Raw genomic sequence first — 57,671 nt, forward strand, 5'->3', positions numbered from 1 at the left:
CGCCATGAAAACCATGGGCTTTGATGCCATGCGACTGGTGGCAAGCCGGGTGCACGAAGAGGAGGAGGCTAGCTGGGTGGCCCACGGTGCGCAGGAGATCCTGACCCAGGCCGAGGCGTTCGACACCCTGGAGGAGGCGCTGGCCGACATGGATCTGGTGGTGGCCACCACTGCCCGCCAGCGCGGCCGTTATCAGCACTACCTCACTCCGGCCGAGATCCGTGACCAGATCAAGGCCAAGCCTTCCTTGGACAAGGTCGCCATCGTGTTTGGCTGCGAGGAGTCGGGCCTCTCCAACGAGCAGCTGGCCCAGGTCGACCTCATCAGCTATCTGCCGCTCAAGGTGAGCTACCCCTCCCTGAACCTGGGCCAGGCGATCATGCTGTACGCCTACGAGCTGAGCCAGTTGCTCGATGAGCCCGAGGCGCTAGCAGAAAATATTGATAACGCCGGACAGGTTCGGGTACTGAAAAGCAAAACAGCAGAAATTCTTGGCGATCTCGGTGTTTCGCAGGATGAAAAACTGCATCAATGGGTGATGGACCGAGTGCCCATGCTGCCGCAGCGGGATTTGAACATGCTCCATCTGCTCTGCAAAGACCTTGCCCGCAAACTTGGCAAAGAGGTTTAGGTTGACAGCCCGGCGCCCGGCGCGGTATTGCTAAAAGCCAGCTTCGTTCAAGAGTGTTCGTCATGCAGTTATTCACCAACGTCATCACCACCACCATTATTACCGGTACCACCACAGGTGGCACTGGGGCCGGTTGATGCGCTGACGAACAAGCACAGAAATCAGAAAAAGGCCCGTACCCACCCAGTACGGGCCTTTTTTGTTGGGTTGTTTTCAGACAGTTTTCAGACCGATTAGCGGATCAATTTGCAGGGAATACAGGGAGATAGCGATGAGAGTGTTGAAGTTTGGCGGGTCGTCACTGGCCGATGCAGAGCGTTTTTTACGGGTCGCCGATATCGCGGTGAATACCCACGGCCAATCCCAGGTTGCCCTGGTGCTGTCGGCGCCGGCCAAGGTGACCAACCACCTGGTGGCCCTGGTAGAGCAGACCAGCCGCGGCATGGATGCCAGCAGCACCCTGTTTGAAATCAACGGCATCTTCTCCCGCCTGCTGGCCGGCTTGAAGGCCGCCTATCCGGCGCTGGATGACAAGGCGCTGCAGGCCCGTCTGACCAGCGAACTGGATCAGGTGGAGCGGCTGATGCAGGGCATCCGCCTGCTGGGGCTCTGCCCGGACAACGTGCAGGCTCGCATCCTGAGCCGGGGCGAGAACCTCTCCATCGCCTTCATGCACGAACTGCTGCGGGTGCGGGGCCTCGAGCTGGACGTCATTGTGCCAGAAGAGCTGCTGGTGACCGACGGCGGCTACCTCGAAGCTCACGTCGACATCGAAGCCTCCCGCCTGCGCTTCGCCGCCAAGGGCCTGCGCTCCGATTGCCTTTACCTGATGCCGGGCTTTACCGGTGGCAGCGACAAGGGTGAGACCGTGCTGCTGGGCCGTAACGGGTCGGATTACAGCGCAGCCGTCTTGGCCGCCTGCGTCGATGCGGAGTGCTGCGAGATCTGGACCGACGTCGAGGGCTGCTACAACTGCGACCCGCGCCTGGTACCGGACGCCTATCTGCTGAAGACCCTCTCCTACAAGGAGGCGATGGAGCTCTCCTACTTCGGTGCCAAGGTACTGCACCCGAAAACCATCGCGCCGGTGGCCCAGTTCCACATTCCCTGCCTGATCAAGAACAGCTTCAACCCGCAAGGGCCGGGCACCCTTATCGGCGTCGAGCAGGGGGATGACGACCTGAAAGTGAAGGCCATCTCGGATCTCTCCGGCATGTGCATGTTCAACGTCTCCGGCCCCGGCATGAAGGGCATGGTCGGTATGGCTGGCCGCATCTTCTCCGCCGTCTCCCGCGCCGGGGTCAGCATCGTCCTCATCACCCAGTCATCCTCCGAGTACAGCGTCAGCTTCTGTATCCACAGCTATGACTGCGACAAGACCCGCAAGGTGCTGGAACGCGAGTTCGAGCTCGAATTCAAGAACCAGCTGCTGGATCCGCTGGAGATCATGCAGGATCTGGCGATCATCTCCCTGATCGGTGACGGCATGCGCACCTCCAAGGGGATGGCGGCCCGCTTCTTCACCTCGCTGGCTCAGGCCTCCATCAACATCGTCGCCATTGCCCAGGGCTCGAGCGAGCGCTCCATCTCTGCGGTGGTGCGGGATCGCAAGGTGGCCGAAGCCATCAAGGCCTGCCACCAGAACTTCTTCGGCAGCCAGCAGTTCATCGACCTGTTCGTGGTCGGTGTCGGCGGTGTCGGCGCAGCCCTGGTGGATCAGATTGCCCGCCAGCAGCCGGTACTGGCCGAGCAGGGCACTGGCCTGCGGGTGGTGGGCATCGCCAACAGCCGCCAGATGGCGGTCAACAAGGATGGCCTGAACCTCGCCAACTGGCGTGAACAGCTGGTGGAAGCCCGTGACAGCTTCAGCCTGGAGGCGGTGAAGAAGCTGGTGGAAGAGAGCCACCTCATCAACCCGGTGATCGTCGATTGCACCTCCAGCGAGGCCATCGCCGTCCAGTACGCTGACTTCCTCGCCGCCGGTTTCCACGTGGTCACCCCGAACAAGAAGGCCAATACCGGGTCGCTGGATTACTACAAGGCGCTGCGTCGCACCGCCCGCCAGACTCGTCGCAAGTTCCTGTACGAAACTAACGTGGGCGCCGGCCTGCCGGTCATCGAGAACCTGCAGAACCTGATCAAGGCTGGCGACAAGCTGCGCGCCTTCGACGGCGTGCTGTCCGGTTCGCTCTCCTTTATCTTCGGCAAGCTGGACGAGGGGATGGCCTTCTCCGATGCCACCAAGATTGCCCGTGGCAACGGCTTTACCGAGCCGGATCCGCGCGACGATCTCAACGGCATGGACGTGGCCCGCAAGCTGCTCATTCTGGCCCGCGAGGCTGGTATGGCGCTGGAGCTCTCCGATGTGGAAGTGGAGCAGGCGCTGCCGCCGGGCTTTGATGTGAGCGGCGACGTGGAAGCCTTTATGGCCCGCCTGCCGGAGGCTGACGGCTGGTTCCGCGACCAGTTTGCGGCGGCCCAGCGTGACGGCAAGGTGCTGCGCTACGTGGGTTCCATCGAGGGTGGCAAGTGCAAGGTCGCCATCAAGGCGGTCGGTGCCGATGAGCCGCTGTTCAAGGTCAAAGACGGGGAAAACGCGCTCGCCTTCTTCTCTACCTACTACCAGCCGATCCCGCTGGTGCTGCGCGGCTATGGCGCCGGTACCGAAGTGACCGCCGCGGGCGTCTTTGCCGACGTGCTGCGCACCCAGAACTGGAAGCAGGAGTTGTAAGAATGAGTTCAGACATGTACCAGAGCAGCAGCGTGGTGGCCTATGCCCCCGCCTCCAGCGCCAACCTGAGCGTGGGATTCGATGTACTGGGGGCGGCGCTCGCCCCCGTGGATGGTTCCCTGCTCGGGGATCGCGTCCAGGTCAAGGCAGCCGATGTACCGTTTGCCCTCTCCTCCGTGGGCCGCTACGCCCACAAGTTGCCGGCTGACCCGAAAAAGAACATCCTCCATGACTGCTGGCTCGCCTATGGCGAGGCGCTGGAGAAGCGGGGCCTTGGTCTCAAGCCGCTCGAAATGGTGCTGGAGAAGAACCTGCCGGTGGGCTCAGGTCTGGGTTCCAGCGCCTGCAGCGTGGTGGCAGCACTCGAAGGGCTCAACGCCTTTCACGGCGCCCCCCTCAATGAACACGAATTGCTGCTGCTGATGGGGGAGATGGAGGGCAAGATCTCCGGCTCCGTCCACTACGACAACGTCGCCCCCTGTTATCTGGGCGGCATGCAGCTGGTGCTGGAAGAGCACGGCGTCATCAGCCAGGGTATCCCGGTGTTTGAGCAGTGGTACTGGGTGGTCTGCTATCCGGGCACGGTCGTCTCTACCGCCGCCGCCCGCGCCATCCTGCCGGCCCAGTATCGCCGCCAGGACTGCCTCACCTATGGCCGCCGGCTGGCCGCCTTCGTGCACGCCAGCTACAGCCGCCAGGAAGGGCTGGCCGCCAGCGTATTGAAAGACGTGATCGCCGAGCCTTATCGCGCGGCCCTGATTGAAGGCTTCAACGAGGTGCGGGCCCAGGCGGCCCAGAACGGGGCGCTGGCCACCGGCATCTCGGGGTCCGGTCCCACCGTGTTCGTGGTGATGAAGGATCCGGCCCAGGCCGAACGGATGAAAGAGTGGATGGAAGCGCACTTCGTGCGCAATGAAGATGGATTTGCCCGGGTCTGCAAACTGGACATGGCCGGGGCACGGGTAACAGGAAGCGAGCTATGAATCTTTACAACATCAAGGACAAGAGTGAACAGGTGAGCTTTGCCCAGGCGGTGCGCCAGGGGCTGGGCCGCGAACAGGGGCTGTTCTTCCCAGAGACCCTGGAGCCGCTGGCCGACGTGGATGCCCTGCTGGATCTGCCGCTCGCCGAGCGCTCCGCGCGCATCCTGAGCCACTTGCTGGGTGACGAAGTACCGGCTGCCAAGGTGAAGGAGCTTATCGACGCCGCCTTCACCTTCCCAGCGCCCCTGGTGAAGCTGAAAGATGGCACCTATGCCCTGGAGCTGTTCCACGGCCCGACCCTGGCGTTCAAGGACTTCGGCGGCCGCTTTATGGCCCAGTGCCTCGCCGCCTTTCGCACCAACGACAAGATCACCATCCTCACCGCCACCTCCGGCGACACCGGCGCCGCCGTGGCCCACGCCTTCTACGGCCTGGAGGGGATTGAAGTGGTGATCCTCTATCCCAAGGGCAAGATCAGCCCATTGCAGGAGGCGCTCTTCTGCACCCTGGGTGGCAACATCCGCACCCTCGCCATCGACGGCGACTTCGATGCCTGCCAGGCGCTGGTCAAAGATGCCTTCGACGATGAAGGGCTCAAGACCGCCATCGGCCTGAACTCCGCCAACTCCATCAACATCAGCCGCCTGCTGGCCCAGGTCTGCTACTACTTCGAAGCCGTGGCCCAGCTGCCGAAAGCGGATCGCGCCAAGGCGGTCATCAGCGTGCCGTCCGGCAACTTCGGCAACCTCACCGCGGGTCTTATCGCCAAGGCGCTGGGGCTGCCGGTGAAGCGCTTTATCGCCGCCACCAACGCCAACGACACCGTGCCGCGTTACCTCAAGACAGGTCAGTGGGAACCGCACCAGACGGTCGCGACCCTGTCGAACGCCATGGACGTGAGCCGCCCCAACAACTGGCCGCGCGTGGAAGAGCTGTGCCGCCGGGAAGGCTGGGCGCTGGAGACCCTGGGCTCCGGCATGCGTGACGACGCCCAGACTCGCGATGCGTTGCAGCGCCTGCACCAGCTGGATTACCTGTGTGAGCCCCACGGCGCCATCGCCTGGGATCTGCTGAACGAGCAGCTTGGGCAAGACGAGGTCGGTGTGTTCCTCTGCACCGCCCACCCGGCCAAGTTCAAGGAGTCGGTGGACGAGATCCTGGGGCTGGACGTACCGCTGCCCGGGCCCCTTGCCAAGCATGCCGCGCTGCCGCTGCTCTCTGTTAATTTGCCAGCCGAGTTTGCCCGGTTAAGGGCGTTTTTGGTGGGTTAAGCCGCTGAGCTGAGATAACCGATAGAAATAAAAATCCCCCGGTAATGGGGGATTTTTGTTTTCGTTTGCCCTGTTGACCACGATTGCTGGGTTAGAGCATATTGCGTGGTTTAGTCGGTAAGGAGGTTCTTGGTGAGGGGCTGTTTTTGGTGTTGTTTCCTAAATCGATATTGCGTGAATGAGGCTAATTGAGGCAACAGTAAGCTGATCACCACAACCATCTCCTTCGAGTCGGCATCATAGGCAAGTCGCGTTACTCCATCAACAACTGGCCTCAATACAACAGGTTATTTATTAACAGTTGCTCTCTCTCCTGCTGGATTGATACCAAGGTCATCTATAGCTCGATCTGGACAGACGTTGTAACCTGAAGGTGGATTTGGGAAACAATGCCGCTGTTCTGTGGAAATATTGCCCTCTCAATGGGGGGAGGGCCGGTGTCAGGTGATAACTAGAACTGTACATTCAATGATCTTCTAAATAATGGTTTATTACATCTGCGATCTCTCTATACTCTTTTGCTTTTACATCATCTTGGAATTTTTCTTTATATATTTCGTTTATGGTTTTCACGTTAACAATGGCATGGGAATCAGTCTTTTCAATTATTTCTTTTGAAAACTTAACAGCCTCTTTGGATAGCTGAAGTTTGTTGTTATCAACTAAATCTCGGACTCTATCTTTTTGATCATGTAAGAGTTCACCAAGAATTTTAATTTGTTTGATATCTCTACTTTTCATGATGAAACCTCCCTTATCTCTGTCATGTAGTCTAGCAAATTACAAACATATATGCCCAGCATAATGAAGAGCAGTCCGTTCTCCTTGTCGTCCGTCAGCAGTCCATTGTAAAATATCACGTTTTTCAAGAGTCAGGATGATCGAACGTTTGCCTTCATCAAGTGATAGCTCTCTATGACTACTTGGTTCGCTCCAAAAAGATACCACCCTGCTGGGTTTCAATCCGGACCCGTCTGAGCGCAAGGTCATACCCAATGGAGTTACCGTTAAGACGCTTGAACCCGGGTCTTCAGAAAGGAAGCTTGCATAGCGACCTGGCCATCTGTTTTTAAGCTGTGGGCCATCGAGAAGTAGAGCAATGATAAGCGTTGGCCCTAGAGCACGCACAGCTGGCGCAACAGGGTCTTGCCTAGCAAGGTCTTCACATATCAATGGTGTTATTTGTATGTTGTTGTCATGACATTGATATGTTATGAGTTTTCTCTCATCGACATCTATAAACTCCCACCATTTTTTCCTTGGTGATAAATTACTACCTAGCTTGTAATTAAATATCTGTGTTCGGTCAAGATACCAGCGGTGATGCTTTTTTTGAGTGACAGGTTCAAGTTCAGGGGTTACAGATACATCAGGCAAGTCTGGATCTTGTTCTGGTGGTGAGAATATTGTTATTTGGTTTCTACTGTAATGGGATGTATTTTCATAATTTCCAGTGATTACACTAGGGCATTTAACACTCATGAAGTGACAGCGTTTGTATAGACTTGTAGCTATTACCTTACTATCCTCTATACTAAGGGCACATTCAGGGAAAACAATTAGGTCAATGTCACCAGTTGAGACAATTGCATTCATAGAGCAATTCACTGCTTCATCAATATCTATTGCATTCTTTGGTGTGTATGAAAAGAAACCAAAATTTTCATCCATTTCCAATATATCATCTCTATTAACTTCTGAAAAAAACTCCCTATCTATCTTCATAGGCCAAGGAAGTATTAGTATATTAAATATATCCTTGTTAGAGTTAATTTCATTGGTTCTTTCCAAAACCTCTAGGTTTATTTCTGGCCTAATGTTTGTTAAATGTTGAGATATGCTATTTAATGATATTCCACTTTGACAAACTGTGTTTTTCCTTTGAATTGTCCCAAAGTGATGATTTGAAAAGGAAAGCTGTGATTTTGATGGTTCATTTGTCACGCTCAACTGCTTTAGTGTCTCAGCATAAACAGATCCCTTGGGAACGTTTTTTAATTTTGAAAATTTAAATGCTTCATCTGATGCAATGGTAAGTGTTAACGCCTGTGTGATGAATTCATTATCTTCAAGTAATAATGAGATATCTTTTTTTAAAGTATCATGGTTAAATAACTTCTGTAAACTGGTCACAACCTTGTAAATATCATCAATTTGAATTTTTTCATATGGTAACGTGAGGATTTTATGCCATGTTTCTGATAGTTCGGTAGCTTTCGATAGATCCTTTTTAGACCAACCATGAATGCCATTCGGAGAAACAAATCTTCTATAATTACCATTTTTATCGAGAATGTTTGTTAATATTATGAATGTGTTGGGTGGCCAAATAAGGAGGTCTATAATATGTTCTGGCTCGTCATAAAACCTAGAGATTTTTTCCTTTTCTATTAAAACATCTTTTTTATTTAAAATTCCATTTTTCAGTTTTTTATTTTTACCTAGATAATCGTCGAAGGCATCAAGTATATACTTGCGTAAACTTATCACTCATCAAGCTCCCAATGTATAATAAAGTTATGATCTTAGGTATTAATTTTTGTTGTAAATTAGGTTTTGAAAATTTAGTGTTGTACAAGAGATATTTGATGCCTCTTCTCTTCGTATTTTCTTGCTAAGTCTAGCTGTTTTCATTGATTAACATTGTGCCGCTAGCACGATGTGTGGAGCTTCACCTTCACTGCGCTCAGCTCTGACCTACGAATTGAATCAATTACTACTTAAATCCCAAGCTACCGCCCGTGGATTACAGCTTCCAATATGCTCAATTAACCAGCGAGGGCAGCAGCCCATCGCAGATGAATAGGCACCGGATGGCTATGATAGGCCAATCGAATCTGGTCTCACCAGTCAAAAAGTGACGTAACTATCAGGAATATCTGCGTTTTATGCGCTGGCTCAAGAAATCGCAGAGGCAGGGATAGGATTCCCATGGCCCTTGATTTTATTGGAGGTTGGCGAGCGTCGTGGAGAAAAGGGGGCTGGCTTGCTGTTGAGGCGGAGCTGGCCGGGGAGAATCCCGCTTAGCCAATCGGCGCTATAGTGCGGGCTATGGTGCCCTGTGCTCCGTGGCCTTGCTGGCAAGGCGGGGGATTTGCGGCAACAATCAGCTGTTGCAATAACAGTTACTTGCAATCAGATCATCATGCATACGGGTCACCATGCCAACACATCACAATAAGGAACGTCATATGAAGCGTATTGCCATCCTGTTCGGCCTGCTCTGCGGCAGCGTGCTGCTGGCCCATCCGGTCTTTGCCAACGACACAGCCCAGTTGCAGTGCGAGGCGCAGGCCGCGGCCAAAAAGCTGGCGGGCGCCGCCAAGACCAGCTTTGTCGGCAAGTGCGTGAAAGATGCCGCCGGCGCCGCAACCGGCGAATGCGAGAAGGCGGCCGCTGACAAGAAGCTGGCCGGTGCGGCCAAGAACAGCTTTATCCAGAAGTGCGTGAAGACGGGGGCGGCAATGGATCCGGCGACCAAGTGCGATAAGGCGGCGGCCGACAAGAAGCTGGCGGGCGCGGCCAAGAACAGCTTTGTCCAGAAGTGCGTGAAGGATAGCGCCGCCAAGTAAGGTGTTTTCTTATCCGGTGTGTTTGCGGGGGGGCCTGATGGCCCCCCGCGCTATTTTTGGGCGCAGGGACGTTATCGCTGAACGGGTGATGCAAGGACAGGGTAGGGCTGGGTTGGGTTGTGCGAAGGCAGATAAGCGGCGGCGAAGGGGGGCAAGCTGGGGCGGCCTTGGAGAAGTTGCTAGAACTGGGATCTCGATCGGGGCAACAGGACTTTTGTCCTGCAAGGGGAGGCGAGGCGGGGGCTAGGATGCCCTCATCCACACGAGTCAAACTGGAGCACAACAACAATGACCGCTCATATCAATGCCAACCCGGGCGATTTCGCCGAGACCGTCATCATGCCGGGGGACCCGCTGCGGGCCCGCTATATCGCCGAGACCTTTCTGACCGATGCGCGCGAGGTGACCAATGTGCGCAACATGCTGGGCTACACCGGCTACTACAACGGCCAGCGCATCTCGGTGATGGGCCACGGCATGGGGATCCCCTCCATGGTGCTCTACGCCCACGAGTTGGTGAACGACTTCGGGGTCAAGCGCATCATCCGCATCGGCAGTCTGGGGGCGACCCAGCGCCACGTGCAGATGCGTGACGTCATTCTGGCGCAGGCGGCGGGCACCGACTCCCCGACCAACGCCAAGCGCAGCGCCGGTTACCAGATGGCCACCTCGGCCGACTTCGCCCTGCTGCACAAGGCCTTTACCAAGGCGCAGGAGAAGGGCATTCCGGTCAAGGTGGGCAATATCTTCACCGGCGACCTCTATTACGATCCGGACGAAAACCTCATTCCGGCGCTGGAGAAGTTCGGCGTGCTCGGCATCGACATGGAGGTGGCCGGTCTCTACGGGCTGGCCCATCAACAGGGGATTGAGGCGCTCGCTATCCTGACTGTCTCCGACCACTGCCTGACCGGTGAAGAGACTACTGCCGAAGAGCGGCAGCTCTCCTTCAACCAGATGATCGAGCTGGCGCTGCACACCGCGCTGTAAGCGCCGCGGTCCGCCCAACCCTGCACGCACCCTGACCCCAAGAGAGATCCAATATGAACAATAAGCTCTCCCTCACTGCCATCAGCTTCCTGGCCAACTTCGTGATGGCCGGTTTTGCGACCCAGTTCGGCATGCTGATCGACCCCATCGCCGCCAAGTTTGGCGCCGACGTCAATCAGGTGGCCTCCATCTTCTCCCTGCTCAACGGCGGGGCGCTGGCGGGCACCATTGCCGCCTTCTTCCTCATCGAGAAAGTAGGCCTCAAGCGGATGACGCTGATCTGCTACGGCCTGATCGCGCTGGCGGCGGCCGCGCTCCATCTGACCGGCTCGCTCTATGTGGTGATGGCGGCCATGACGGTGATCGGCCTGTGCGGCGGGGTGGGGCTCTGCATTGCGGGAACCCTGGTGGTGAGCGTCTGGCAGGCGCGGATGCAGAGCACCATGCTGGTGGTGCAGGATGCCACCTTCAACGTGGCCGGGGTGGTCTTTCCGCTGATCACTACCTACACCCTGACTCACGCCATGGCGTGGAGCTGGAGCTATCTGGCGGTGGGCGTGGTGGCGCTGGCGACCATGCTGGTGGCGGTGCTGACCAATTTCCGCAGCTGCGAGGCGGGCGGCGAGAGCGCCGGCAACGAACACTCGGAGTGGAACCTCGGCATCATCAGCGGCGGGTTGGGGCTCTTTCTCGGCATGCTGGCGCTCTACACCTTCCTCACCTGGGCGCCCATGTTCGTGAAGAACAAGTTCGGCATCCCCTTCGAGGAGGCGGGCAACATCATCACTCAGTACTGGACGGCGGCCCTGCTCGGCGCGCTTGTCTCCACCGCCATCGTGACCCGCATTGCGATCCGCACCTTCCTCTTGGTGATCATCACCCTGGCGATGGGGATGACGGCGCTCATCGTCACCACTGACAACCTGAGCCAGTTGCCATACCTCACCTACGGTTACGGCTTTGTCTGCGCCGCGCTCTACAACGCCTTTATCGCCTACGGGGTGTCGTTTGTGCGCCAGGCATCGAGCAAGAACGTCTCCTATATCCTCATCAGCGGCAGCGCGGGGGCCATGTTCAGCCCGGCCATCAGCGCCCTGTTCGAGCAGGTGATAGGTCTGCAGGCGGTGATGTACGCCATCCCGCTCATCTACGGTGTGATCCTCGCCATGCTGGTGGCGTCACTGCGCATGGCCCGGCCGCAGCCCTGTCTCGCCTGAGCGGGGGCGTAAACAGCAAGAGGGGCGGTATAAACCGCCCCTTTTTTTGTTGCTGTTCCGCTTGTTGCTGTTCAGGCGGCGACTGATGCCCGCGACTTATGGCTGCTCCAGAAAGGCCTTGAGCCCCGCCAGATCGCGGATCTGCAATCCCTCCTCACCGCGCTCCACCAATCCTTTATCCATCAGCTCCTTCACCGCCCGCCGGTAAACCCGGTCGGTAGTGCCGAAGCGCTCCGCCTCCTGATACCCCTTGCGAAAGCCGCTCACCGGGTTGTGGTGACAGTGGCTGTGATAGAGGTCGAGGGCGATGTTGTAGCTGATGGGGTAGAGCATGCGGCAGGTGAAGATGTCCACCGTGTCCTGATAGTCGATGGCAATGGCGGTGGCAAAGAAGAGCGCCACCTTGGGGTGGGCGACCAGCGCTTGTTCCAGCTGCTCGCCGTCGATGCGGGCCACTTCCAGCGGCTCCTCGGCGATGATGTCGAGCTGGCAGCGATAGCCGGTGAAGAACTCCATCTCGCCAAACAGCTGGTGGTCGCACTCCAGGGTGCCGAGCTGAAAGCGGCGGCCATTCATGGCGGTGTGGCCCATGGCGATGCGGCCGCTCTTGACCAGCACCAGATCCCGCAGCGGTTCGCCCTGGCGCATCAGGGGCTCCCCCTCGGGGATCAGGCGCCGCTCCGTGATGCAGGAGCTGACCACCTGTTCGATGAGATCGTGGCCGGCTTGCCAGTGGGGCTGAAAGCGTCCCTTGAGAAGGGGTTTGAGTTGCATGATGTGCGCGCCTGCTGAAAACAAACGGCTATTACACACCCTGCTGCTGGCAGACTCCAGTCTAGAGAGGCCGCGGGTCGGCACAGGCATGCGAAGGTGTGACGGGGATCGGGCTGGCAGGACTGGGGTGGATGCAGCTGGAGCGGATAGGGCGGGAGCACAGCCCCGCGCCATCCGGCCCAGGTAATCAGACCGGGCTCAGGGCGCTGGCGCCGCTCTGCTCCAGGCTGGCGAGGGCCGTGCGCAGCCGGGCCAGGCCGATGGGCTTGTAGAGGCACTCGTCCATGCCGGCGGCCAGGCAGCGCTCCCGCTCGCGCGCGGTGGCGTGGGCGGTAAAGCCCCAGATTGGCAGCGTGTGGCCGCGGGCGCGCAGGCGGCGGGTCAGCTCGAAGCCATCCATCAGCGGCATCTGGCAGTCGGTGATGACGAGATCGAAGGGCTGGCTCTGGCTGGCTTGCAGCGCCTCGGCGCCGTTGCCGCGCACGCTCACCTCGTGGCCCAGATGCTTGAGCTGCTGGCGCAGCAGCACCTGGTTGGCGTGGTTGTCGTCCACCACCAGCACCCGCAGCCGGGTTGCCGCAACCGGCCGGGGGGAGGGCACAAGCAGTGGCCCGGCCGGCGGCGACGCGGCGTCGAGGGGCTCGAGGGGGGCGGCCAGCGGGGTGAGCGGCAGCCGGATCCTGAGCTCGGTGCCGGCGCCAAGCTCGCTGCTGACCGCTATCTTGCCCCCCATCAGCTGGCACAGCATGCGGGCGATATTGAGGCCAAGGCCGGTGCCGGCGAACTGGTAGGGGTCGTGGGCGCGGTAGAAGGGGCTGAACAGCCCGGGCAGCTTGTCGGGGGCTATGCCCACCCCGCTGTCGCGGATGATGAGGTGCAGCAGCGGCTGCTCCGCGCTCCCCGTGAGGCTGGCCTGCAGGCTCACCTCCCCCCGCTCGGTGAACTTGATGGCGTTGCCGAGCAGGTTGAAGACGATCTGGCGCAGGCGCAGCGGGTCGATGAGCACCCGCGGCAGGGGGGGCAGCTCGACCCGGTAGCCAAGCCCCTTTTGCTGGGCCATCCCCTTGCAGGCGCGGGCCACCGAGTGGAGCAGGGGCGCCAGCTCGCACGGCTCGGGGGCGAGGGTCAGCTGGCCCGCTTCGATGCTGGAGATGTCCAGCACGTCGCCGATGAGATCGAGCAGGCCGTTGGCGGATTCGGAGGCGATGCGCAGCTGCTCGCCGGTGTGGCGGGCGAGGGCGGGATCCTGGCTCGCCAGCTCCAGCATGCCGAGAATGGCGTTCATGGGGGTGCGGATCTCGTGGCTCATGGTGGCCAGAAAGTCGCTCTTGGCCCGGCTGGCACGGTCGGCCTGCTCCTTGGCGCGGCGCAGCGCCTCCTCCATGGTCTTGCGCTCGGTGATGTCGATCCAGCCGTTGATCACCCCGCTGATGGCGCCGCGGTAGTCAAAGTAGGGCACCATCCAGTGGTAGACGAACTGGCGCGGGCCGCGCTGGCTGAAGATGCGATCCGACAGTATGGGGCTGCCGCTTCGCAGCACCTGCTGAAAATCCTGCTCCAGGGCGGCGATGGCCTCGGCGCCGAGCAGTCCCTTGAGCCCCTCGGCAAACGAGGTACCGAGTACCCGCTCGATGGGGGCGTTGAGGGTGGCCAGGTACTTGCTGTTGCAGAGGATCACCTTGCCCCCCTTGTCGCGCACCACTATGGGGTGGGGCAGGCTCTCGCCGAGCGCCTCGATGAAGCGCACGTGCTCCTCCAGCTGGCGGCGGGAGGCCTGCTCCGAGCGGGCCAGCCGGTTGAGCATACGATTGCGGTAAAACAGCAGCAGGGCGACGGCGCACAGCCCCGCCAGCAGCAGGTAGAAGTAGGGGGCGTTGCGCTCCATGAAGGTGGGGGCCGGCAGTTTGCGGTTGCGCCACTGGTAACTCATCATCGCCAGCTCGTTGGGGGCGATGGAGAGGATGGTCTTGTCGATGATGTCCATCAGCATCCGGTTGGCGGGCAGGCCGGCAAAGCCCATCCGGATGGGCTGGTCGTCGGCGGGGCCGGCGATGCGGATCTGCTGAAGCCTGCCCCCCTCCACCGCATGCTGGGCAAAATAGAGCGGCACGATGGCGGCATCGAGGCGCCCCTCGTTGACCGCCTCCATCGCCTCGTCGGCGCTCTCCAGAAAGCTCACCTGGCTGTCGCCAAGTCCTCTGGCGATGGGGTTGTAGATGGTGCTGCCCACCTGTTTGCCGGCAAGCTGTGCCAGATCGCCGCTTAAGGAATCCCCCTTGCGGGCCACCAACACATAGATGTCGTCGGTGGCGTAGGGCAGGGAGGGGCGCAGCCGGTAACCCTCGGCCACCGGGCGGGAGATGGCGCCGATGAGATCCAGCTCCCCCCTGAGCAGGGCCTCCTTGCGGGCCTGCTCCGAGCCGTAACTGACGAACTTGAAGCGCAGGCCGGAGCGCTTGCTGATCTTCTCCAGCATCTCCACCGACATGCCGGTGAGCTGGTTGTCGTAGTCGCGCACCCCGTAGGGGTAGAGGTCGTCCATCAGCCACACCTTCACCGGGCCGGCGCTGGCGAGCCAGGCGCGCTCCTCGCGGCTGTAGAGATCGCCGGGGCGCTCGACGATGTCGCGGATGGGGCCGTTCCACTGGTTGAAGATGAGGCTGCGGGTGACGTCGCTCACCCCCTCCAGGGTCTGGTCGAGCAGGGCCAGCAAGCCGGGATGAGCGGCCGACACCGCGAAGCGAAAGCCGTCCGCCGCGATGGCGGGCTGCGCCTGGCTGCGCTGGCGGATCTTGTCGAAGCGCTCGCTGTTGAGGTAGTGCAGGGAGTGGGGGTCGCTTAGCAGCAGCGGCTCGTGGCCGAAGAAGACCGCATCGAAGGCCGCCACGTTGGAGGGGTAATTGACCAGTACCAGATCCGGGTAGTAGCGCTTGAAGGCGGCCTCGTTCACATAGCCCCGCACGGTGGCGACCCGCTGGCCCGGCTGCAGCAGCGGCCCCTGTTCGGCAGCGAGGGCCGAGAAGACGGGGGCACTGCTGAAATAGCGCCGGCTGAGGGCGATGCCCGCCTGTTCGGCCGCGCCGAGGTTGAGGTTGCCGAGGTTGACGAGGTCGAGATCCCCGGCCCGCAGCGCCGCCAGCGCGCTGCGCGAGTCGTTGAATGCCCGCAGTTTCACCGGTTTTTGCAGCGCCCTGGCCAGGATGTCGAGGTAGTCGGCGGCGATCCCCTCGAAGTGCTCATCGGGCCCGATCATGGCGAACGGGCGATAGTCGTGGCGCAGCACCCCGACTCGCAGCGCCGTCATTTCGGCGAGCCAGGGCTGGTCAGCCGTGCTGGCGGGCGCCGGGGGGCTTTGCAGGTAGGGGCGACTGTGCAGGGTGAGCGCCTGGGCGCAGAGGGGCAGCAGCAGGCAGAGCAGCAGCAGGGGTCGGATCAGGTTCATTGCCAGATTGTGCCCCTCCCGCCGGTTGGATGGTGATCGAAAGCGGCGATTCTACCGAAGAGCGGCGCACAATGAACCTTTAATCAGCAGTTTGTCAGTGCAAACGGCAAGGCCGCTGGCGGGACGGGACTCGCCAGCGGCCTGCCAACTGTCCGCCCTGACTCCTGATTTGGACGGGGGCAGGCACGGCAGAGGACTCACACCCTCTCGCCATCGGCGGCGACTCTGGCCCGTCCTGCCTCTTTGGCCCGGTAGAGCTGGCGGTCGGCCGCCTCCAGCAGCTGTTGCGGCGTGCCGGTCTGGCTGGGGATGGTACAGACCACGCCAAGGGAGATGGTCACCACCCTGGCCACCTCGGAGGCGAGGTGCTCGATGGCCAGCTCGCGCACGGCGCTGCACATGCTGTCGGCGAGATGGACGGCGCTGGCCAGGGGGGTGTTGGGCAGCACGCAGGCAAACTCCTCGCCGCCGTAGCGGGCTACCAGATCGTGCGGCCTGCCCAGCCGCTCGGCCAGCACGGCGGCGATGGCCTGCAGGCAGTGATCGCCGGCCTGATGGCCATAGCGGTCGTTGTAGCGCTTGAAGTAATCGACATCGAGCATGATAAGGGAGAGGGGGGTGTTGTCTCGGCAACCCTGGCGCCACTGCCGCATCAGCTCATCATCGAACTGGCGCCGGTTCGGTATGCCGGTGAGGCCGTCAAGCATGGCCAGGTTGCGCAGCAAGTCCCCCTGCAGCTTGAGGGTGATGTGGGCCTTCACCCTGGCCCTGACGATGTTGGGACTGATGGGCTTGCTGATGAAATCCACCGCGCCGAGGGACAGGCCGTACTCTTCGTCCGTCTCCTCCTGCTGGGCCGTGACGAAGATGACGGGAATGTCCCGGGTGTCGGGATCCGCCTTGAGTTGCTGACAGACCTCGTGGCCGCTCATACCGTCCATGATGACGTCCAGCAAGACAAGGTCGGGCAGCAGGCTGCGGCAGAGGGCAAGTGCCTGCTCCCCGCTGGTCGCCATGAAGATCTCGCACTCTTCGCGAAAGAGCTGGTGCAGCAGCCTGATGTTGATCGCCTGATCATCGACGATCAGCAGTTTGGGGCGACGGTTGGTGGGCAGGTTCCAGGGGACCATCTTGGGCTCCATCATTGGTTGTCGCATAGGGCGTGTCCCAGCTTGAGGGCGGCACCGAACTCCAGGTTGTCGATCAGGCCGGCAAACTGGCGAAAGGCGGTGTGCAGCTGCGGCGGCGTCTTGGGCGCCAGGGCCTCGGTCAGCTCGACCGCCGCCAGATTGCCATCTTCCAGCAGCGCCAGGATGTGCTGCATGGCCTCCCGCCATTCGGCGAGGGACAAGGCATCATCGGCCGGCTGCGTGGTGGTGTCGGGGGGCGGGGCGAAGGTTTTTTCGAGGCTCTCCAGGCTGAGCCGCACCGTCTCCTGCAACCGCTGCAGCCAGCCGGCGTCAGCCAGCAGCGCAGCGGCCTGCTGCTGGTCGGCGTGGAGCAGGGCCTGCTCCTGCGCCTTGGCCAGGGTGGCCAGTTGGCAGGCCCCCATGGTGCTGGCGCTGCCCTTGATGGCGTGCAATATGCGACAGGCCTCCGTGACCTGGCCAGCGGCGATGGCCTGGTGCAAGGCCTCCAGCTGTTCTGCCATGTCGGGGTCGAACAGGCTCAGGATCCGTTGCAGCAGTTCGATATCGTTGTCAAAACGCTGGCGTATGACGGATTCCGCTTCCAGCAGGGCTTCGCTGGCTGCGGGGGACGGGGGCTGGGCAAGGGCTGGCTGGCCAGCCTTGCCAAGCTGGGCCAGCAGGGTGGAGACCAGCTGTTCGAGGGCAATGGGCTTGCCCACATGCTCATTCATGCCGGCAGCCAGGCAGAGCTGGCGATCCGCTTCCGAGGCGTTGGCGGTCATGGCGATGATGGGCAGGTTGGCAAACTGCGGGTGGGCCCGGATCTGGCGGGTGGCCTCCAGCCCGTCAATATCCGGCATCTGCATGTCGATCAGCACGGCATCAAACGAGGGGGCTTGCTGCAATACCATGGCCACCCCGTCCCGCCCGCATTCGGCCAGCAGCACCCTGGCCCCTTCGCAGCTCAGCAATTCGCAGGCGACCTGGCGGTTGAGCAGATTGTCCTCCACCACCAGCAGGGTGAGACCACTCAGCCGGCGGGTGTGCTGGGCAGGGAGAGCGGGCGCGACGTCCTGGCCATTGAGGGCCTGATAGATGGCCTCTGCCAGCTGCTTGGGAGTCACGGGTTTGGTCAGCAGGCTGACGAAGGGGGTGGCGCCCGACTGGTGCGACTCGGTGAACACCTCGTGGCCGTAGGCGGTGACCATGATGACTCCGGGGACAGGGTCTTGCCCGGCCTGTTGCCGGATCTGGGCGGCGGCGTTCAGTCCATCCATGCCCGGCATGCTCCAGTCCATCAGCACTATGTCGAAGGGACGGCCCTGGGCACGGGCTTCGGCGACCCGGCGGACGGCCTCGGCCCCCGAGTGGACCAGCTCGGCCTGCCAGCCGAGCTGCAGCAGGGTGCGTTGCAGCAGCTCTGCCGCCAGCTCGCTGTCGTCGACCACCAGAATGTAGGGGGGCGGTGCCATGTCCGGGCAGGCCTCCTTGAGAGACTGGGGGGCGGCCTGTGCCAGGGTGATGTCGAACCAGAAGCGGCTGCCACGGCCAGGTTCACTCTCGACCCGCAGCTCTGCCCCCATCAGCTTGAGCAGGCGTTTGCAGATCACCAGCCCCAGTCCGGAGCCGCCGAAGCGACGGGTGGTGGAGGCCTCGGCCTGGGTGAAGCTCTCGAAGATGCGCTCCAGCTGGTGGGCGCTGATGCCGATGCCGCTGTCGGTGACGGCCACGCGGATGGTGACCGTCTGCTCATGGCGGGCCAGCAGCGCCATGGTGATCACCACTTGCCCCTTGATGGTGAACTTGAGGGCATTGCCCGCCAGGTTGGTGAGCACCTGCTGCAGGCGCATGCTGTCACCGATCAGGTGATTGGGCAGGTGGGGGTCGATATCGAACATGACCTCGATCTCTTTCTGGCGCTGGTTGCCGTCCAGTACGATGGCCAGGTCCCGCATCAGCAGCTCGATGTCGAAGGGGTGCAGATCGAGCTGCAGCTTGCTGGCCTCGATCTTCGAGTAGTCGAGAATGTCGTTGAGCAAGCCCAGCAGGGAGTTGGCCGCCGAGTGCGCCTTGACCACATAGTCGAGCTGGCGGGCGGTGAGCTCTGTGTACTGGATCAGCTGCAACATGCCGAGTACGGCGTTGAGGGGGGTGCGGATCTCGTGGCTCATGTTGGCGAGGAAGGAGGACTTGGTCTGGCTGGCGGCATCTGCCTGCTCCTTGGCATAGAGCAGGCGGGACTCCAGCTCGGTCTGGGCTGTGATGTCACGGTTGAAGCCGATGACGCGCAGCGCCTGACCGCTGCTGTCCCGCTCCACTTTGGCCCCGGCCTGGATCACCCGGTGATCGCAGTTGTCCTGCATCACCCGAAAGACGGGGTCGTAGATGCCGGTGCCGGCCACGGCGCGGTTCAGGCTGGCAGTGGTGGCCGCCAGATCGTCCGGGTGCACCCTGTTTGCCCAGTGCTGGTAGTTGAGCCCCTCGTCCCTGAGCGTCAGCGGCAGATCGTAGAGCTCGAACATGCGGTTGTTCCAGCTCAGGGCGTTGCTGCCGAGCTCCCATGACCAGATCCCCAGCTCGGCCACGTCGGCCGCCATCTGCAGCTGATCGCGGGTCGACAGGATCTCGTTGCGCTGGGCCAGTTGCTGGGTCATGTCGGTCATGATGCAGACGAACATGCTGGAGCCCGCCGCCTGCATCCGGCCGATCGACATCTGCAGCGGGAACTCGCTGCCATCGCGCCGCCGTCCGATAAACTCCCTCTCCATCAGGGCGGCCAGCTGGCTGTCGCTGAGGGTGCCGAGGGGGAATTCACCCAGTTCATGCTCATCGCTGCTGTGCAACAGGGTCTGCACCTGTCGGCCCTGGATCTCGCCGGCCTGATAGCCAAAGGCGGTCTGACCGGCCGGGTTGAGGGAGTGAATGCGACCGTCAGGATCCATGGTCATGATGGGGTTGACGGCGGTGTCCAGGATGGCGCGGGTGATCTCGAGACTCTCGGCCAGCTTCTTCTCGGCCGCCTTGCTGTCGGTGATGTCCAGACCGATGCCAAGGTAGCCCCGGCTGATCCCCTGTTCATCACGGATGGCGGTGATCACCAGGGTGACGGGGAAGCGGCTGCCATCCTTGCGCACATAGGTCCACTCCCGGCTCTCCGCCCCTTCCCGTTCCGGTTTGTAGACGAACACCTGGAAGCCGCTGATCTGCTCGCCGTACTGGGCGCTGAGCTCGACACTGCGGGCCTGCATCTCGTCGCGGGTGTGGAAGATGCCGGGGGTCTCCTTGCCGACCACGTCGGCGGCGCTGTATCCCAGCAGCTGCTCGGCCCCCTCGTTGAACAGGGTGATGGTGCCCTCCAGATCGGCCGCTATGATGGAGATTGCCGAGGCGGAGCGCAGGACGTTGCTCAATAACACGTTGATCTTGCTCAGCTCAGCCGTGCGCTCTGCCACCTGATGTTCCAGATTGGCGTTGAGCTCCAGGATCTTGGCCTCTGCCTGCTTCTGGGCCGTGATGTCCCGGATGGTCTCTGAGGTGCCGACCAGCTTGCCCCTATGGTCATAGATGGGGGCGATGGAGATGGAGAGATCCAGCAGATGGCCGTCCCTGTGCCGACGCCGGGCGGAGAAGCTCGGGATCCGGACGCCCTGCCTGAGGTCGGCGAGCCGCGCCTTCTCGCCGGCGCTGTCGTGATCCGTCTGAAACAGCGCGCTGTCGGTACGGGTCAGCGCCTCGCCGGCCGGGTAACCGAACAGATCTTCGGCCCCCTTGTTCCAGCTTACGATGACGCCGTTCAGGGTCTTGGCGATGATGCCGTCACTGGCACCGGCCACGATGGCGGCCAGTCTGGCCTGTTCCTCAATAATCTGCAGACGTTGCTGTTGCCCCTGAGCCCGCATGCGCGCGAGCAGGGTGAGCAGCAGAGTGAAGAGGCCGCCGGTGAACAACACCACATAGGGAGAGGTCTGGTTGAGCTGCGCCACGAACAGGGGATGGGCGTCGAGCCTGATCTGCCAGCGGCGGCCATGAATTTCCCGCTCGGCGGCTCTGGACATGGTGATGTGGTGCGGATTGCGCGACTCGTGGTCGATGGCACTGGTATAGAAGGGCTGGATATGCCGGGGGTCGGTCACATCGATCAGTCTGATGTGAAAGGCCGGGCTCTCCAGATGCAGGGCGTCCAGCAACTCTTCCATCAGCAAGGGGGTATAGCTCCAGCCAAACCCGGCGGCCTCTCGCTCCTCGGGAGTCGCTGGAGTGGTCACGGTGCGGTAGATGGGCATCAGCATCAGAAAGGATTGCCTTGGCTTGCCCGTGGCCTGTACCAGGGTGATGGGGGGGGTCAGCCGTACCTCGCCGCTGCGGATAGCGGCGAGGGCCGCCTCACGGCGTGAGGGTTCCGAGGCGATGTCCAGCCCGATGGCCGCCTTGTTGCGTGATAGCGGCTCGATAAACTGGATGATGAAATGTTCACCCCGATAGGGCGAGAGCAGCTGAAGGGTGAAACCTGGCCGCCCATCTCGTCGGGCGCGCAGGATGAAGTCGTCGAGCTCGGCATCCTTCACTCGCCTGATGAAGCCAAAACCCCGGGCACCGGGGAATTCACTGTCCACATCCCTGGTCAGGCTGTAACGAACGAAGTCCTCGTTGTCGAAGGCATGTTCGCCGGCGGTCAGGATGGCGCCTCGTACCCCTCTGAGACCGTACTGATACAGATCGAGTCGCGCCTTGACGGTATCTGCGACGTGCTCCGTGGCCGCTGTGATGCTGGCTTGCACCTGCTTGTCATTGCTGTAATGGAGGAGGAGGGTGCCGAGCAGGGAGAGCAGCAGGCCGATGAGCAATACCAGGCCTGCACTGCGGTTCAACCCTAAAAAGGGGTGGTGATTGCGCAAGCTGAAGCCTCCTTGCCTCGCTGATGACGTAGAACACACCCGATGTGACGATTCTGCCATTTTGGCCAGAGTAGCGTTAATGCATTGAAAGTAAACCCTGATATCCCGCAATCAAAACACAGAGCGCAAATGACGGCGCTCTGTGTTGGTTCAAAGTGGTATCAAATGGGTTGCAACATAACTTAGCACTGATCGCAGCCACTTGTATCCGATTCTCCTGCTCTACGCCTTGGCCTGAATGGCAGCCGCGTCTACGCAAAGCGGTAGGAGCCCATGTAGAGGCTGCCGCCATCCCAGCTGTCGTGCAGTTTGACCGGCTTGTCCTGGCCGGCGGCGCCGAGTGCCACGAACAGCGGGCGCAGGTGATCGTCGTGAGGGTGGGATTCCACCGCCCCCGGCGCGCGGGCGCGGTAATCTTCCAGCGCCGCTCTGTCACCCTCGGCCATGGTCAACTCCAGCCAGTCGACGAAACTGCGGGCCCAGCCCGGCACCGGCGAGTTTTCCGGCCCCAGTGCCCGCAGGTTGTGGGTGATGGCGCCGGAGGCCAGGATGCCGATCCCCTGGGCACGCAGCTGCTGCAGCGCCTCCCCCAGCTGCCACAGCTGGCGCGGGGTGAAGCTGGCCGGGATGGAGAGCTGCACCAGCGGGACGCTGCTGGCGGGATCCATCAGCGAGAGCGGCGACCAGACCCCGTGATCCAGCTCGCGGCGCACCGGCTCGGCGGGCAGGCCCGCCAGCAGCAGCTGGTCACTCACCGCCTCCTGCAACCAGAGCGGGCTGCTGGCCGGCCAGCGGATGTGATAGAGCGGCTCGGGGAAACCGTAGAAGTCGTACATCAAGGCCGGATTGGGCTCGACGTTGATCTGCAGCTCGCTGCGGGTAAACCAGTGGGCCGAGATGACCACCAGCCCCTTGAGATCGCCAAGGCGCAGACTTTTGAGGAAGTGGGTCGCCGGCTGGTCGCGCAGAACCAGATCCGGGGCGCCATGGGAGATGAACCAGACGGGGGCGATAGACATGACAGACTCCATATGCGTTGTATTGGTGCCAGGGCACCGAAAACGGTGGGCCAGGGCGACATGCCACTGACGATATGGTCATTATCTGCCCCGAAAATGAAGTTAACAATCCAGCTTGATGAATAAGCACTGTTCACTATTGGTTGATAGTGAAGGGGGAAGGATGGGAGGTTTACCTATGACAAGGCCGGCGCAGTGGCCGGCCCTGAGAAAGGCTGAGAGCGTCTTGCCCCACAGCCATCAGTTCATCTTGATGCGGATTTTATCCCTAACCGCGCCACCTCGCAGGTCAGCACGGGCGCAGGGTGGGATCTGACCGGTTTACTGAATACCGAGCAGCTCGACGTCGAAGATCAATACAGATCCCGGCGGGATCTTGCCGGCGGCGCGATCGCCGTAGGCGAGGTTGGCGGGGATGTAGAAGCGGGTCTTCTCCCCTTCCACCATCAGCTGTACCCCTTCGGTCCAGCCCTTGATCACCTGGTTGAGGCCAAACTCGATGGGCTCGCCGCGGGCGACCGAGCTGTCGAAGACGGTGCCGTCCAGCAGCTTGCCCTCGTAGTGCACCTTCACCTTGCTGGTGGCGGTGGGGTGAACGGTGCCGCTGCCGGGGGTCAGTACTTCGTACTGCAGGCCGGAGGCGGTGGTGGTCACCAGGGGTTTTTCCTTGTTGGCGGCGAGGAACTCGGCCCCCTTGCGCACATTCTCTTCCGCCAGCTTCCTGTTGTTGCTGCTCGAGTAGAAGTAGTAGGCGACGCCGGCAACCAGCAGCGCGATCAGAACGAGTTTCATCGGGTATCCCTATGTCGTGAAATGCCGGGAGGGCAGTGAGTGCGGCATCTTATCCCAGCCGGGGCGTCAGGGCGAGCCGGGGCGGGGCAGGATGTGACCGGACGGGCAAATGAGCAGGGGGAGGCGACTGGCGCCTCCCCCTCGTCGTCAGGGCGGTCGTTACTTGGCGGCCACCATCATCAGGGCGGGCAGGGCGAAGAAGAGGCCCGCCACGTAGCCGAGTGCCAGTAGCTTGTTCTCGCTGCCGACCCGGGCCAGCCCCTCGGCCGCCTTGACCGGCAGCTCGCGCAGGAAGGGCACCCCGTAGATGAGCACCACGGCGAACAGGTTGAACAGTACGTGCACCAGGGCGATGGTCAGCGCCAGCTTGGCCCCGGCACCACTGATGGCGGTGGCGGCCAGCAGGGCGGTGATGGTGGTGCCGATATTGGCGCCCAGGGTGAAGGGATAGAGCTGACGGGTGCTGAACACGCCGCTGCCGGCCAGCGGGATCATCAGGCTGGTGGTGGTGGAAGAGGACTGCACCATCACGGTAACCAGAGTGCCGGAGGCGATGCCGGTCAGCGGGCCGCGGCCCAGCGCCTTGTGCAGCACCTCTTTGGCACGGCCGACCAGCACCCGTTGCAGTACCTTGCCGAGCCAGGTGACGCAGCCGAGGATCAGCAGGATGCCGATGACGATGGTGGCGATGGCCGGCCCTTTGCCCGGCAGGAAGGCCACCAGGTCATCGATGAAGTTGAGGGCCGGGGAGATGAGGGGCTTCATGAAATCCATCCCCTTCATCGACATGTCGGCGGAGCCTACCAGCAGGGTGGCCAGCGCCTCGGCACTCTTTTGCAGCAGACCGAACATCAGCTCCAGCGGCAGGAAGATGAACACCGCCAGCAGGTTGAAGAAGTCGTGCACAGTGGCGGCGGCAAAGGCGCGGCGAAACTCGCCCCGATCCCGGATATGGCCGAGGGAGACGATGGTGTTGGTGATGGTGGTGCCGAGGTTGGCGCCCATCACCATGGGAATGGCCATGCCGATGGGCAGGCCGCCGGCCACCAGACCGACGATCACCGAGGTGACCGTGCTGGAGGATTGCACCAGGGCGGTGGCCAGGATGCCGAGCAGCAGGGCGACGAAGGGGTTGTTGGCGAAGGCGAAGATCTGGGCCGCGCCCTCGGCGCCGCCGGAGAAGCCCTTGAAGCCGTGGGAGACGGCGCCGACGGCAACCAGGATCAGGTAGATCAGGGTGATCACAGCGAGCCAGTTGAACAGTGGGCCAGTACGACGGGTCTGCTGTTGTGCAAAAGATGGGGTGCTGTGCATGAAGCCTCTTGGGACAGTCTGCTTGAAAATGGACGGGCGCATTACAGCAGGGCTCCATGACAGAAATATGACAAAGTGACACTTTTGTGATGATTTGATGACATGGCCGGGTGGGGAAGATGGGACAGAAGGTGTCGGATTGGGCCGGGATCTCGCCCCGTTTGGCTGCGAATGTGTCTGACGGCTTGCCGCCGGGGCACAGGGCGTTATGCTGCGGCCTTCCTTATCTCAACCAGCGTGGTGTTGTTATGCGTGCATGGGTGTTGTGTCTGTCCCTGGGTCTGTTGTCTGTCGGTGCCCAGGCGAGCGTGTTGAAATCCGAGTGCAACCTCGACAAGGCAATGAAGAACGAGGCGCTCAATGCGACTCTGGGGGTCAAGGGCCGCTGTGATACCGACAAGCTGGTGCGCCAACAGAAAGAGAAGGCCGGGGCCGAGGTGAAGAAGTACACCACGGACGTGCTGGACCAAAAAACCGCCGGCATCAAGGAGGGCAAGAGCCAGCTGCAGGGGACCCAGCAGAAGGTCAATCAGGCCGGCCAGCAGCTCAAGCAGACCCAGCAGGATGTGAAGGCGGTGGCCAAGGATCCGCTCAAGGCGGCTGCCACTGCGGTGATCAACCAGGGTTGAGCCCGGCCGCCGCGAGGGCGGTGATCAGATGAGGTGCACGAAGAAGGGGAGCCATGGCTCCCCTTCTGCTTGGTTGGCGCTGGCCGCTTACTGCGAGTCGGCCGCCTCTTCGTACTGACGGAAGGGGATGCGGAACACCGCGAGGCGCAGGAACAGGTAGGTGACGCCGAGGCCGGCCCAGATCAGGCCCAGCTCCAGCGAGCTCTGCTCCAGGTTGATCCAGAGCGCGCCTATGGTGGCGGCACCCAGCAGCGGCAGCAGCAGGAACAGCAGGTGCTCCTTGAGGCTCTTGTTGCGCTTCTCGCGTACCCAGAACTGACCGATGACCGACAGGTTGACGAAGGTGAAGGCCACCAGGGCACCGAAGTTCACCAGCGCCAGCGCCATGTCCAGATCGAACGACACCGCGGAGAGGGCCAGGGCGCCCACCATCAGCACGTTGATGGCCGGGGTGCGGTATTTGGGGTGGATGTAGCCGAATACCCGCTCCGGGATCATCCGATCGCGCCCCATCACGTAGAGGATGCGGGACACGCCGGCGTGGGCGGCCATGCCGGAGGCCAGCACGGCTACTGTGGTGCACACCAGTACCACGCTCTGGAACAGGGTGCCGCCGACGTAGAGGGCAATCTCCGGCAGCACGGCGTCCGGCTCCTTGAAGCGGGCCAGATCCGGGAAGTAGAGCTGCAGGAAGTAGGAGACGGTCACGAAGATGATGCCGCCGATCAGCGCAGTCAGCACGATGGCGCGCGGGATCACCTTGCCGGCGTTCGGGGTCTCTTCGGAGAGCGAGCTCAAGCCGTCGAAGCCCAGGAACGAGAAGCAGAGGATGGTGGCGCCGGTGAACAGCGGCACCATGCCGGCCGACTCGAAGTGGAACGGACGGCTGCTCAGCATGGTCGCGGCCCCTTCACCCTGATAGATGCCCCAGCCCATCAGGCCGAGGAAGACGGTGATGATGGCCAGCTGGATGAAGACGATGACGCCGTTGAAGTTGGCCACCAGGTTGATGCCGCGCAGGTTCAGGAAGGTCATCACGGTCACCAGACCGAAGATGAAGATCCAGGGCTCGACGCCGGGGAACATGGCGGTCAGGTAGATCTTGGCCAGCAGGATGTTGATCATCGGCATGAACATGTAGTCGAGCAGGGAAGACCAGCCGACCATGAAGCCGATGTAGGGGTTGAACACCTTCTGGGCGTAGGTATAGGCAGAGCCCGCGGAGGGGAACTTGCGCACCAGGTGGCCGTAGCTGATGGCGGTCAGCAGAATGCCGCCGAGCGCCAGCAGATAGGCGGTGGCGACGCGGCCTTCGGTAATGTCACCGACGATGGCGAAGGTATCGAATACCGCCATGGGTGTGAGGTAAGCCAGACCCATCACCACTACCTGGAAGAGGGTGAGCGTCTTGAGCAGCTTGGCACCGGCCATCACGCTTTCTCCTCTGTGATCGCCAGGGCGGCGAAGGGGGACGGGATCAGGGACGCAGCGCGTCGCTGGACACAGGGGGCGCCGGTCTGTGGCACAGACAAGTGGCGCACGCCGGCGGGGACCGGCAGGAAAGCAATGAAATGCCCCATGTATTTCCTCACAACGTCGGGAGATTGCCTGGCAATCTCGGTATCAATTCCGGTACAAAGTCCGGCCTCTTGGTGAATGTGGTTTACCCCTTAAAAACGAAGAACCGATGTTGCAAAAAACATCGGCTCTCAGGGGCGGCGTATTGTGCCCTCAGGGGGGGGAGGACACAAGCAAAAATGCCCCCGCCAGGGCATTTTGTTGACCTGGGTCAGGTCGGGGTTGAGCCCCCGGCTGGCAGCCTGTGCTGACAGGGGCGCGAGCGAAGCCGCTCCGGCGCGCGTGCCGCTGTCACGGCGGGTGAACAGGGGTAAAAAAACGCCCGCGAAAGGCGGGCGCAGTAGTCATGAAAAGGGGGCTCAGGAGGCGTCGGTTTCGGGCCGGCGCAGCTGGACCCGGAACACGGTGAGGCGCAGCAGCAGATAGAGGGCGCCGAGGGCGGCCCAGATCAGCCCCAGCTCGAAGGAGGCCGGCTCCAGATTGAGCCAGAGCACGCCGATGCAGGCGGCGCCACACAGAGGCAGCAGCAGGAAGATCAGGTGATCCCGCAGCGTCTTGTTGTGACCGAGCTTGACGTAGAAGTGTGCAATCACCGCCAGATTGACGAAGGTGAAGGCCACCAGCGCGCCGAAGTTGATCAGTGCCAGCGCCATCTCCAGATCGAACGACACCGCCGAGAGGGCCAGGATCCCCACCAGTAGCACGTTCAGCGCCGGGGTCTGCCAGGTCGGGTGGATATAGGCGAAGAAGCGGCTCGGCAGGGCGCGATCCCGTCCCATCACGTAGAGCAGGCGCGACACGCCGGCGTGGGAGGCGAGCCCCGAGGCCAGCACCGCCACCGTGGTGCAGACCAGCACCACCGCCTGGAACAGCTTGCCGCCCACATAGAGGGCGATTTCCGGCAGCACCGCATCCGGCTGCTGGAAGCGGGAGATGTCCGGGAAGAACAGCTGCAGGAAGTAGGAGACGGAGATGAACAGCACGCCGCCGATCAGCGCCGTCAGCACGATGGCGCGGGGGATCACCCGATCCGCGTTCGGCGTCTCTTCCGACAGGGTGGTGATGGCGTCAAAGCCGAGGAACGACAGACAGAGGATGGAGGCGCCGGTGAGCAGGGGGGCCACCGCCATCTGATCGGAGAAGAAGGGACGGCTGCTCGCCACCGTGCCAAGCCCCTCGCCATGGTAGACACCCCAGGCGATGAGGCCGATGAAGACGGCGATGATGCTGAACTGCATGATGACGATCAGGCTGTTGAAGTTGGCCACCAGCTTGATGCCGCGCAGGTTCAGGAAGGTCATGACGGCGGCCAGCCCCAGGATGTAGGTCCAGGGTTCCACGCTCGGGAACAGGGCCTCCATGTAGATCTTGGCCAGCAGCATGTTGATCATCGGCATGAACATGTAGTCGAGCAGGGAGACCCAGCCCACCATGAAGCCCACGTAAGGGTGGAACACCTTCTGGGCATAGGTGTAGGCGGAGCCTGCCGAGGGAAACTTGCGTACCAGGTGGCCGTAACTCATGGCGGTGAACAGCATGCCGATGAGGGCGAACAGGTAGGCGGTCGGCACATGGCCTTCGGTGATTTCGGTGACGATGCCGAAGGTGTCAAACACCGCCATGGGGGTCAGGTAGGCCAGACCCATGATGACGACGTGCCACAGCTTCAGGCTTTTTTTCAGGCCGACGGGTTGGGCATTCATTGTGCTTTCCCCTCAATCCGGGCCGAAGGGATCAGGCTGACGGCATCAACCTGGGCATAGGGGGCGCCAGCAAGGCGGCGCAGACCGGCGCGGGCCGGCAGGAAAGCAGTGAAATACCCCATGGTGTTCCTCACTAGAGAAGCGGGTGTCGTGAGATGGCAACCCATCTCGCTATCTTTTCCGGTCGGTTCCGGCCTCGTTGTGGATTTGTTTGCCGCAAAAAAAGAACCTGACTCAGCAAGTGGTCGGTCCTTTTACGCGGCGGCGCATTGTGCATTCGTGTTGCCCCCTTGACAAGCATATCAAGGGGGCAAAAACGCATTTTTTTGCACTAATGGGCGAATGCTCTGTTTCAGATCAGGCGTGAGCCGCCTGCAGGGCCTGTTCAAGCAGGGTCAGCCCCTCCTCGATGATGGCCGGCGAGGCCGTCAGCGGCGCCAGGAAGCGGATGACGTTGGCGCGCACGCCGCAGGCCAGCAGCACCAGCCCGCGTTTGCCCGCCTCGGCCACCAGTCGCTTGGTGAGCTCGGCATCCGGCCGGTTTGCGTCGCGCTGCTTGACCAGCTCCATGGCCACCATGGCGCCGGGGCCACGGATGTCGCCGATGCAGTCAAAACGCTCGGCCAGCTGCTGCAGGCGCGCCTTGATCTGCTCGCCCTGGGCCTGAGCCTGCTGGTTGAGACGCTCCTCTTCGATCACCTCCAGCACCGCCAGGGCGGCGGCGCAGGCGATGGGGGAGCCGGCGTAGGTGCCGCCCAGACCACCCGGCTTGGCGGCGTTCATCACCTCCGCCTTGCCCACCACGGCGGAGAGCGGGAAGCCGCCGGCCAGGCTCTTGGCGAGCGTCATGATGTCCGGCTCGATGCCGCTGTATTCGGTGGCGAAGGTCTTGCCGGTGCGACAGAAACCGCTCTGGATCTCGTCGCAGATGAGCAGGATGCCGTGCTGATCGCACAGCTGGCGCAGGCGCTGCATGAAGCTGGCGGAGGCGGGGTAGAAGCCCCCTTCACCCTGCACCGGTTCGATGATGATGGCGGCCACCCGGGTCGGTTCGATATCCGAGCTGAAGCAGAGATCCAGCGCAGCCAGCGCATCGGCCTCGCTCACTCCCAGATAGTCGCTCGGGAAGGGCAGGTGATAGACCTCCCCCGGGAAGGGGCCGAAACCGGTCTTGTAGGGCACCACCTTGCCGGTGAGCGCCATCCCCATCATGGTGCGGCCGTGAAAGCCCCCCTTGAAGGCGATGGTGCCGCTACGGCCGGTGTGGGCGCGGGCGATCTTGATGGCGTTCTCCACCGCCTCGGCGCCGGTGGAGAGAAACAGGGTGCGTTTCGGGGTGGGGCCGGGCACCAGGGCATTCAATTTCTCCGCCAGCTCGATATAGCCGGGGTAGGGGGTGACCTGGAAGCAGGTGTGGCTGAACTTCTCCAGCTGCGCGCGCACCGCGGCCACCACTTTCGGGTGGTTGTGGCCGGTGTTGAGCACGGCGATGCCGGAGGCAAAATCGATGTAGCGGTTGCCCTCCACATCCCACAGCTCGGCGTTTTGCGCCCGGTCGATAAACACCGGCAGCAGGGTGCCGACGCCGTTGACCACGGCGGCTTCGCGGCGCGCTTGCCACGCCTTGTTTGATGCTGACTGACTCATCTTTCCTCCCTGAGGGGCCGGGGGCCCCTGTCTCAATGTGGCGAGGCCCCTTGGGAGCACTCACTTCGTCCTTGTGAACTGATATGGCTGCGCCGGCGGGTGGCAGGCCCCTGTTGCAGGCCCGGCCGCCGGCGCAAGATGTGACTGCCTAGCGGATGCCGCCGAAGCAGAGGTATTTGGTCTCGAGGTACTCCTCCAGCCCTTCGGCCGCCCCTTCACGACCGAGGCCCGACTCCTTGATGCCACCAAAGGGGGCCAATTCGGTCGAGATGATCCCCTCGTTGATGCCGACCATGCCGTATTCGAGCTGCTCGGCCACCCGCCAGACGCGGGCGATGTCACGGCCGTAGAAATAGGCAGCCAGACCATAGGGGGTGTCGTTGGCCAGGGCGATGGCCTCGGCCTCGGTCTCGAAGCGCACCAGCGGCGCCACCGGGCCGAAGATCTCCTCCTGCAGGATGGGGTTGGTTTTATCCACCTTGCCCAGAATGGTGGGTTGGTAGAAGAGCGGGCCGGCGGGGTGGGCTTCGCCCCCCAGCAGCAACTCGGCGCCGGCGGCGGTGGCCTGCTTGACCAGCTCGGCCACCTTGCTGGCGGCGGCCGGGTTGATGAGCGGGCCTATCTGGGTGCCCTCGCTCATGCCGTCGCCCACCTTGAAGGCCTTGACCGCGGCGGTGAGCTTCTCGGCGAAGGCGTCGTAGATGCCGGCCTGCACCAGGATACGGTTGGCGCAGACGCAGGTCTGGCCGGCGTTGCGGTATTTGGAGGCGAGCGCGCCGGCGATGGCGGCGTCGAGATCGGCGTCGTCAAACACGATAAAGGGAGCGTTGCCGCCGAGCTCCAGCGACAGCTTCTTCATGGTGTCGGCGCATTGGCGCATCAACAGCTTGCCGATGCGGGTGGAGCCGGTGAAGGAGAGCTTGCGCACCGTCTTGTTGTTGCACAGCTCGTTGCCCACCGCCGCGGCCTGATGGCTGGTGACGATGTTGATGACCCCGGCCGGGATCCCAGCCTGTTCTGCCAGCGCCGCCAGTGCCAGTGCACAGAGCGGGGTCTCGGCGGCCGGCTTGATGACGATGGTGCAACCGGCGGCCAGCGCCGGGCCCGCCTTGCGGGTGATCATGGCGATGGGGAAGTTCCAGGGGGTGATGGCGGCGACTACCCCCACCGGCTGCTTGATGGTGGCCAGCCGGCGGTCGCTGGAGAAGCCCGGAATGGTGCGGCCATAGGCACGTTTGCCCTCTTCCGCGAACCACTGGATGAAGCTGGCACCGTAGGCCACTTCCCCCTTGGCCTCGGCCAGCGGCTTGCCCTGCTCGCAGGTCATGATGCGGGCCAGCTCCTCCTGGTTGGCCATGATGAGCTCGAACCAGGCGTAGAGTCGGTTGCTGCGCTCCTTGGCGGTGAGCGCGGCCCAGCCCGGCTGGGCCGCGTGGGCGGCGGCGATGGCGCGGCGGGTGTCGCCCTCGTCCATGTCGGGTACCTGGGTGATGACCTGGCCGGTGGCCGGGTTGTGCACCTCGAACCGGTGTCCGCCGCTGGCTTCGCACCAGCGACCATCTATATAGGCAAGGGATTTGATCAGGGAGAGTGCGGGTTGTGATGCTGACATAGATAGCAAGCCTCGATTGTGGGTCAGGGGGCCGGCTCATCCTGTGCCGCCACCGTATAGAATAATAAGCACAGGAAGACCATAAATTGAGCTGAAATGTTTTTCAAGTGTTAAATATATTTGAGTAAACTGTGTCTCGCGTGCTAGAAATGGAGCTGTTGGAGCGATTTTACCGGTTTCCGTGGTGCAGGGTGTGCAAAATAATGAACGGAGTGCACTGTGCAGGATAACAAACAGGTCGGTCGGATTGACTCGCTATTTTAACCGGGGCCGCCAATGGCTCCTACCAGGCACACAGGGAGGTGGCCGAATGCAGCAACCACAGGGCGAGACGCGCTGGCAGTCCATGACCGACAACCCGCTGGCGCAGAGTACCCAGGCGCAGAGCATGGGGGAGCGGTTGGCCGCCACTCGCCGCCGGCTGGGGCTCTCCCAGCGGCGGGTAGCCGAGCTGAGCGGGCTGACCCATGGCGCCATCTGCATGATAGAGCAGGACAAGGTGAGCCCGTCGGTGGCCTCTTTGCAAAAGCTGCTCAGCGTCTATGAGCTGCCGCTGTCGCGCTTCTTCGCCGAAGAGGAGGTGGCGAGCACGCCGAGCGTGGTGATCAGGGCCGAGCAGCTGATCGAGCTGGGCAGCCAGGGGGTCTCCATGAAGCTGGTGCACAACGGCAACAACCGCCGCCAGCTCGGCTTCATGCTGGAGACCTACGCCCCCGGCACCGACACCGGCGGCCAGGTCACCCACCTGGGGGAGGAGGTGGGTACCGTGCTGGAGGGGTCTGTGACCCTGACGGTGGCGGGCCAGACCTATCAGCTCAGTGCCGGGGACAGCTACGTGATCGACACGGGCGAGCCCCACAGTTTCAGCAATCCGTCGGGGCAGGTCTGCCGCATCGTCAGCGCCCACACCCCGGCCAACTTCTAGTGTCGAGACATCGTCTCGTTTGGGAAAAGAACTTGTAAGGAAACAGGGATAATGACCGAACATGTAAACAGTTACTACGCAGCCAGTGCCAACCAACACGCGCCCTATCCGACGCTGACCGAACCGCTGGAGTGCGACGTCTGCGTCATCGGGGCGGGTTATACCGGCCTCTCCAGCGCGCTGCATCTGGTGGAAAAGGGCTATTCGGTGGTGGTACTGGAGGCGGCCCGGGTGGGCTTTGGCGCCAGCGGTCGCAACGGCGGCCAGATCGTCAACTCCTACAGCCGCGACATCGACACCATAGAAGCGAATTGCCCGCCCGAACAGGCCAGGCTGCTCGGTTCCATGCTGTTTGAGGGGGGCCAGATCATCCGCGAGCGGATCAAGCGCTACAACATCCAGTGTGATCTGCAGGAGGGCGGGGTGTTCGCCGCCGAGACCGAGAAGCAGCTGCATGAGCTCAAGGCGCAGAAGGCGCGCTGGGAGAAGTGGGGCAACGACAAGCTGGAGCTGCTCGATGCCGACGGTGTGCGCGAAGTGGTGGCGAGCGATCGCTACGTCGGCGCCCTGCTCGACAAGAGCGGCGGCCACATTCACCCCCTCAACCTGGCGCTGGGGGAGGCGGAGGCGATCCGCTTGCAGGGGGGCAAGATCTTCGAACAGTCCGCCGTCACCAGCATCACGCCGGGTCAGCCTGCTTTGGTCAAGACCGCCAAAGGGGCGGTCAAGGCGCGCTACGTGGTGGTGGCCGGCAACGCCTACCTCGGCAATCTGGTGCCCGAGCTCGCCGGCAAGAGCATGCCGTGCGGCACCCAGGTGATCGCCACCGAGGTGCTGGGAGAGGAGCGGGCCCGCTCGCTGCTGCCGCAAAACTACTGCCTGGAAGATTGCAACTACCTGCTCGACTACTATCGCACCTCCGGCGATCACCGGCTGATCTATGGCGGTGGCGTGGTCTATGGGGCGCGGGATCCGGCGGACATCGAGCGGTTGATCATCCCCAAGATGCTCAAGACCTTCCCCCAGCTGGCGGACGTCAAGGTGGAGTACACCTGGACCGGCAACTTCCTGCTCACCCTGTCGCGCCTGCCGCAGTTTGGCCGCATCGGCCACAACATCTATTACATGCAGGGCTACAGCGGCCATGGCGTCACCTGTACCCATCTGGCGGGCAAGCTGCTCTCCGAGGTGTTGAGCGGTCAGGCGGAGCGCTTCGATGCGTTTGCCAAGCTGCCCCACTACCCCTTCCCGGGTGGCCGCCTGTTCCGTATCCCCTTCACCGCCGCCGGCGCCGCCTGGTACACCCTGCGCGATCGGCTGGGGGTATGAGCCGGTCCGTGCCGGGCTTACTATCAAGGAAAAAGAAACACCGCCAGCTGGCGGTGTTTTGCTTTCTATGGGCGCTTATTGGGCCAGGGATTTCAACTGCTGCTTGTCCGGCGGGTTGTTCCAGTCGATGGGGCCATGGGTGAAGCGGTATTGCAGGCGGGGCAGGCTGGTCTCCAGCCACTCATCCCGAAAATAGGCGTAGCCCTGATCCCAGTCCGGGTCGTTGGCCCAGCCTGTCTGCAGGAAGTAGAGTCGGGTGCCCTGACCTTCCGGCACGAAGCGCAGGCAGACCTGGGTCTTCTGTTGGCGGATATGGGGCAGGGAGGGGGGGAAATTCCAGCTGAAACTGAGCAGGTCGTGGGGCATGACGGCCATCACCCGGCAACCTTCGCTGCCACGCTCGCCCAGCGGGGCATCGGGTCTGAAATAGATTTCGAAGGGACCATTCGGTTCCGGCACCATCAGGCATTCCGGCGCCAGAAAACTGCGCAGGCCGCTTTCGGTTGTCCAGGCACGCCAGACGTCGTCGATATGGGCCGGAACAAAGATATTGCCTTCTATCTGCTTGTTATCCATAAATCAGCGAGCCTCAAAACATCCATACACGGGACTCAGGCAGTATAGTCCCATGGCTCATGAAATGGACAGAGGTGTGTCACACCCCTGCCATCGCGACGGCGTTATTCTGTGCCGGCGATTTGACAGGGCCCCCGTGTTCCATGGAGAGTTGGATGGTACTCATATGACAGGGACAGTTTGATGATCAGAGCCATGCGAGAGACGGATATTCCCCAGTTGGCGCAGCTGTTTTTGAAAGGGCGGCGTCAGACCTTTCACTGGGTCGATCCCGCCCAGTTCCGGCTGGAAGATTTTGACGAGCAGACCCGGGGCGAGCAGATCTGGGTGGCCGAGCAGGGGGGGACACCTTGCGGCTTCATCGCCATCTGGGGCGATGAGAGCTTCGTGCACCACCTCTATGTCTCGGCCGACTGGCATGGCCAGGGCATGGGACGGGCCCTGCTGAATCAGGGGCTGGCCCCCTTCAACAAGCCAGCATCCCTCAAGGTGGCCACCAACAACACGGCGGCGCTGGCGTTTTATCACCGGTTGGGTTGGCAGAATACGGCGGAGACCGGCCACTGCGAGATCACCGGCCCCTGGCGGCGGCTGATCCTGGAATAAGCCGGTTTGCCATGTCCAGTTTGCCAATCCACACAGGAGAGGTTGCCGGCAGCCATCGCCGGCAATATATAGTGTCAATTGTCTACCTAGAGTCTCGTGTGAGTGGCGGAAAAATTAACAGCCGTGGCTAATTGTAAAAATAGCTGGCATCACCTGCCGGAAAATATGACAAGCTGTACCGGATCTATTTGCCATGCGTTACATGGGGGAATTGCATGGTAAACGATCTTGCAGGCGGGCCAATGAGTAATGGCTGAATAAAGTGGTCGCTATATTCAGCCAGAACTTTTTGTTAAGAAAGTGACAGCTGTTATAAAAACATTATGTTGTTCTCAAACAGCCGTGCTATTCTCAAGCTGTGTTATCCCTGTGACAAACAAAAATAATTCTGTGAGGAAGTAATGAACGAGTTTCTGAAAGTTCTGCTGAACATTCGCAGCCTGCGTGCGGCCATCCGTGAATTGCCGTTTGAACAGCTGCAAGAAGCAAAAGAGAAGTTCGATCTGGTATATAACGAGCGCGCCGATTCTGTTGAACAGGAGCGTGCCGAGCAGGAAGAGCGTCAGCGCAAGCTGAACGAGTTCACCGAAATGCTGCAGCAGGCCGGTATCGATCCCCGTGAACTGCTGAACAGCGCTGCCGCCCCGGCTGCCGCTGCTGGCGCGACCAAGAGCAAGCGTGCTCCGCGTCCTGCCAAGTACAAGTACCAGGAAGATGGCCAGGAGAAGACCTGGACCGGTCAGGGCCGTATGCCCAAGGCCATTGCCGAGCAAGTTGCGCTGGGCAAGGATCTGAATGATTTCCTGATCTGATCCCTGAGGGTCGATCATGAATGATGCCGCCCATGAGGCGGCATTATTATTTGTGCTCATTGAAAGCCGCCCCTGTCAATTCCCCATGCTGTTTTATCCGACTGGTTTTTGTCGCATGACAATCGCATGATGTCACCCCTATTTGTTGCCGCCTGATTGAACGATTAATTTCCAGTTGGCTGGTTTTTTCATCACCGACATCGTTTTTATGGTGTGACTGGCTGCCTTCTTCTCCTCCTGTTGCTGGACTCATATAGCCCGTCAAGTATTAGGTAGGTCATTCCAGGGCGATACCATCAGCATTAAGAGATCGCCTGTTTCTGGCGCCTTGCCTCTCCCCTTGGTTGTGCCCATGGCATTAATCGGTCTGGTCACTGTCAGCGACCGGATTGGACGAACCACAGCGTATTACCCCGGTTGTTTTATTGCGGCAGGCGCCGGATACCTGCGCACTTTTTATGGGAAAGAGATGCCCTGGGCATTTAATCGGTGGTATGGCGGGGAGATTGGAAAAGGAGAGTGGGGAAATAATAAGGCTCCCGTTACGGGAGCCTTATTCACCCAATGGATTCAACTTGCCAGCTGGGCCGGCCAGCGAACAGGGTCCGGCCGGGGCTGTCCCGGATATTGGCGGCGCCGCTCGACGGCATCCGCCAGCATGGCGAGCAGGGTCTGGGTATCATCCCAGCAGAGACAGGCATCGGTGACCGACTGGCCGTAGACCAGTTCGCTCAGAGGGGCCGGTTTCTGGCTGCCGCCCTGCAGGAAACTCTCGACCATGACGGCGGCGATGGCGTCGCTGCCTTCTGCCAGCTGGCGGCAGAGCTCCCCCGCCACCCGGATCTGGTTCTTGTGCAGCTTCTGGCTGTTGCCATGGCTGCAATCCACCATCAGCCGGGGGGGGAGCCCCTGCCGTGCCAGCCGCTCGGCCGCCTCTTCCACGTCGTGCTGGTGGTAATTGGGGCGGGTGCCACCGCGCAAAATGATGTGGCCGGCCGGGTTGCCTTCACTCTTGATCACCACCATGCCGCCCTGGCTGCCGGGGGCGGTAAACAGGTGGGAGGCTTCGCTCGCCTGAATGGCATCGATGGCCACCCGGATGTTGCCGTCCGTCCCGTTCTTGAAGCCGACGGGGCAGGGCAGGGCCGAGGCGAGCTGCCGGTGAACTTGCGACTCGGTGGTGCGGGCACCGATCGCCCCCCAGCTGATGAGATCGGCCAGGTAGAGGAAGCTGGTGGTATCGAGAAACTCGGTGGCGGTGGCCAGCCCCAGCTGGTTGATGTCGAGCAGCAGCTGGCGCGCGAGCCGCATGCCGTGGTTGATGTCGTTGCTGCCATCCAGATGGGGATCGAACACCAGCCCCTTCCAACCCACCGTGGTGCGGGGCTTCTCGAAATAGGTGCGCATCACTATCTGCAGCCGATCCTGATAGGCGTGGGCCAGAGAGGCCAGCCGTCTGGCGTAGTCGAGGGCGGCGAGGGGATCGTGGATGGAGCAGGGGCCAATCACCACCAGCAGGCGATCGTCCTCGCCAGCTAGGATCCGGCGAGCCTGCTGGCGGTGCTGGTCGATCCGGGTCGCCAGCTCGGCGGGACAGGGATGAAGTGCCAACAGGTCGGCAGGAGTGGGGAGTGCCTCCACCGCGAAGGCGCGCATTACCGAGTTTAAAACTGCCATCTGGATTACCTTGCTGTGCATAGGAGTGAGTGACGTGCACTCCACACCGGAACCCGGACGGGAGCTGCAATGGGGCGTCATCACCTGTTATTGTTGAGAGTGATTATCATTATCTTGTTGTCGGCCGCAAATGCAAGCACAACCGAGTGGCACACCAGAATGGGGGGAGAGCGCCGGCGGGCAAGGCCGCTCCAATGGCAATCAAGCCCATGACCGGCAGGCCATGGGCTTGATATTTCAGGACAAAATCAGCTGGTTTAGCTGTCCATCACGTCGTGACGGGCATGGTGATAGGCCTCTTCATCCTTGCCGTGGCGCCAGTAGGGCACGGCGTAGACCCGGGTGCGATCCACCTCGAGCGTGCGCCGTACGTGGCGGCGCATGGGGACCACCAAGCCCTCTTCCCCGCCAAACCAGAAGTAGCTCTGTTGCTCCTCCAGCGGCAGGGCGGTGAAGTACTCCACCAGCGGCCCCGTCTGCTCGGGGGGGCCGACAAACCAGCGCAGGCTTACCCCGGCGGGCAGCGACAGATCCTGCACATCTTCCTGATAGGGCACCAGCAGGGCGATGTGGCCGCGGGCATCGGCGGGCATCACCTCAATCATGGCGCTGATGGCGGGCAGGGCGGTGAGATCCCCCACCATGTAGTAGTAACTGGCCGGTTGCAGCATGGGATCAGGGCCACCCGGGCCCGAGATGGCCAGCAGATCGCCCGGCTTGGCCTGGCTGGCGAAACGGCTGGCGGGGCCGCCATCATCGTGCAGGGCGAAGTCGATATCCAGCTCCAGCGCCTCGCGGCGAAACGCGCGAATGGTGAAGGTGCGCACGATGGGACGCTGGCTCGGGTCTTCCCAGCGCGGCCCCTGCGGGGTGGGCGTGGGCAGCACGGCATGGGCCTGGCCCGGCTGGGGCAGCATGATCTTGATATGGGCACCGCCACAGGTGAAGGGGTAGTCAGCGAGCTCCGGGCTGGTCAGGCAGATCCGGCGCAGGTGCGGGCTCACATCCTGAATGTGCTTGACCGTGAGCAGGCGGGGGCGGTTGACCGGGGCGGACTGGGACATGGGCATACTCCTGACTGATAATGGCGCCCATTCTTCATTAAATGAAAATTATTATCAATTGATTTGTGTGACAGAGTCAGAGAGGGAAAAGCGAAGGGAAGTTCAGTGGCGTGCAGAAAAATAGCCCCCCCTCGCCATGGGGCGAGGGGGTGGCTGGCTCAGGGGCGATCGCTGCCCCCCAGCGCCTTGTAGATCTTCGCCATGGTGTTGAGCTGCTCCTTCTGCTGGCCGAGCAGGGCGAGCTCGGCGTCCCACAGCCGGTTCTGTTCATCCAGCCAGGGTTGTACCCCGGTGGCGCCGGCCTGGTAGCGGGCTCTCGCCAGCCGCTCCGCCTCTTTGGCAAAGTCCAGCTGCTCGGCCAGGTAGCTCAGGCGTTGCTCGCCGTGGTGGCGGGCGGTCAAACCATCCTCCACCTCCACCAGCGCACCGTAGAGCTGCTTGCGAAACTCCGCTTCGGCTATCTGGTAATCGAGATTGGCGCCGGCGATGGCGAGCCGGGTCTTGTTGTACTCGAGGAAGGGCAGTGCCAACGTGGCGCCCAGGGTGCCCACCGGGTTTTGCAGCACCTGGGTCAGGGTGTCCGAGCTGCTGTTGGCGCCGCCGGTCAGCTTCAATGTGGGGTAGAGACCGGTGCGGATCTCGTCCCCCTTCGCCAGGGTCTTGCGCAGGCGCAGCTCGGCGGCGCGCACGTCGGGACGCCGCGCCAGCACGTCGGCCGGAATGCCGACCGCCAGGGTGGGGATGGGGGCCGTCGGCAGCGCCTTGGGCTCGAACGCCAGCGGGCCGCTGCTGCGTCCGAGCAACAGACGCAGGGCATTGCGGGCCTGCTCCTGCTGCATCAGAAGCGAGCTGAGCTCCGCCTGCTTGCCGGCCTTCTGCTGGCTGGCCTGCACCAGATCGAGCCGGGTCACGGCACCAGCTCGGTACTTGGCCTGGGTCAGCTGCTCGGCGCGCTCATAGTTGGCGAGCTGCTGCTGGCCCAGGGAAATGGCCGAGCCGAGGTAGGCCAGCTGCCAATATTGCTCGAGCGCCTTGCCGATCAGCATCAGGCGGGTGGCGGCCAGATCCTGGGCGGACGCCTCGGCCTCCCAGCTCGCCTGATCCCGCACCGAGGCGAGCCTGCCCCACAGATCCACCTCGTAGCCGAGGGTCAGGGAGGGGCCCATGCTGCCTTCACTCTTGCCGCTTTTCAGATTCTTGGTGCCATTGCCGCCGAGGCTGGCATCGACCGAGGGGGTCAGGTTGGTGTCGGCCAGATCGGCACTGAGCAGGGCGCTGCGCAGGCGCAGGCCGGCGACCTGCATGTCCGGGTTGGCAGCCAGCACGGCTTCGATCAGCCGATTGAGCTCGGGATCGTGGAAGCCCTGCCACCAGGGGCCGGCCAGCTGGCGGGTGAGACCCTCCTCCGGCTGTTGCCAGTGGTCGGCCAATGCCAGCTCCTGCCGCTGATAGCTGCTCTGCTGGCTGCAGGCGCCGAGGCCGAGCGCCAGGGTGAGGCAGAGCCCCAGTTTGGATAAGTGGTACATCGTCATTCCCTCGCCAGCGCCTCGACCGGGTCGAGCCGGGCGGCATTGCGGGCGGGCAGATAGCCAAACAGGATCCCGATGAGCGAGGAACAGCCAAACGCCATCAGGATGGAAAAGAGCGAGAAGTGCATCTGGATGCTCTCCACGAACAGGGAGAAGAGCAGGCCGATGAAGAGGGAGACCCCCACCCCGAGCATGCCCCCCAGCAGGCTAACCATCACCGCTTCGATCAGAAACTGCTGCAGTATGTCCGACTGGCGGGCACCGACCGCGATGCGGATGCCGATCTCGCGGGTGCGCTCCACCACCGACACCAGCATGATGTTCATCACCCCGACACCGCCGACGATGAGGGAGATCACCGCGATGGCGGAGACCAGCAGGGTCATGGTGGCGGTGGTCTTCTCCACCGACTTGATGATGCTGTCGCTGCTGAAAGTGAAGAAGTCCTTCATTCCGTGGCGCTGGGTCAGCAGCTCGATGGCGGCCTGCTCGGCCAGCGCCGGTTGCACCCCATCCTTGACCCGGATGGTGAGCTGGCTGAAGTGGTTCTGGGAGATGAGGCGGCTCATCACGGCGCTGTAGGGCAGCCAGACATTCACCGACTGGCCGCTGCGGCCAAACCCGGTCTCCTCTTCCACCACGCCGACGATGCGCACCGGCAGGGTGCCGACCAGCACCACCTGGCCGACGGGATCCTGTTTGCCGAGCAGGCTCTCTATGGTCTTGCCGTCCACCACCGCCACCGCGGTCCGGTTCTGGATGTCGCGTTCGTCAAACAGCCGGCCGTTGGTGAGCTTCATCCCCTTGACCCGGAAGAAGTCGCTGCCGACCCCGACTATGCTGCCGCTGTTGGTCTTGTTGCGATAGCGCAGCTGGCCGGAGGCGGCGATCTGGGGGCTGGCCCCTTCCAGGTAGGGTTGGCCGAGCAGGGCGTCGAGATCCCGCTTGTTGAGGGTCTGGATGCTGGCGGCCTTCTCGTCCCCCCAATCCTTGCCGGGGAAGATGTCGATGGTGTTGGTGCCCATGGCATTGATCTGGTCGATCACCTTGGCACGGGCCCCCTGGCCGAGCGCCACCACGCTCACCACGGCGGCGATGCCGATGATGATGCCGAGCATGGTGAGGAAGGTGCGCATGCGGTGGGCCAGCATGGCGTGCAGCGCCATGCGTGCCGCTTCCCGGTAGCGATCCCAGTCGTGCCCTGCCCCTTCCTTGCCGGCGGGGGCGGCGGTCGGGGTCACGGGGGCGGCGGCCGGTTTGCGGCCGCTGTCTTCCTGCACCCGGCCATCCTTGAGAGTGATGATCCGGTCGGCGTGGCTGGCCACCTCCATGTCGTGGGTCACCAGGATGATGGTGTGGCCCTGGGCGTGCAGCTCCCTGAGGATGGCCATCACCTCCTTGCCGCTCTGGCTGTCGAGGGCCCCGGTGGGTTCGTCCGCCAGGATCACCTCGCCGCCGTTGGCCAGCGCCCGGGCGATACTGACCCGCTGCTGCTGGCCGCCGGAGAGCTGGCTCGGGGTGTGATGGCTGCGCTCACTGAGCCCCAGTCGCGCCAGCAGTGCCTGGGAGCGGGCCTGGCGCTCGGCCCGTGGCGTGCCGGCGTAGACGGCCGGGATCTCCACGTTGGCGGCGGCATTGAGGTGCGGCAAGAGGTGGTAGCGCTGAAAGATGAAGCCGAAGTGGTGGCAGCGCAGCCTGGCGAGGGAGAGGGCGTCCAGGGTGGCGGTGTCCTGGCCGCGGAACAGGTACTGGCCGCTGCTCGGCCGATCGAGGCAGCCGAGCAGGTTCATCAGGGTCGACTTGCCGGAGCCGGAGGCGCCGACGATGGCGATCATCTCTCCCGCCTCGATGGCGAGATCGAGGGGGTGGAGCACGGTCACTTCCTGCTCTCCGCTCTGGTAGCGGCGCTCGATCCCCTTGAGCTGGATCAGAGGCTCGCTCACAACATGATCTCCACGTCATTGCCACTGACCGGCGAACCCTGGTTCAGGGTGACCTTCTCCTGTTCGCTCAGGCCGCTGACCACCTCCACCTTGATGTCATCCTTCATGCCGGTCTTGATGCGGCGAGTCTCTTTCTGGTCATCCTCCTTGAGCAGGGTGACCTCGTACTCGTTCTCCCCGAGCTTCTTGCCAAGGGCTGTCTGCGGAATGGTCAGCACCTGCTTGCGCTCGCCGAGCACTATGGTGACCTGGGTGGTCATGGCGACCCGCAGGGTGTGATCCGGGTTGGGCACGTCGAACAGGGCGTAGTAGTAGACGGCGGCGTTGTTGGTGGCCGTGGTGCTGGTGGCCTGCTCGTTGATGTTGGTGGGGGCCAGTTCGACGGTGCGCAGGGTGCCGTGGTAGCGGGTGTCCGGGTCTCCCATCAGGGTGAAGTAGACCGGCATGCCGGCCTTGACCCGGGTGACGTCCGCTTCGGAGATCTGCGCCTTGACCGTCATGGTCTCCAGATTGGCGAGTTTGAGCAGGGTCGGCACCGTCTGGCTGGCGGCCAGGGTCTGCCCCTGGCGGGTCACTATGCTGACGACGGTGCCATCCATGGGCGCCTGAATGCGGTTGTAGCCGAGCTCCGTCTTGGCTCGCTCCACCTTGCTCTGGGCATTGTCGACCTCGGCCAGCGCGCCTTGCAGCTCGGCTCTGGTCACGGCCAGCTGGGCTTCGGCGCTCTCCAGATCGGCGCGCGAGCTCGCCTCCTGCCTGAACATCTGCTGCTGGCGACGCCAGCTCAGCTCGTTCTGCTTGAGCTGGGCCTGCTTGATCTTGAGCTGGGCGCGGCGGCTGGCGAGATCCGCCTCGGCGGTCTTGAGGTTGTTCTGGGCGATCAGCGGATCGATCTCGGCCAGCAGGTCTCCCTGCTTGACCTTCTGACCTGCCTCCACCGCCAGATAGGTGACCTGGCCCGAGACCTGGGCACCGACGTCTACCTGCTCGATGGCCTGCAGCACACCGCTGGCCAGCACGGTCTGCTCCACGTCCTGGCGGGTCACCTCGGCGGTCAGTACCGGCTCGGGAGCCTTGTTCGGCCAGGCCAGCCAGCCGATGGTGAGCACGGGCACGAGGGCGAGCAGGGCAATTTTTCTCTGCTTGGGAGTGATGTTCATTTTTCACCTGAAAGAAGCGAACGAAGGCGTGCAAGGGCAACATCCTGCAGCAAACGAGGCTCAAAAAACAGTGATGAATATGTAAGAAAACATGTAGATAGTCTTGTCACTAGCGTGCCCTAGTTGGGCTTCCTGGCGAGCAGACGGGGTGGGGGGCAGCGGGTGAAAAAGCCCGCTGCGGGAGGTCATTCGGGCACCCTGCCTGAGTCGGCGGGGGCCGGTTGTCAGCTGACGGCCTTGAGTTGTTCGGCGTAGGGCTCGTGGCAGATCTGGATGTCGAGCGGCAGCTTGTAGATAAGCAGGCGGGCCAGGGATCCCTCCATCCAGTGATGGCGGCTGCCGACCAGCAGCAGATCTATCGGGTGAGTGGCCAGCCAACGTTTCAGGTCGGGCACCACGTCATCGACCACCAGGCACTGGTAATCCACCGGGTGTTGCAGGGTGGTGATGAGCTCGCTGATGATGGCCTTGGCGTCCAGCGTACCCTGGGCGCTGCGCTCCTCTTCCGACAGCGACAGGCTGTTGCGGCGCATCTTGCTGCTGTGGGTCAGGTGCAGCAGGGTGAGCTCGCCCCCCATTCCTTGTGCCAATTGACTCGCTTTGGCCAGCGTCTCCTGCTCGTAATCCTTGCCTTCCAGCAACAGCACGATATTGGTTGAGGTCATAAGCAGTTCTCCCTTGGCATGGTGCGGGTCACTCGGGACAAATGGCCTGTCCCAGAACACTGTGTACCCGCTATGTGTCGCATAGCACGAACCTGTCTCTGTGGCTGCCGGTGTCACCGGGTGTCGCTGATGCAGCGCCAGGGCATGTTCGTTTACATCATCATAACAGACTGAGTTGAATGGAAAATGAAGGAAAAGCGGGGCTGGGCGGGCAAATGACGTGCGAGCCGTCAAAAGCGTGAGCAAAGCAGGGATTGGCCCCTCTCTGGAACCATGCTGGAGGGTGTTGGCTGGCAGATGGCAAGATAACAAGAGAGAGGGCGGGACGGGTGAGCAGAACGGCGAGTCCGGTGTGAAGCGGGACTCGCCGGGTCTGCGTCAGAGTGGCTTGCCCGCCAGATAGCTCGTCAGCCAGGGCAGCCCCTCTTTCTTGCGACTGACGGCGCCAATGAGCTGGATGGGGTGGGCGGGCAGGATGCCGTTGCTGGCGAAATGGAGCTGGCTGCCCCCCTGAGCCAGGTCGGTCAGCATCAGGACATAGGCATCCAGCCCATCCTCTGCCAGCCGCAGCTGCATGGCTTGTTCCAGTTCCGCCTGCCGGCTGTGCAACTGACCCGGCTCCATCACGCAGATCTGGCTGACATAGAGCTGGTAGCCGGCTATCTGGTAGGCCTTCTCGTCGGCGGTGAGGAGCTCGGCCATGGGGGCGTCACCAAGCTGGGTGCGGCGCTCCAGCAGGGTCTGGGCAAAGGGCTCCAGCGCCAGATCCGCCAGCGGCAGCAGGGCATGGACGGCGGCGCGATCGCGCGCCGTGGTGGTGGGCGAGGTGAGGCTGAAGGTATCGCTGATGATGGCCCCGAGCAGCAGGCGAGCCTGGGCGCGGGAGAGGGTATGGTAACCCATCAGCTCCAGCAGCACGGTGGCGCTGCAGCCCACGGCCCGGATCCAGGCATCGAGCGGCCCACGGGTAATGAGAGTACCGATGCGGTGGTGGTCGATGAGGCCCTGCACGTCGGCCTCTGCCAGCCCCTCCGGCCCCTGTTCCAGCTCGCTGAAATCCACCAGAAACACCTGCTTGTTGGCCACGCTGCCCTGCAGCAGGGGCGGGGCGGCAACGCCGGCGGTATCCAGAATGAAGCGGGTTTCGGCGATGGGTTCGCCAAGGGCATAGGCCTGGGCAGGGCGGCCCTGGCGATTGAGCCAGTCGGCAGCCACCAGGGCGGTACAGATGCTGTCGCTATCGGGATTCTTGTGACCAAACACGTGGAGCATGGTGCCATTCCTGCGGTTGATGACGTACCTGAGGCAAGATCAGGTATGCGGGGCAAACGGGAAAACAGGGGCTTGCCCTGCTCTGGATTCACTCTATGCGCCGTCCCCGCTGATGGCAACCAGCGCAGGCCGCCCTGCGGCGGGCGAGACCCTGTTGTAAAAGGGGCGCGCACTCCTGCTGCTGAATCGTCTTGGGGCTGGGTAGGGAGGCAGACCTGGGCAGCAGATTAGGGGAGGGAGGCAAACTCGGACAGGGAGACAGGAGGAAGGCGATAGCTGTGTGGCAAGCGCCGGGGGATCGCCCATGGCCGCAAGGTTCACGTTGCAAGAGGTGGATAGGGGGATGGGCAAGCAAGGAGATTAGGCCGTGTCTCGGTATGAGCGAGAGGCTATGAGGCTTCGATCCGGCCAGGCAGGCCGTGACCATTCAAATCGCCAGAAAGTGATCTCTCGGGAGTGAGCTCTCCAGAATGCGGCAACGGCGGCATGGTGATGATGCACCCGCCGCGGCGCCGCAAACCACCGTCACCAGCAGGCGAGGTTACGCGGGGAACCTGATCCTCAACGTGGGCCCCGCGTGCAGATGGCTGACCTTTGCCTCAGCAGGCCAGCAGTTCGCGGGCGTTGGCCAGGGTGTTGTCGGTGATCTGATCGCCCCCCAGCAGACGGGCCAGCTCGTTGAGACGGGCACTTTGATCCAGCGCCTGCATCTGGGTTTCGGTGGTCTTGCCGTCGGTGTGCTTGCTCACCACCATGTGCTGGTGCCCCTTGCCTGCGACCTGGGGCAGGTGGGTGACCACCATCACCTGGGTCGATTCACCCAGCTGGCGCAGCAGGCGCCCTACCACGGCCGCTGTCGGGCCGCTGATCCCCACGTCCACTTCATCGAAGATCAGGGTCGGCGTCGAGATCTTGCGGGCGCTGATCACCACGATGGCGAGGCTGATACGCGACAGTTCGCCGCCGGAGGCCACCTTGCCGAGCGGCTGGATGGGCTGGCCCGGGTTGGTGGTGACCATGAACTCCACCCGGTCGATGCCGAGCGGTGACAGGCTGCTCTGGGCATCGGGGCGCACCTCAATGGCGAAGCGGCCGTCCGGCATCGCCAGCTCGTGCATGCTGGCACTCACCTTGGCGCCGAGCTCTTCGGCATAGCGTTGGCGACTCTGGCTCAGGGCCTCGGCGGCCTGCACGAAGGCCTGGCGGGCCTCGGCCAGCTCGTCTTCCATCCCCTCCAGCCGCTCTTCGTCGGAGTTGAGGCGCGCCAGATCGGCGGCCAGCTCCTGATGGTGCAGGGCCAGCTCGGCCGGTTTGACATGGTGCTTGCGGGCCAGGTTGATGGCTTTGGAGAGGCGGCTCTCCAGCTCGTTGAAGCGCTCTGGATCCAGCTCCAGCCGGTCCAGGTAGCTGCGCAGCTCGCTGTGGCTTTCCTGCACCCCGATCAGGGCCTCGTTGAGCATGCCGAGCACGTCGCCCAGCCGGCTGTCCATGGCGACCAGCCCCTCGGCCCGATCGACGACAGTCTGCAGCAGACCGGCGATGGTGGTCTCCTCGTTGTCATAGAGCAGATCCAGACAGGCGCCGCACTCCTGCATCAGCTCGGTGCCGTTGGCCAGGCGCTGGTGCTCCTCTTCAATCTCTTCAAACTCCCCCTGTTGCAGGGCGAACTCGTCCAGCTCCTGCACCTGGTATTCGATGAGCTGGCGGCGGGCCTCCCGTTGCTGCTGCTCGGCCTTGAGCCGGTTGAGCTCGTTCTGCAGCTGGCGCCACTGCTGGTAGTGGCGGCGCACCTCATCGAGCAGCAGATGGTGGCCGGCGTAGCCATCGAGCAGGGCGAGCTGGTAATCGGGTTTGAGCAGCATCTGGTGGGCATGCTGGCCATGGACGTTGACCAGCAGCTGGCCCAGGTTCTTGAGCTGGGTGAGGGGCACGGGCACGCCGTTGATGTAGCTGCGCGAGCGCCCCTCGGCGGAGATGACCCGCCGCACTATGCATTCCCCTTCGTTTTCCAGCTCGTTGGTGGCCAGCCAGGCGCGAGCGGCCGGGTTGCCATCCAGCAGGAAGCGGGCGCTGACCTCGCTCTTGTCACTGTCCGGTCGCACCATGCCGGCTTCGGCACGCTCCCCCAGGCACAGGCCCAGGGCGTCGATGGCGATGGATTTACCCGCCCCGGTCTCACCCGTGATGCAGGTCATGCCCGGTTGCAGATCGAGTTCGAGAAACTTGACGATGGCGAAGTTGTTGACGGTCAGCTGGGTCAGCATGGTCTCATCCTGTATGGGCCAACATTACTGTGTATGTATCCAGTATATACTGGTTTTCCATACAGTAAAGATGTCGCCGCGGGACGGAATGCAAAACGGCCCGCGTCAGGGGCCGTTTTGTGAGAAACAGGGAGTGCAGGGCAGGGGATCAGAACAGCTTGCTGCCCCAGCCGAGCTTGTTGCGCAGCACGTGGAAGTAGCTGTAATCCAGCGGATGGACCAGATGCAGCTTGTGGCTGCTCTTCTTGATGAGGATCTCGTCCCCCGGGTGGACCGCCAGCGTCACCTGGCCGTCGCAGCTCACCTGCATGGCGTCGTCCTGATTGTCCGGTGAGACCAGCAACCGCACTTCGCTGTCGGCGTCCAGCACGATGGGGCGGCTGCTCAGGGTGTGCGGGAACATGGGCACCAGCGTGATGGCGTTGAGCTTGGGGGTGAGGATGGCACCGCCCGCCGACAGGGAGTAGGCGGTGGAGCCGGTGGGGGTGGCCACTATGATGCCGTCCGAGCGCTGGCTGTACATGAAGCTGCCATCGATGTAGACCTCGAACTCGATCATGTGGGCGATCTTGCCCGGATGCAGCACCGCCTCGTTGACCGCCAGGTTGTTGGACTTGCGCTCGCCATGGCGATAGACCGCCGCCTCCAGCAAGAAGCGATGCTCGCTCTTGTAGTGGCCGCACAGCACCTGCTCCAGTGGCAGCAGGTAATCCTGCGGCGAGAGATCGGTGAGAAAGCCGAGGTTGCCCCGGTTTACCCCGATCACCGCCACGTCGAAGCGCGACAGTACCCGCGCGGCCCCCAGCATGTTGCCGTCACCACCGACCACGATGGCGAGATCCGCCTGCTGGCCCAGTTGCACCAGATCCATCACGTTCTCGTCCATGATGCCGAGGGCGTGGGCCACCCGGCTCTCTACCAGCACCCGAAAACCGCGGGTGGTCAGGTATTGATGCAGGCCGGTCAGGGTCTGGTTGGCCCCTTCGTGGTGGGGCTTGCCAATCAGGGCGATGGTTTTGAACGGAGAATCCATGGTCTGTCGGGTCTGGGATGAGTATTGGGGGGAGTATACCGCGCTTTGGGGGGGATTTGTCTGCTGCCGGCGTGTCCGCTTGCGCCATGGGGCGGGAAAAGGCCGTAAATTGCCTGTCGCGTCACCTCCTTGGCGATAATGGCGCCCTTTTCCCCTTGAAAGCCGGGGATCCATCCCCATAATAGCGCCAACATAGTCGGCCCGTTGCCGTCCGGTCGCGCAACCGGAGAATGGGCCCTCATAAGTAACCCGCAATTGGAGATGTCATGAACCACGAAGAACAAAAGGTTGAAGCGATGGAGCAAGTGGAAGCCCAGCCAGTCGAGCCGACCGATGTAGACAGTGAAGTGACAGCCGAGCAGGCCCGCATTGCCGAGCTGGAGGCGCAGCTGGAAGCTGCCCAGCAAGCCTCTGCCGAAGAGCGCGAGCGCGCCATTCGTGCCGTCGCCGAAATGGAGAACCTGCGTCGTCGCGCGGCGCAGGACGTGGAGAAGGCGCACAAGTTCGCGCTGGAGAAGTTCGCCGCCGAGCTCTTGCCGGTGCTGGACAACATGGAGCGTGCCATCGAGCTGGCCGACAAGGAAAACGACGCCCTCAAGCCGATGATCGAAGGGGTCGAGCTGACCCTGAAATCCATGCAGAGCGGCGTGGCCAAGTTCGGTCTGGCGGCGCTGGATCCGACCAACCAGCCGTTTGACCCCAACGCCCATCAGGCGATGAGCATGGTGCCGAGTACCGACGTGGCGCCGAACACCGTCATCGCCGTGATGCAGAAAGGCTACGAGCTGAACGGTCGCGTGATCCGTCCGGCCATGGTCATGGTATCCAAGGCCGTCGACTGAGTCGGTGCTTGATGCCCAGGCCCGCCGCTTGGCGGGCTTTTTGTTGTGTATCCCTGTGGTGCGTCATGGCCCGGCCATGACAAAAGGTGGGGTTTTTGCAGGGCGGGGCTTGAAGTGGCCACTTGCGACCCCATATAGGATGCAAGGCCACGGCGGCACAAAAAATTTGATGCCGGGAGCTTGAAAGCCAGATTGGCAGGCCCCACCTAGCCGTTAACGCATTAAGGCGAGCCCCTCGCCAGTTTATTCAAAGTATTTGGAGATTCGTCAAATGGGTAAAATCATCGGTATTGACCTGGGTACTACCAACTCCTGCGTCGCTATTCTGGATGGCGACCATGCTCGCGTGATCGAGAACGCGGAAGGCGACCGTACTACTCCGTCCATCATTGCCTATGCCGATGACGGCGAAATCCTGGTTGGTCAGCCGGCCAAGCGTCAGGCCATCACCAACCCGAAGAACACGCTGTTCGCCATCAAGCGTCTGATCGGCCGTCGTTTCGAAGATGACGAAGTACAACGTGACCTGAAAATCATGCCGTACGCCATCGCCAAGGCCGACAACGGTGACGCCTGGGTCGAGGTGAAAGGCAAGAAAATGGCACCGCCGCAGATCTCTGCCGAAGTGCTGAAAAAGATGAAGAAGACCGCTGAAGACTACCTGGGCGAGCCGGTCACCGAAGCCGTCATCACTGTACCGGCCTACTTCAACGACGCCCAGCGTCAGGCTACCAAGGATGCCGGTCGCATCGCCGGTCTGGATGTAAAACGCATCATCAACGAACCGACTGCCGCGGCTTTCGCCTACGGCGTCAACAAGGTCAAGGGCGAGCGCAAGGTTGCCGTCTATGACTTAGGGGGCGGTACCTTCGACATCTCCATCATCGAGATCGACGAAGTGGAAGGCGAAACCACCTTCGAAGTACTGGCGACCAACGGTAACACCCACCTGGGTGGTGAAGACTTCGACAACCGCGTCATCAACTACCTGGTTGACGAGTTCAAGCGTGAGCAGGGCATCGACCTGCGCAACGACCAGCTGGCCCTGCAGCGTCTGAAAGATGCCGCCGAGAAAGCCAAGATCGAGCTCTCTTCTGCCCAGCAGACCGACGTCAACCTGCCGTACATCACTGCCGATGCCACCGGTCCGAAGCACATGAACATCAAGGTAACCCGCGCCAAGCTGGAATCCCTGGTGGAAGACATGGTGAAGGACTCTCTGGAGCCGGTTCGTGTCGCCCTGAAAGACTCCGGTCTGGCGGTTGGCGAGATCGACGACGTGATTCTGGTTGGTGGTCAGACCCGTATGCCACTGGTTCAGAAGACAGTTGCCGAGTTCTTCGGCAAAGAGCCGCGCAAAGACGTCAACCCGGACGAAGCCGTGGCCATGGGTGCTGCCATCCAGGGTGCCGTGCTGTCCGGTGACAAGACCGACGTTCTGCTGCTGGACGTGACCCCGCTCTCTCTGGGTATCGAAACCATGGGCAGCGTGATGACTGCGCTGATCGAGAAGAACACCACCATCCCGACCAAGAAGTCCCAGGTGTTCTCCACTGCCGAAGACAACCAGTCTGCCGTGACCATTCACGTGCTGCAGGGTGAGCGCAAGCGCGCCAGCGACAACAAGTCCCTGGGCCAGTTCAACCTGGAAGGCATCCGTCCGGCACCGCGTGGTCTGCCGCAGATCGAAGTGACCTTCGACATCGACGCCAACGGCATCCTGCACGTCTCCGCCAAAGACAAGGAGACCAACAAGGAGCAGAAGATCACCATCCAGGCCTCCTCTGGTCTGTCTGATGACGAGATCGAACGCATGGTACGCGAAGCCGAAGCCAACGCGGCCGAGGACAAGAAGTTTGAAGAGCTGGTGCAGGCCCGCAACCAGGCTGATGGTCTGGTCCACTCCGTGCGCAAGCAGGTGACCGAAGCCGGTGAAGCCCTGCCTGCCGACGACAAAACCAAGGTCGAAGCTGCACTGAGCGAGCTGGAAACCGCCATCAAGGGCGACGACAAGGCCGTTATCGAGGCCAAGCAGCAGGCGCTGCTGGAAGCGTCCCAGAAGCTGATGGAGATTGCCCAGCAGCAGGCTCAGGCGCAAGGCGCCGCCGGTGCTGACGCCGGTCAGTCCTCCTCTTCCGCCAAGGCTGACGACGACGTGGTCGATGCCGAGTTCGAAGAAGTGAAAGACGACAAGAAATAAGCCCGACCCAGATGGGCGAAGTCCGCTTCGCCCATCGGCTTGATTCTATGAATTTACGGGCGTTGGGTAACCAACGCCCGTCTGCGTAACTGCTGATATAGCAATAGGATAAGTATGTCGAAGCGCGATTTCTACGAAGTGCTGGGGGTATCGAAAGATGCCGACGAGCGCGAGATCAAGAAGGCGTACAAGCGTCTGGCCATGAAGTATCACCCTGACCGCAATCAGGGGGATGCCGGTGCCGAAGATAAGTTCAAAGAGGTCAAGGAAGCTTACGAGATCCTGACCGATGCCAACCTGCGTGCCCGCTATGACCAGTACGGCCACGCCGGCGTGGATCAGAGCCAGGGTGGCGGTGGCCACGGCGGCTTTGGCGGTGGCGCCGATTTCGGCGACATCTTCGGCGACGTGTTTGGCGATATTTTCGGTGGCAGCCGTGGTGGTGGCCGTCGCGGTCCGGCCCGTGGCTCCGACCTGCGCTACACCATGGAGCTGACCCTGGAAGAGGCGGTGCGCGGGGTCTCCAAGGAGATCAAGGTACCGACTCTGGTCCACTGCGAAGTGTGCAACGGCTCCGGTGCTCACACCGGCAGCTCTGCCCAGACCTGCCCGACCTGCCACGGCTCCGGCCAGGTGCAGATGCGTCAGGGCTTCTTTGCAGTGCAGCAACCCTGCCCCCATTGTCATGGTCGCGGCAAGATCATCAAGGATCCGTGCCGCAAGTGCCACGGCGAAGGACGCTACCAGAAGACCAAGACCCTGTCGGTCAAGATCCCGGCTGGCGTCGACACTGGCGATCGCATCCGTCTCTCCGGCGAAGGGGAAGCGGGGGAGGCCGGCGCACCGGCGGGCGATCTGTACGTACAGGTGCACGTCAAGGAGCACGAGATCTTCGTGCGTGACGGCAACAACCTCTACTGCGAAGTGCCCATCAGCTTTACCGCGGCAGCCCTGGGTGGCGAGATCGAAGTGCCGACCCTGGATGGCCGGGTCAAGCTCAAGGTCACTCCTGAGACCCAGACCGGCAAGATGTTCCGCATGCGGGGCAAGGGCGTCAAGTCCGTGCGCTCCGGCCAGGTGGGGGATCTGATGTGCAAGGTGGTGGTGGAGACCCCGGTCAAGCTGACCGAGCAGCAAAAAGAGCTGCTGCGCCAGCTAGATGAATCCTTCAGCGGTGCTGCCGCCAAGACCCACAAGCCGAAATCGGAAGGCTTCTTCGAAGGGGTGAAACGCTTCTTCGACGATCTGACCAGCTGATCTTCGCGACCCTGATATCAAGAGCCGGCCCTGTGCCGGCTCTTTTTTTGCCCCAGCTTTAGCAAGGTCCCACGCTTATTGAGTGGATCCCGATGAGGGATCTTCCTCACAACTTCCGCCAATTCCTGCTGTACGAATGTTATCCCGCTCACACTTGAGCTGAAACGGTTTAGCTGGTGTATTGAGTTAGCTAAATTGGTTTAGCTATGCTCTTGTCGTCGATAACAACAGGCCCGACCGGGCAACAGATGACAGGTGAGGACGATGACGATGTGCAAGCACAAGTTGGCGCTGGCGGTAGCGCTGGGATTGGGGATGAGCAGCCCGCTGTGGGCGGCGGATGGCGGTATCGAGGCCCGTCTGGCGGCGCTGGAGGCGCGGGTGCAGGCGGCCGAGGCACGCGCCACCGCGGCAGAAGCGCGTGCCGACGAGGCCCAGAGCAAGGCAAACGAAGCCCGCGAGACGGCCGTGGTGGCCAAGGCCCAGAGCGAGAAGGTGGACAAGCAGACCGCCGGGGCCCAGGGCTTCGAGTTCCACGGCTATGCCCGCTCGGGCCTGCTGGTCAACGGCAATGGCAACGGCGGTCGCGGCGGCCCCTACATCACCCCGGCCGGCTCGGTGGGTGGCGCCGTGGGTCGCCTTGGCAACGAGGATGACACCTACATGGAGGCCAACCTGCTGAAGACCCAGACCTTCGCCGATGGCAGCTGGGCCCGCTACAAGTTGATGCTGGCGGACGGGGTGGAGACCAGCAACGACTGGACCGCTAGCGATTCCAGCCTCAACACCCGCCAGGTGTTTGCCGAGATAGGCGATCTGGCGAGCTTCGACGGTCCCTTCAAGCATGCAGTGCTGTGGGCGGGCAAGCGCTTTGACCGGGACAACTTCGATATCCACTGGCTCGACTCGGACGTGGTGTTCCTGGCCGGCACTGGCGGCGGCGTCTACGACGTGCAGCTGGCCGACAGCTGGAAGGCGAACTTCTCCCTCTACGGACGCGACTACGGCGACATCAGCGCGAGCGGCCTCTCCGACATCGAGAGCTACATCCTCACCATGAACAACCGGGTCGGCAACTGGCAGTGGATGGTGAACGGCCTTTCGGCCAAGGACAACGAGGCGCGCATCAACGACGGCGGCGCCGGCAGCGAGGCGGCGAACAAGGGGGCGCACACCCTGCTGGCCTACCACGCCGACAGCTTCTTTGGCATCAACCCAGGCTTCTCCAAGGCGGCCGTGCTGTATGGCCACGGCCTGGGTGCCGAACTCAAGGGGCTGGGTTCCGACAGCGAGCTGCTGGCGGACGCCGATGCGGTGCGAGTCGCCGTGTTTGGCGCCACCGATCTCGCGCCCCGCTGGCGTATCGCCCCGGCCCTGCTGGCCGAGCAAAGCAAGGATCGTTACGTGAAGGGGGACGAGTACCGCTGGGTGACCCTCAATGGCCGGCTGGCCCAGGTGCTGAGCCAGAACGTCGAGCTGGTCTACGAGGCCACCTGGCAGTACATGGATCTCGATCCCAAGGGCTACAAGGGGCGTCAGGCGGTGAGTGGCGACTTCACCAAGCTCACCTTCGCCCCCACCTTCAAGGCGCAGACCGCCGGCTTCTTCGAGCGGCCCGAGTTGCGGGTATTCGCCACCTGGATGGACTGGTCCTCCGAGCTCGACCACTACGCCAGCACCGATGCCATGGGCCAGAGCAACTTCACCGCCGGGGGCGAGTGGAACTTTGGCGTGCAGATGGAAACCTGGTTCTAGTTCGTTATCCCGATCACAAAAATGGCAGCCGGCGGCGGGATCTGTTGGTTGGCTAAAACGGTTTAGCTGATAATGCCAACCAACAAAACAGAGTCCGGGTTTGACTGTCGATCCGATGCAGCAGTGGAGTAGCAAGGTGACGAATCGTGTGTGGGTAATGGGGGATGCGGTGGTGGACTTGATCCCGGAAGGGGGGCAGCACTACCTCAGGTGTCCGGGGGGCGCGCCGGCCAACGTGGCGGTCGGGGTGGCCCGGCTTGGCGGAGAGTCGGCCTTTATCGGCCGGGTCGGCGCGGATCCCTTCGGCCGCTTTATGGCCGACACCCTGGCCAGCGAAGGGGTCGACACCCGTCACTTGATCCTGGATCCGGCCCATAGTACCAGCACGGTGTTGGTGGAGCTCGATGAGGCAGGGGAGCGCAGCTTCACCTTTATGGTGAGGCCCAGCGCGGATCAGTTCCTGACCCCCACGGATCTGCCGGTCTTCCAGGCCGGGCAGTGGCTGCTGACCTGCTCCATCGCGCTCGCCAACGAGCCGGTACGCAGCAGCTGCCTGCAAGCCATGGCGACCATCAAGGCGGCAGGGGGGCGGGTCTGCTTCGACCCCAATCTGAGGCCCGAGGTGTGGGGCAACCCCGCCGAGATGCTGCCCGTGGTGCGCGAGGCCATTGCGCAGGCGGACGTGGTCAAGCTCTCGCTGGAGGAGCTGCAACTGCTAAGCGGTCTGGACGATCTGGCTGCGGGGCTCGCCACCATTTCAGGCCCGACCCTGGTGCTGGTGACCCGGGGGGCGGCCGGCGTGGTGGTTCGCCTCGGCGGCGAGCTGCTGGAGTGGGTGGGGCTCAAAGTGGTGTCAATCGACACCACTGGGGCGGGGGATGCCTTCGTTGCCGGTTTGCTGGCGGCCTTGGCCGAACGGACCTCGCTGCCCGTTCTGGATGAGCTGCCTGCCATCCTGGCCCGGGCCCACGGCTGCGGGGCGCTGGCTACCACCGCCAAGGGGGCGATGACGGCGCTGCCGAGTCGCATCGAACTGGATGCCTTTTTGCGATCGGGTGCAAGCGGCTGTTGATCCGCGGCTAGAAGCCCGGGTCGACAGACCCTACTCTCATGTGACATGGGCCTGCCGACGGCGGGCCATAAGAGGAAGAATATGAATATCAGTGCGATAGCCAAGGATCTTGTGTCCCTGCTCGGGGGCAAGGAGAACATCGTCAGCGCCGCCCACTGCGCCACCCGGCTGCGGCTGGTGCTGGCGGACGACAGCAAGGTGAACAAGGCCGCCATCGACAAGCTGGACGGGGTCAAGGGGTGCTTCAGCAACGCCGGCCAGATCCAGGTGATCTTCGGTACCGGCCTGGTCAACAAGGTCCATGCGGAGTTCGTGGCCCTGACCGGTGCCGGCACCGCCAGCAAGGCGGAGCTGACCGACCTGGCGACGGCCAAGCTCAACGTGGCCCAGCGCCTGGCACGGACCCTCTCCAACATCTTCGTGCCCATCATTCCGGCCATCGTCGCCTCCGGCCTGCTGATGGGGCTGCTCGGCATGGTGCGCACCTATGGCTGGGTCAACGCCGACAGCGCGCTGTTCATCATGCTGGACATGTTCAGCTCGGCGGCCTTTGTCATCCTGCCGATCCTCATCGGCTTCACCGCGGCGCGCGAATTCGGCGGCAACCCCTATCTGGGGGCGACCCTCGGCGGCATTCTCACCCACCCGGCCCTGACCAACGCCTGGGGCGTGGCGGGGGGCTTCAAGACCATGGACTTCTTCGGGCTCGATGTCGCCATGATCGGCTATCAGGGCACCGTCTTCCCGGTGCTCTTGGCGGTCTGGTTCATGTCCCACCTGGAGAAGCAGCTGAGAAGGCGCGTCCCCGACGCCCTGGATCTCATCCTCACGCCGTTCCTGACCGTCATCATCACCGGCTTCGTGGCGCTGCTCTTCATCGGCCCCGCCGGGCGGGTGCTGGGGGATGGCATCTCGTTCGGCCTGAGCGCCCTCTATGAGCAGGCGGGCTGGCTGGCGGGCCTGGTGTTTGGCGGCACTTATTCGCTTATCGTCATCACCGGCATCCACCACAGCTTCCACGCCATCGAGGCGGGCCTGCTGGCGAACCCGGCCATCGGCGTCAACTTCCTGCTGCCCATCTGGGCCATGGCGAACGTGGCCCAGGGCGGCGCCTGTCTCGCGGTCTACTTCAAGACCCGCGACGTGAAGATCAAGGCCATCACGGTGCCGGCGGCCATGTCCTGCCTGCTCGGCATCACGGAGGCGGCCATCTTCGGCGTCAACCTGCGCTACATCAAGCCCTTCCTGGCCGGCCTGTTCGGCGGAGCCTGCGGCGGCGCCTACGTGGTGGCGGCCAAGGTGGGCATGACGGCGGTCGGCCTGACCGGCATTCCGGGCATGGCCATCGTCCAGCCCATGAGCCTCATCCACTACGTCATCGGCCTGGTGATCGCCTTTGGTGCAGCCTTCGTCGCCTCCTACCTGCTCAAGTACAAGGTGGAGTGATGAAGGAAAGCCATCTCCTCAAACAGATTGTCCGGTCCCTGCTGGCCGGACAGCTCAAGGCGGCGGCCGATCCCCATCGGCCCCACTGGCACCTGGCAGCCCCGGTGGGGCTGCTCAACGACCCCAACGGCTTTATCGAGCACGGCGGGCGTTATCACCTCTTCTACCAGTGGAACCCGCTGGGCTGCGCACACGCCAACAAAGGCTGGGGTCACGTCACCTCCAGCGATCTGCTGCACTGGCAGCACGAGCCGCCGGCCCTGTTGCCCATCGAGCCCTACGAGCAGAGCGGCTGCTACTCCGGCTCGGCGGTG

General features: G+C 62.4%; 44 protein-coding genes and 1 other annotated feature (1 of these 45 running past the window's edge). Of the genes, 19 read left to right on the forward strand and 25 right to left on the reverse strand.

The features are described 5' to 3' along the window. The 4 genes from BN1143_RS14985 to thrC form a co-directional block, all read left to right on the forward strand. Positions 1–631 (forward strand): tRNA/rRNA methyltransferase (locus BN1143_RS14985; protein WP_042051182.1); only part of this gene is annotated, 631 nt, incomplete at its 5' end. 68 nt (positions 632–699) lie between these two features. Continuing rightward, positions 700–834, forward strand: a sequence feature (Thr leader region). 68 nt (positions 835–902) lie between these two features. Next, complete coding sequence (gene thrA / locus BN1143_RS14990) at positions 903–3,362, forward strand: bifunctional aspartate kinase/homoserine dehydrogenase I (RefSeq protein WP_017784805.1); 2,460 nt, start codon at positions 903–905, stop codon at positions 3,360–3,362. 2 nt (positions 3,363–3,364) lie between these two features. After that, positions 3,365–4,345, forward strand: a complete 981-nt coding sequence (gene thrB / locus BN1143_RS14995) for a homoserine kinase (RefSeq protein ID WP_042051183.1) — start codon at positions 3,365–3,367, stop codon at positions 4,343–4,345. Then, positions 4,342–5,616, forward strand: coding sequence for a threonine synthase (thrC, locus tag BN1143_RS15000; protein ID WP_042051184.1), 1,275 nt, complete (start codon positions 4,342–4,344; stop codon positions 5,614–5,616). Before thrB ends, thrC begins: the two co-directional genes overlap by 4 nt. A 465-nt stretch (positions 5,617–6,081) precedes the next feature. Here the strand turns inward: thrC and BN1143_RS22450 are convergent, their stop codons facing one another. Both BN1143_RS22450 and BN1143_RS22455 read right to left on the reverse strand, forming a co-directional pair. After that, positions 6,082–6,357 (reverse strand): hypothetical protein, encoded by a 276-nt coding sequence (locus BN1143_RS22450; protein ID WP_156141311.1) that lies wholly within the window; start codon positions 6,355–6,357, stop codon positions 6,082–6,084. Between the two features lie 39 nt (positions 6,358–6,396). Further along, a complete protein-coding gene (locus tag BN1143_RS22455; protein WP_156141312.1) occupies positions 6,397–8,106 on the reverse strand; it encodes a hypothetical protein in 1,710 nt (569 codons plus the stop codon). A 701-nt stretch (positions 8,107–8,807) separates the two neighbouring features. Between BN1143_RS22455 and BN1143_RS15005 the strand changes: the two genes are divergently transcribed. The 3 genes from BN1143_RS15005 (at position 8,808) to tsgA (ending at position 11,395) form a co-directional block, all read left to right on the forward strand. Further along, on the forward strand, positions 8,808–9,188 hold the full coding sequence (locus BN1143_RS15005; protein WP_042051185.1) for a hypothetical protein: 381 nt from the start codon (positions 8,808–8,810) through the stop codon (positions 9,186–9,188). Positions 9,189–9,476: 288 nt separating this feature from the next. Beyond that, positions 9,477–10,178 carry a purine-nucleoside phosphorylase gene (gene deoD, locus BN1143_RS15010; protein ID WP_042051187.1) on the forward strand — a complete coding sequence of 234 codons (702 nt, stop codon included), beginning with the start codon at positions 9,477–9,479 and terminating at the stop codon, positions 10,176–10,178. Positions 10,179–10,231: 53 nt separating this feature from the next. Then, positions 10,232–11,395 (forward strand): MFS transporter TsgA, encoded by a 1,164-nt coding sequence (gene tsgA / locus BN1143_RS15015; RefSeq protein WP_042051188.1) that lies wholly within the window; start codon positions 10,232–10,234, stop codon positions 11,393–11,395. Between the two features lie 96 nt (positions 11,396–11,491). Here tsgA and BN1143_RS15020 read toward each other — a convergent pair whose 3' ends face one another. The 7 genes from BN1143_RS15020 to BN1143_RS15050 form a co-directional block, all read right to left on the reverse strand. Further along, entirely contained in the window at positions 11,492–12,169 is a 678-nt protein-coding gene (locus tag BN1143_RS15020; protein ID WP_016351486.1) for a Crp/Fnr family transcriptional regulator, read from the reverse strand. 187 nt (positions 12,170–12,356) lie between these two features. Beyond that, entirely contained in the window at positions 12,357–15,611 is a 3,255-nt protein-coding gene (locus BN1143_RS15025) for a response regulator (protein WP_042051189.1), read from the reverse strand. Positions 15,612–15,808: 197 nt separating this feature from the next. Beyond that, positions 15,809–16,741, reverse strand: a complete 933-nt coding sequence (locus tag BN1143_RS15030) for a diguanylate cyclase (RefSeq protein WP_042051191.1) — start codon at positions 16,739–16,741, stop codon at positions 15,809–15,811. Positions 16,742–16,752: 11 nt separating this feature from the next. Next, a complete protein-coding gene (locus BN1143_RS15035) occupies positions 16,753–21,636 on the reverse strand; it encodes a PAS domain S-box protein (protein WP_042051192.1) in 4,884 nt (1,627 codons plus the stop codon). A gap of 251 nt (positions 21,637–21,887) precedes the next feature. Continuing rightward, positions 21,888–22,655, reverse strand: coding sequence for a DODA-type extradiol aromatic ring-opening family dioxygenase (locus BN1143_RS15040; RefSeq protein WP_042051193.1), 768 nt, complete (start codon positions 22,653–22,655; stop codon positions 21,888–21,890). Between the two features lie 321 nt (positions 22,656–22,976). Next, entirely contained in the window at positions 22,977–23,447 is a 471-nt protein-coding gene (locus BN1143_RS15045; protein ID WP_010633350.1) for a BamJ family beta-barrel-assembly machinery protein, read from the reverse strand. 159 nt (positions 23,448–23,606) lie between these two features. Continuing rightward, complete coding sequence (locus BN1143_RS15050) at positions 23,607–24,761, reverse strand: sodium:phosphate symporter (protein WP_042051194.1); 1,155 nt, start codon at positions 24,759–24,761, stop codon at positions 23,607–23,609. 248 nt (positions 24,762–25,009) lie between these two features. Between BN1143_RS15050 and BN1143_RS15055 the strand changes: the two genes are divergently transcribed. Then, complete coding sequence (locus BN1143_RS15055) at positions 25,010–25,390, forward strand: hypothetical protein (RefSeq protein WP_042051195.1); 381 nt, start codon at positions 25,010–25,012, stop codon at positions 25,388–25,390. Between the two features lie 87 nt (positions 25,391–25,477). Here BN1143_RS15055 and BN1143_RS15060 read toward each other — a convergent pair whose 3' ends face one another. The 6 genes from BN1143_RS15060 to BN1143_RS15075 form a co-directional block, all read right to left on the reverse strand. Beyond that, positions 25,478–26,821, reverse strand: coding sequence for an APC family permease (locus BN1143_RS15060; protein ID WP_042051196.1), 1,344 nt, complete (start codon positions 26,819–26,821; stop codon positions 25,478–25,480). Further along, a complete protein-coding gene (locus BN1143_RS22655) occupies positions 26,821–26,970 on the reverse strand; it encodes a hypothetical protein (RefSeq protein ID WP_017765716.1) in 150 nt (49 codons plus the stop codon). The genes BN1143_RS15060 and BN1143_RS22655 overlap by 1 nt, the downstream gene beginning before the upstream one ends. Positions 26,971–27,327: 357 nt before the next feature. After that, entirely contained in the window at positions 27,328–28,671 is a 1,344-nt protein-coding gene (locus BN1143_RS15065) for an APC family permease (RefSeq protein ID WP_005303048.1), read from the reverse strand. Continuing rightward, positions 28,668–28,793 (reverse strand): hypothetical protein, encoded by a 126-nt coding sequence (locus BN1143_RS22860; protein WP_005303046.1) that lies wholly within the window; start codon positions 28,791–28,793, stop codon positions 28,668–28,670. Before BN1143_RS22860 ends, BN1143_RS15065 begins: the two co-directional genes overlap by 4 nt. 235 nt (positions 28,794–29,028) lie before the next feature. Further along, positions 29,029–30,318, reverse strand: coding sequence for a 4-aminobutyrate--2-oxoglutarate transaminase (gabT, locus tag BN1143_RS15070; RefSeq protein ID WP_042051197.1), 1,290 nt, complete (start codon positions 30,316–30,318; stop codon positions 29,029–29,031). A 148-nt stretch (positions 30,319–30,466) separates the two neighbouring features. Next, the gene (locus BN1143_RS15075) at positions 30,467–31,930 is read right to left on the reverse strand and encodes an NAD-dependent succinate-semialdehyde dehydrogenase (RefSeq protein ID WP_019840189.1); all 1,464 of its coding nucleotides are present in this window, start codon (positions 31,928–31,930) and stop codon (positions 30,467–30,469) included. Between the two features lie 310 nt (positions 31,931–32,240). Here BN1143_RS15075 and puuR point away from each other — a divergent pair, with 310 nt between their 5' ends. Both puuR and BN1143_RS15085 read left to right on the forward strand, forming a co-directional pair. Beyond that, the gene (gene puuR, locus BN1143_RS15080; RefSeq protein WP_042051198.1) at positions 32,241–32,855 is read left to right on the forward strand and encodes an HTH-type transcriptional regulator PuuR; all 615 of its coding nucleotides are present in this window, start codon (positions 32,241–32,243) and stop codon (positions 32,853–32,855) included. A gap of 51 nt (positions 32,856–32,906) precedes the next feature. Further along, positions 32,907–34,184: an NAD(P)/FAD-dependent oxidoreductase gene (locus tag BN1143_RS15085; RefSeq protein WP_042051199.1), complete on the forward strand. Its 1,278-nt coding sequence runs from the start codon at positions 32,907–32,909 to the stop codon at positions 34,182–34,184. A 75-nt stretch (positions 34,185–34,259) separates the two neighbouring features. Here BN1143_RS15085 and BN1143_RS15090 read toward each other — a convergent pair whose 3' ends face one another. Beyond that, complete coding sequence (locus BN1143_RS15090) at positions 34,260–34,760, reverse strand: SRPBCC family protein (RefSeq protein WP_005303036.1); 501 nt, start codon at positions 34,758–34,760, stop codon at positions 34,260–34,262. A gap of 183 nt (positions 34,761–34,943) precedes the next feature. Between BN1143_RS15090 and BN1143_RS15095 the strand changes: the two genes are divergently transcribed. Both BN1143_RS15095 and BN1143_RS15100 read left to right on the forward strand, forming a co-directional pair. Continuing rightward, complete coding sequence (locus BN1143_RS15095; protein ID WP_042051200.1) at positions 34,944–35,366, forward strand: GNAT family N-acetyltransferase; 423 nt, start codon at positions 34,944–34,946, stop codon at positions 35,364–35,366. A gap of 401 nt (positions 35,367–35,767) precedes the next feature. Continuing rightward, the gene (locus BN1143_RS15100; protein WP_005303032.1) at positions 35,768–36,178 is read left to right on the forward strand and encodes an H-NS family histone-like protein; all 411 of its coding nucleotides are present in this window, start codon (positions 35,768–35,770) and stop codon (positions 36,176–36,178) included. 570 nt (positions 36,179–36,748) lie between these two features. Here BN1143_RS15100 and BN1143_RS15105 read toward each other — a convergent pair. From BN1143_RS15105 to nadK, 9 genes are all read right to left on the reverse strand, one after another. Beyond that, positions 36,749–37,855 (reverse strand): 3-deoxy-7-phosphoheptulonate synthase, encoded by a 1,107-nt coding sequence (locus BN1143_RS15105; protein ID WP_025201383.1) that lies wholly within the window; start codon positions 37,853–37,855, stop codon positions 36,749–36,751. Positions 37,856–38,112: 257 nt separating this feature from the next. Then, on the reverse strand, positions 38,113–38,919 hold the full coding sequence (locus BN1143_RS15110) for a siderophore-interacting protein (protein ID WP_042051201.1): 807 nt from the start codon (positions 38,917–38,919) through the stop codon (positions 38,113–38,115). A 158-nt stretch (positions 38,920–39,077) separates the two neighbouring features. Then, positions 39,078–40,451, reverse strand: coding sequence for an efflux transporter outer membrane subunit (locus BN1143_RS15115; RefSeq protein ID WP_042051203.1), 1,374 nt, complete (start codon positions 40,449–40,451; stop codon positions 39,078–39,080). Beyond that, entirely contained in the window at positions 40,448–42,391 is a 1,944-nt protein-coding gene (locus BN1143_RS15120) for a MacB family efflux pump subunit (protein ID WP_042051204.1), read from the reverse strand. The genes BN1143_RS15115 and BN1143_RS15120 overlap by 4 nt, the downstream gene beginning before the upstream one ends. Continuing rightward, positions 42,388–43,551, reverse strand: coding sequence for a macrolide transporter subunit MacA (gene macA, locus BN1143_RS15125; RefSeq protein ID WP_042051206.1), 1,164 nt, complete (start codon positions 43,549–43,551; stop codon positions 42,388–42,390). The genes BN1143_RS15120 and macA overlap by 4 nt, the downstream gene beginning before the upstream one ends. A gap of 224 nt (positions 43,552–43,775) precedes the next feature. After that, entirely contained in the window at positions 43,776–44,216 is a 441-nt protein-coding gene (locus BN1143_RS15130) for a universal stress protein (RefSeq protein ID WP_042051207.1), read from the reverse strand. A gap of 378 nt (positions 44,217–44,594) precedes the next feature. Continuing rightward, positions 44,595–45,488: a DHHA2 domain-containing protein gene (locus BN1143_RS15135; RefSeq protein WP_042051208.1), complete on the reverse strand. Its 894-nt coding sequence runs from the start codon at positions 45,486–45,488 to the stop codon at positions 44,595–44,597. A gap of 599 nt (positions 45,489–46,087) precedes the next feature. Further along, positions 46,088–47,752, reverse strand: coding sequence for a DNA repair protein RecN (gene recN, locus BN1143_RS15140; protein WP_042051209.1), 1,665 nt, complete (start codon positions 47,750–47,752; stop codon positions 46,088–46,090). Positions 47,753–47,900: 148 nt separating this feature from the next. Beyond that, a complete protein-coding gene (nadK, locus tag BN1143_RS15145; protein ID WP_005303013.1) occupies positions 47,901–48,785 on the reverse strand; it encodes an NAD(+) kinase in 885 nt (294 codons plus the stop codon). A gap of 266 nt (positions 48,786–49,051) precedes the next feature. On the opposite strand from nadK, the gene grpE reads away from it, so the two are divergent. The 7 genes from grpE to BN1143_RS15180 all read left to right on the forward strand — a co-directional run. Next, positions 49,052–49,627 (forward strand): nucleotide exchange factor GrpE, encoded by a 576-nt coding sequence (gene grpE / locus BN1143_RS15150; protein ID WP_042051210.1) that lies wholly within the window; start codon positions 49,052–49,054, stop codon positions 49,625–49,627. A gap of 271 nt (positions 49,628–49,898) precedes the next feature. After that, positions 49,899–51,827: a molecular chaperone DnaK gene (gene dnaK, locus BN1143_RS15155; RefSeq protein WP_005303009.1), complete on the forward strand. Its 1,929-nt coding sequence runs from the start codon at positions 49,899–49,901 to the stop codon at positions 51,825–51,827. Positions 51,828–51,941: 114 nt separating this feature from the next. Then, on the forward strand, positions 51,942–53,084 hold the full coding sequence (gene dnaJ / locus BN1143_RS15160; RefSeq protein ID WP_042051211.1) for a molecular chaperone DnaJ: 1,143 nt from the start codon (positions 51,942–51,944) through the stop codon (positions 53,082–53,084). A gap of 264 nt (positions 53,085–53,348) precedes the next feature. Next, on the forward strand, positions 53,349–54,839 hold the full coding sequence (locus tag BN1143_RS15165) for a carbohydrate porin (RefSeq protein WP_082038574.1): 1,491 nt from the start codon (positions 53,349–53,351) through the stop codon (positions 54,837–54,839). Positions 54,840–54,954: 115 nt separating this feature from the next. Continuing rightward, a complete protein-coding gene (locus BN1143_RS15170; RefSeq protein ID WP_082038575.1) occupies positions 54,955–55,911 on the forward strand; it encodes an aminoimidazole riboside kinase in 957 nt (318 codons plus the stop codon). Between the two features lie 81 nt (positions 55,912–55,992). Beyond that, positions 55,993–57,357 carry a sucrose-specific PTS transporter subunit IIBC gene (locus BN1143_RS15175; RefSeq protein WP_042051214.1) on the forward strand — a complete coding sequence of 455 codons (1,365 nt, stop codon included), beginning with the start codon at positions 55,993–55,995 and terminating at the stop codon, positions 57,355–57,357. Further along, positions 57,357–57,671, forward strand: the 5' portion of a protein-coding gene (locus BN1143_RS15180) for a glycoside hydrolase family 32 protein (RefSeq protein ID WP_042051216.1). 1,101 nt of this gene lie beyond the right edge of the window; only the first 315 of its 1,416 coding nucleotides appear in the window; it begins with the start codon at positions 57,357–57,359; its stop codon lies off the right edge, out of view. The genes BN1143_RS15175 and BN1143_RS15180 overlap by 1 nt, the downstream gene beginning before the upstream one ends.

Origin of the sequence: Aeromonas dhakensis (assembly GCF_000820305.1) — a bacterium.
GTDB lineage: Bacteria > Pseudomonadota > Gammaproteobacteria > Enterobacterales > Aeromonadaceae > Aeromonas > Aeromonas dhakensis.

Excerpts from the sequence above, each read along its gene's own strand:
- BN1143_RS15175 (WP_042051214.1), top strand. The coding sequence starts at position 55,993 with ATGAATATCAGTGCGATAGCCAAGGATCTTGTGTCCCTGCTCGGGGGC.
- recN (WP_042051209.1), bottom strand. The coding sequence starts at position 47,752 with ATGCTGACCCAGCTGACCGTCAACAACTTCGCCATCGTCAAGTTTCTC.
- thrB (WP_042051183.1), top strand. The coding sequence starts at position 3,365 with ATGAGTTCAGACATGTACCAGAGCAGCAGCGTGGTGGCCTATGCCCCC.
- grpE (WP_042051210.1), top strand. The coding sequence starts at position 49,052 with ATGAACCACGAAGAACAAAAGGTTGAAGCGATGGAGCAAGTGGAAGCC.
- BN1143_RS15065 (WP_005303048.1), bottom strand. The coding sequence starts at position 28,671 with ATGAATGCCCAACCCGTCGGCCTGAAAAAAAGCCTGAAGCTGTGGCAC.
- BN1143_RS15075 (WP_019840189.1), bottom strand. The coding sequence starts at position 31,930 with ATGTCAGCATCACAACCCGCACTCTCCCTGATCAAATCCCTTGCCTAT.
- BN1143_RS15030 (WP_042051191.1), bottom strand. The coding sequence starts at position 16,741 with ATGGTCCCCTGGAACCTGCCCACCAACCGTCGCCCCAAACTGCTGATC.
- BN1143_RS15060 (WP_042051196.1), bottom strand. The coding sequence starts at position 26,821 with ATGGCCGGTGCCAAGCTGCTCAAGACGCTCACCCTCTTCCAGGTAGTG.
- macA (WP_042051206.1), bottom strand. The coding sequence starts at position 43,551 with ATGAACATCACTCCCAAGCAGAGAAAAATTGCCCTGCTCGCCCTCGTG.
- BN1143_RS22450 (WP_156141311.1), bottom strand. The coding sequence starts at position 6,357 with ATGAAAAGTAGAGATATCAAACAAATTAAAATTCTTGGTGAACTCTTA.
- BN1143_RS15170 (WP_082038575.1), top strand. The coding sequence starts at position 54,955 with ATGCAGCAGTGGAGTAGCAAGGTGACGAATCGTGTGTGGGTAATGGGG.
- BN1143_RS15100 (WP_005303032.1), top strand. The coding sequence starts at position 35,768 with ATGAACGAGTTTCTGAAAGTTCTGCTGAACATTCGCAGCCTGCGTGCG.
- BN1143_RS15135 (WP_042051208.1), bottom strand. The coding sequence starts at position 45,488 with ATGCTCCACGTGTTTGGTCACAAGAATCCCGATAGCGACAGCATCTGT.
- BN1143_RS15165 (WP_082038574.1), top strand. The coding sequence starts at position 53,349 with ATGACGATGTGCAAGCACAAGTTGGCGCTGGCGGTAGCGCTGGGATTG.
- BN1143_RS15005 (WP_042051185.1), top strand. The coding sequence starts at position 8,808 with ATGAAGCGTATTGCCATCCTGTTCGGCCTGCTCTGCGGCAGCGTGCTG.
- dnaJ (WP_042051211.1), top strand. The coding sequence starts at position 51,942 with ATGTCGAAGCGCGATTTCTACGAAGTGCTGGGGGTATCGAAAGATGCC.
- BN1143_RS15045 (WP_010633350.1), bottom strand. The coding sequence starts at position 23,447 with ATGAAACTCGTTCTGATCGCGCTGCTGGTTGCCGGCGTCGCCTACTAC.
- BN1143_RS15115 (WP_042051203.1), bottom strand. The coding sequence starts at position 40,451 with ATGACGATGTACCACTTATCCAAACTGGGGCTCTGCCTCACCCTGGCG.
- thrC (WP_042051184.1), top strand. The coding sequence starts at position 4,342 with ATGAATCTTTACAACATCAAGGACAAGAGTGAACAGGTGAGCTTTGCC.
- BN1143_RS15025 (WP_042051189.1), bottom strand. The coding sequence starts at position 15,611 with ATGAACCTGATCCGACCCCTGCTGCTGCTCTGCCTGCTGCTGCCCCTC.
- dnaK (WP_005303009.1), top strand. The coding sequence starts at position 49,899 with ATGGGTAAAATCATCGGTATTGACCTGGGTACTACCAACTCCTGCGTC.
- BN1143_RS15095 (WP_042051200.1), top strand. The coding sequence starts at position 34,944 with ATGATCAGAGCCATGCGAGAGACGGATATTCCCCAGTTGGCGCAGCTG.
- puuR (WP_042051198.1), top strand. The coding sequence starts at position 32,241 with ATGCAGCAACCACAGGGCGAGACGCGCTGGCAGTCCATGACCGACAAC.
- thrA (WP_017784805.1), top strand. The coding sequence starts at position 903 with ATGAGAGTGTTGAAGTTTGGCGGGTCGTCACTGGCCGATGCAGAGCGT.
- BN1143_RS15020 (WP_016351486.1), bottom strand. The coding sequence starts at position 12,169 with ATGCAACTCAAACCCCTTCTCAAGGGACGCTTTCAGCCCCACTGGCAA.
- gabT (WP_042051197.1), bottom strand. The coding sequence starts at position 30,318 with ATGAGTCAGTCAGCATCAAACAAGGCGTGGCAAGCGCGCCGCGAAGCC.
- tsgA (WP_042051188.1), top strand. The coding sequence starts at position 10,232 with ATGAACAATAAGCTCTCCCTCACTGCCATCAGCTTCCTGGCCAACTTC.
- BN1143_RS22655 (WP_017765716.1), bottom strand. The coding sequence starts at position 26,970 with ATGGGGCATTTCATTGCTTTCCTGCCGGTCCCCGCCGGCGTGCGCCAC.
- BN1143_RS15040 (WP_042051193.1), bottom strand. The coding sequence starts at position 22,655 with ATGTCTATCGCCCCCGTCTGGTTCATCTCCCATGGCGCCCCGGATCTG.
- BN1143_RS15050 (WP_042051194.1), bottom strand. The coding sequence starts at position 24,761 with ATGCACAGCACCCCATCTTTTGCACAACAGCAGACCCGTCGTACTGGC.
- BN1143_RS15110 (WP_042051201.1), bottom strand. The coding sequence starts at position 38,919 with ATGTCCCAGTCCGCCCCGGTCAACCGCCCCCGCCTGCTCACGGTCAAG.
- BN1143_RS15055 (WP_042051195.1), top strand. The coding sequence starts at position 25,010 with ATGCGTGCATGGGTGTTGTGTCTGTCCCTGGGTCTGTTGTCTGTCGGT.
- BN1143_RS15105 (WP_025201383.1), bottom strand. The coding sequence starts at position 37,855 with ATGGCAGTTTTAAACTCGGTAATGCGCGCCTTCGCGGTGGAGGCACTC.
- nadK (WP_005303013.1), bottom strand. The coding sequence starts at position 48,785 with ATGGATTCTCCGTTCAAAACCATCGCCCTGATTGGCAAGCCCCACCAC.
- BN1143_RS15085 (WP_042051199.1), top strand. The coding sequence starts at position 32,907 with ATGACCGAACATGTAAACAGTTACTACGCAGCCAGTGCCAACCAACAC.
- deoD (WP_042051187.1), top strand. The coding sequence starts at position 9,477 with ATGACCGCTCATATCAATGCCAACCCGGGCGATTTCGCCGAGACCGTC.
- BN1143_RS22860 (WP_005303046.1), bottom strand. The coding sequence starts at position 28,793 with ATGGGGTATTTCACTGCTTTCCTGCCGGCCCGCGCCGGTCTGCGCCGC.
- BN1143_RS15130 (WP_042051207.1), bottom strand. The coding sequence starts at position 44,216 with ATGACCTCAACCAATATCGTGCTGTTGCTGGAAGGCAAGGATTACGAG.
- BN1143_RS15090 (WP_005303036.1), bottom strand. The coding sequence starts at position 34,760 with ATGGATAACAAGCAGATAGAAGGCAATATCTTTGTTCCGGCCCATATC.